Origin of the sequence: Rhodococcus sp. NPDC058521 (genome assembly GCF_042719695.1) — a bacterium.
In the GTDB taxonomy this organism is placed as follows: Bacteria; Actinomycetota; Actinomycetes; order Mycobacteriales; family Mycobacteriaceae; genus Rhodococcus_F.
Genome location: NZ_JBHXNL010000001.1, coordinates 200255 through 257925 on the forward strand (window position 1 = coordinate 200255; position 57671 = coordinate 257925).

55 protein-coding genes and 2 pseudogenes (2 of these 57 running past the window's edge) are annotated in these 57671 nt (G+C 64.5%); 43 read left to right on the plus strand and 14 right to left on the minus strand.

What is annotated here, in order from left to right:
* The 3 genes from ACFWO3_RS00985 to ACFWO3_RS00995 form a co-directional block, all read right to left on the minus strand.
* On the minus strand, positions 1-233 hold the 5' portion of the coding sequence (locus ACFWO3_RS00985) for a crotonase/enoyl-CoA hydratase family protein (RefSeq protein ID WP_378572776.1). Its footprint begins 574 nt before the window's first position; 233 of the gene's 807 nt are visible here — the first part of the coding sequence; its start codon is at positions 231-233; its stop codon lies off the left edge, out of view.
* Between the two features lie 23 nt (positions 234-256).
* Positions 257-1108: an SDR family oxidoreductase gene (locus tag ACFWO3_RS00990; protein ID WP_378572778.1), complete on the minus strand. Its 852-nt coding sequence runs from the start codon at positions 1106-1108 to the stop codon at positions 257-259.
* A gap of 93 nt (positions 1109-1201) precedes the next feature.
* Entirely contained in the window at positions 1202-2425 is a 1224-nt protein-coding gene (locus ACFWO3_RS00995) for an insoluble domain protein (protein WP_378572780.1), read from the minus strand.
* 573 nt (positions 2426-2998) lie between these two features.
* Here ACFWO3_RS00995 and ACFWO3_RS01000 point away from each other — a divergent pair.
* The 14 genes from ACFWO3_RS01000 to tuf all read left to right on the plus strand — a co-directional run bounded on the left by ACFWO3_RS01000 (position 2999) and on the right by tuf (position 18715).
* Positions 2999-3793, plus strand: a complete 795-nt coding sequence (locus ACFWO3_RS01000) for a TIGR03084 family metal-binding protein (RefSeq protein WP_378572782.1) — start codon at positions 2999-3001, stop codon at positions 3791-3793.
* On the plus strand, positions 3790-5484 hold the full coding sequence (locus ACFWO3_RS01005) for an acyclic terpene utilization AtuA family protein (RefSeq protein ID WP_378572784.1): 1695 nt from the start codon (positions 3790-3792) through the stop codon (positions 5482-5484). Before ACFWO3_RS01000 ends, ACFWO3_RS01005 begins: the two co-directional genes overlap by 4 nt.
* Positions 5481-6644: an acyl-CoA dehydrogenase family protein gene (locus ACFWO3_RS01010; RefSeq protein WP_378572787.1), complete on the plus strand. Its 1164-nt coding sequence runs from the start codon at positions 5481-5483 to the stop codon at positions 6642-6644. Before ACFWO3_RS01005 ends, ACFWO3_RS01010 begins: the two co-directional genes overlap by 4 nt.
* Positions 6641-8239: an acyl-CoA carboxylase subunit beta gene (locus ACFWO3_RS01015; RefSeq protein WP_378572789.1), complete on the plus strand. Its 1599-nt coding sequence runs from the start codon at positions 6641-6643 to the stop codon at positions 8237-8239. The genes ACFWO3_RS01010 and ACFWO3_RS01015 overlap by 4 nt, the downstream gene beginning before the upstream one ends.
* 6 nt (positions 8240-8245) lie before the next feature.
* Entirely contained in the window at positions 8246-10261 is a 2016-nt protein-coding gene (locus ACFWO3_RS01020) for an acetyl/propionyl/methylcrotonyl-CoA carboxylase subunit alpha (protein ID WP_378572791.1), read from the plus strand.
* Complete coding sequence (locus ACFWO3_RS01025; RefSeq protein WP_378572794.1) at positions 10258-11421, plus strand: acyl-CoA dehydrogenase family protein; 1164 nt, start codon at positions 10258-10260, stop codon at positions 11419-11421. The genes ACFWO3_RS01020 and ACFWO3_RS01025 overlap by 4 nt, the downstream gene beginning before the upstream one ends.
* Positions 11422-11437: 16 nt before the next feature.
* Positions 11438-12250, plus strand: coding sequence for an enoyl-CoA hydratase family protein (locus ACFWO3_RS01030; protein ID WP_378572796.1), 813 nt, complete (start codon positions 11438-11440; stop codon positions 12248-12250).
* Positions 12251-12295: 45 nt separating this feature from the next.
* Positions 12296-12901, plus strand: coding sequence for a TetR/AcrR family transcriptional regulator (locus ACFWO3_RS01035; RefSeq protein ID WP_378572798.1), 606 nt, complete (start codon positions 12296-12298; stop codon positions 12899-12901).
* An 18-nt stretch (positions 12902-12919) separates the two neighbouring features.
* The gene (locus tag ACFWO3_RS01040; protein ID WP_378572800.1) at positions 12920-13444 is read left to right on the plus strand and encodes a DUF3558 domain-containing protein; all 525 of its coding nucleotides are present in this window, start codon (positions 12920-12922) and stop codon (positions 13442-13444) included.
* Positions 13441-13986, plus strand: a complete 546-nt coding sequence (locus tag ACFWO3_RS01045; protein WP_378572803.1) for a DUF3558 domain-containing protein — start codon at positions 13441-13443, stop codon at positions 13984-13986. Before ACFWO3_RS01040 ends, ACFWO3_RS01045 begins: the two co-directional genes overlap by 4 nt.
* Before the next feature lie 359 nt (positions 13987-14345).
* Positions 14346-14720, plus strand: coding sequence for a 30S ribosomal protein S12 (rpsL, locus tag ACFWO3_RS01050; RefSeq protein ID WP_378572805.1), 375 nt, complete (start codon positions 14346-14348; stop codon positions 14718-14720).
* Positions 14720-15190 (plus strand): 30S ribosomal protein S7, encoded by a 471-nt coding sequence (rpsG, locus tag ACFWO3_RS01055; protein WP_072738343.1) that lies wholly within the window; start codon positions 14720-14722, stop codon positions 15188-15190. Before rpsL ends, rpsG begins: the two co-directional genes overlap by 1 nt.
* A gap of 144 nt (positions 15191-15334) precedes the next feature.
* The gene (gene fusA, locus ACFWO3_RS01060) at positions 15335-17437 is read left to right on the plus strand and encodes an elongation factor G (protein WP_378572808.1); all 2103 of its coding nucleotides are present in this window, start codon (positions 15335-15337) and stop codon (positions 17435-17437) included.
* 87 nt (positions 17438-17524) lie between these two features.
* Positions 17525-18715, plus strand: a complete 1191-nt coding sequence (gene tuf / locus ACFWO3_RS01065; RefSeq protein WP_378572810.1) for an elongation factor Tu — start codon at positions 17525-17527, stop codon at positions 18713-18715.
* Positions 18716-18790: 75 nt separating this feature from the next.
* Here tuf and ACFWO3_RS01070 read toward each other — a convergent pair whose 3' ends face one another.
* Together ACFWO3_RS01070 and ACFWO3_RS01075 are read right to left on the minus strand one after the other, a co-directional pair.
* Positions 18791-19360 carry a hypothetical protein gene (locus tag ACFWO3_RS01070; RefSeq protein ID WP_378572812.1) on the minus strand — a complete coding sequence of 190 codons (570 nt, stop codon included), beginning with the start codon at positions 19358-19360 and terminating at the stop codon, positions 18791-18793.
* Positions 19357-20319: an Asp23/Gls24 family envelope stress response protein gene (locus tag ACFWO3_RS01075; protein WP_378572814.1), complete on the minus strand. Its 963-nt coding sequence runs from the start codon at positions 20317-20319 to the stop codon at positions 19357-19359. Before ACFWO3_RS01075 ends, ACFWO3_RS01070 begins: the two co-directional genes overlap by 4 nt.
* A gap of 216 nt (positions 20320-20535) precedes the next feature.
* On the opposite strand from ACFWO3_RS01075, the gene ACFWO3_RS01080 reads away from it, so the two are divergent.
* Together ACFWO3_RS01080 and ACFWO3_RS01085 are read left to right on the plus strand one after the other, a co-directional pair.
* Positions 20536-21717, plus strand: coding sequence for an NAD(P)/FAD-dependent oxidoreductase (locus tag ACFWO3_RS01080; protein ID WP_378572816.1), 1182 nt, complete (start codon positions 20536-20538; stop codon positions 21715-21717).
* Between the two features lie 27 nt (positions 21718-21744).
* A complete protein-coding gene (locus ACFWO3_RS01085; RefSeq protein WP_378572818.1) occupies positions 21745-22512 on the plus strand; it encodes a glutamate racemase in 768 nt (255 codons plus the stop codon).
* A 13-nt stretch (positions 22513-22525) separates the two neighbouring features.
* Here ACFWO3_RS01085 and ACFWO3_RS01090 read toward each other — a convergent pair whose 3' ends face one another.
* Positions 22526-23152 carry a TetR/AcrR family transcriptional regulator gene (locus ACFWO3_RS01090; protein ID WP_378573944.1) on the minus strand — a complete coding sequence of 209 codons (627 nt, stop codon included), beginning with the start codon at positions 23150-23152 and terminating at the stop codon, positions 22526-22528.
* Positions 23153-23165: 13 nt separating this feature from the next.
* Positions 23166-23531 carry an SPW repeat protein gene (locus ACFWO3_RS01095; protein ID WP_378572820.1) on the minus strand — a complete coding sequence of 122 codons (366 nt, stop codon included), beginning with the start codon at positions 23529-23531 and terminating at the stop codon, positions 23166-23168.
* Positions 23532-23704: 173 nt separating this feature from the next.
* Here ACFWO3_RS01095 and ACFWO3_RS01100 point away from each other — a divergent pair, with 173 nt between their 5' ends.
* The gene (locus ACFWO3_RS01100) at positions 23705-24433 is read left to right on the plus strand and encodes a DNA alkylation repair protein (RefSeq protein ID WP_378573946.1); all 729 of its coding nucleotides are present in this window, start codon (positions 23705-23707) and stop codon (positions 24431-24433) included.
* Between the two features lie 40 nt (positions 24434-24473).
* Here ACFWO3_RS01100 and ACFWO3_RS01105 read toward each other — a convergent pair whose 3' ends face one another.
* Positions 24474-24887, minus strand: coding sequence for a hypothetical protein (locus tag ACFWO3_RS01105; RefSeq protein WP_378572822.1), 414 nt, complete (start codon positions 24885-24887; stop codon positions 24474-24476).
* A gap of 165 nt (positions 24888-25052) precedes the next feature.
* On the opposite strand from ACFWO3_RS01105, the gene ACFWO3_RS01110 reads away from it, so the two are divergent.
* The 4 genes and pseudogenes from ACFWO3_RS01110 (at position 25053) to ACFWO3_RS01125 (ending at position 29386) form a co-directional block, all read left to right on the plus strand.
* On the plus strand, positions 25053-25259 hold the full coding sequence (locus ACFWO3_RS01110; RefSeq protein ID WP_378572824.1) for a hypothetical protein: 207 nt from the start codon (positions 25053-25055) through the stop codon (positions 25257-25259).
* Between the two features lie 30 nt (positions 25260-25289).
* A complete protein-coding gene (locus tag ACFWO3_RS01115; protein WP_378572826.1) occupies positions 25290-27899 on the plus strand; it encodes a LuxR C-terminal-related transcriptional regulator in 2610 nt (869 codons plus the stop codon).
* Positions 27900-28094: 195 nt separating this feature from the next.
* Positions 28095-28971, plus strand: a pseudogene (locus ACFWO3_RS01120) (IS5 family transposase).
* A 253-nt stretch (positions 28972-29224) separates the two neighbouring features.
* Positions 29225-29386, plus strand: a complete 162-nt coding sequence (locus ACFWO3_RS01125; protein ID WP_378572828.1) for a hypothetical protein — start codon at positions 29225-29227, stop codon at positions 29384-29386.
* A 19-nt stretch (positions 29387-29405) separates the two neighbouring features.
* Here the strand turns inward: ACFWO3_RS01125 and ACFWO3_RS01130 are convergent, their stop codons facing one another.
* Entirely contained in the window at positions 29406-29939 is a 534-nt protein-coding gene (locus ACFWO3_RS01130; protein ID WP_378572830.1) for a GNAT family N-acetyltransferase, read from the minus strand.
* On the opposite strand from ACFWO3_RS01130, the gene ACFWO3_RS01135 reads away from it, so the two are divergent.
* A complete protein-coding gene (locus ACFWO3_RS01135) occupies positions 29938-30534 on the plus strand; it encodes a CHAP domain-containing protein (protein WP_378572833.1) in 597 nt (198 codons plus the stop codon). The two genes, ACFWO3_RS01130 and ACFWO3_RS01135, sit on opposite strands and share 2 nt — an antisense overlap.
* A gap of 1 nt (position 30535) precedes the next feature.
* On the opposite strand, the gene ACFWO3_RS01140 is transcribed toward ACFWO3_RS01135, so the two are convergent.
* Both ACFWO3_RS01140 and ACFWO3_RS01145 read right to left on the minus strand, forming a co-directional pair.
* Complete coding sequence (locus tag ACFWO3_RS01140; protein WP_378572835.1) at positions 30536-31591, minus strand: 2Fe-2S iron-sulfur cluster-binding protein; 1056 nt, start codon at positions 31589-31591, stop codon at positions 30536-30538.
* Between the two features lie 175 nt (positions 31592-31766).
* Complete coding sequence (locus ACFWO3_RS01145) at positions 31767-32276, minus strand: GbsR/MarR family transcriptional regulator (protein WP_378572837.1); 510 nt, start codon at positions 32274-32276, stop codon at positions 31767-31769.
* Between the two features lie 77 nt (positions 32277-32353).
* On the opposite strand from ACFWO3_RS01145, the gene ACFWO3_RS01150 reads away from it, so the two are divergent.
* Together ACFWO3_RS01150 and ACFWO3_RS01155 are read left to right on the plus strand one after the other, a co-directional pair.
* Entirely contained in the window at positions 32354-33289 is a 936-nt protein-coding gene (locus ACFWO3_RS01150; protein WP_378572839.1) for an ATP-binding cassette domain-containing protein, read from the plus strand.
* Positions 33286-34962: an ABC transporter permease gene (locus ACFWO3_RS01155; protein ID WP_378572842.1), complete on the plus strand. Its 1677-nt coding sequence runs from the start codon at positions 33286-33288 to the stop codon at positions 34960-34962. The genes ACFWO3_RS01150 and ACFWO3_RS01155 overlap by 4 nt, the downstream gene beginning before the upstream one ends.
* 5 nt (positions 34963-34967) lie before the next feature.
* Here ACFWO3_RS01155 and mftM read toward each other — a convergent pair whose 3' ends face one another.
* Both mftM and mftR read right to left on the minus strand, forming a co-directional pair.
* A complete protein-coding gene (gene mftM / locus ACFWO3_RS01160) occupies positions 34968-35798 on the minus strand; it encodes a mycofactocin oligosaccharide methyltransferase MftM (RefSeq protein ID WP_378572845.1) in 831 nt (276 codons plus the stop codon).
* Positions 35795-36415, minus strand: coding sequence for a mycofactocin system transcriptional regulator (mftR, locus tag ACFWO3_RS01165; RefSeq protein ID WP_378572847.1), 621 nt, complete (start codon positions 36413-36415; stop codon positions 35795-35797). Before mftR ends, mftM begins: the two co-directional genes overlap by 4 nt.
* A gap of 132 nt (positions 36416-36547) precedes the next feature.
* Between mftR and mftA the strand changes: the two genes are divergently transcribed.
* From mftA to ACFWO3_RS01255, 18 genes are all read left to right on the plus strand, one after another.
* Positions 36548-36643, plus strand: a complete 96-nt coding sequence (mftA, locus tag ACFWO3_RS01170) for a mycofactocin precursor MftA (protein WP_378572849.1) — start codon at positions 36548-36550, stop codon at positions 36641-36643.
* Positions 36628-36909: a mycofactocin biosynthesis chaperone MftB gene (mftB, locus tag ACFWO3_RS01175; protein ID WP_378572851.1), complete on the plus strand. Its 282-nt coding sequence runs from the start codon at positions 36628-36630 to the stop codon at positions 36907-36909. The genes mftA and mftB overlap by 16 nt, the downstream gene beginning before the upstream one ends.
* A gap of 71 nt (positions 36910-36980) precedes the next feature.
* On the plus strand, positions 36981-38201 hold the full coding sequence (mftC, locus tag ACFWO3_RS01180) for a mycofactocin radical SAM maturase (RefSeq protein ID WP_378572853.1): 1221 nt from the start codon (positions 36981-36983) through the stop codon (positions 38199-38201).
* Positions 38202-38213: 12 nt separating this feature from the next.
* The gene (gene mftD / locus ACFWO3_RS01185) at positions 38214-39395 is read left to right on the plus strand and encodes a pre-mycofactocin synthase MftD (RefSeq protein WP_378572855.1); all 1182 of its coding nucleotides are present in this window, start codon (positions 38214-38216) and stop codon (positions 39393-39395) included.
* A 33-nt stretch (positions 39396-39428) separates the two neighbouring features.
* On the plus strand, positions 39429-41354 hold the full coding sequence (locus tag ACFWO3_RS01190) for a mycofactocin system FadH/OYE family oxidoreductase 1 (protein ID WP_378572857.1): 1926 nt from the start codon (positions 39429-39431) through the stop codon (positions 41352-41354).
* Positions 41354-42166, plus strand: a complete 813-nt coding sequence (locus ACFWO3_RS01195) for a mycofactocin-coupled SDR family oxidoreductase (RefSeq protein ID WP_378572859.1) — start codon at positions 41354-41356, stop codon at positions 42164-42166. The genes ACFWO3_RS01190 and ACFWO3_RS01195 overlap by 1 nt, the downstream gene beginning before the upstream one ends.
* A complete protein-coding gene (locus ACFWO3_RS01200) occupies positions 42163-44166 on the plus strand; it encodes a mycofactocin system FadH/OYE family oxidoreductase 2 (protein WP_378572862.1) in 2004 nt (667 codons plus the stop codon). Before ACFWO3_RS01195 ends, ACFWO3_RS01200 begins: the two co-directional genes overlap by 4 nt.
* Positions 44159-44860: a mycofactocin biosynthesis peptidyl-dipeptidase MftE gene (gene mftE / locus ACFWO3_RS01205; RefSeq protein ID WP_378572865.1), complete on the plus strand. Its 702-nt coding sequence runs from the start codon at positions 44159-44161 to the stop codon at positions 44858-44860. Before ACFWO3_RS01200 ends, mftE begins: the two co-directional genes overlap by 8 nt.
* A gap of 106 nt (positions 44861-44966) precedes the next feature.
* On the plus strand, positions 44967-46364 hold the full coding sequence (gene mftF / locus ACFWO3_RS01210; RefSeq protein WP_378572867.1) for a mycofactocin biosynthesis glycosyltransferase MftF: 1398 nt from the start codon (positions 44967-44969) through the stop codon (positions 46362-46364).
* A complete protein-coding gene (mftG, locus tag ACFWO3_RS01215) occupies positions 46365-47828 on the plus strand; it encodes a mycofactocin system GMC family oxidoreductase MftG (RefSeq protein ID WP_378572869.1) in 1464 nt (487 codons plus the stop codon).
* Positions 47829-48063: 235 nt separating this feature from the next.
* Positions 48064-49392: a transcriptional regulator gene (locus tag ACFWO3_RS01220; RefSeq protein WP_378572871.1), complete on the plus strand. Its 1329-nt coding sequence runs from the start codon at positions 48064-48066 to the stop codon at positions 49390-49392.
* Between the two features lie 162 nt (positions 49393-49554).
* On the plus strand, positions 49555-51078 hold the full coding sequence (gene adh, locus ACFWO3_RS01225) for an aldehyde dehydrogenase (RefSeq protein WP_378572873.1): 1524 nt from the start codon (positions 49555-49557) through the stop codon (positions 51076-51078).
* Positions 51078-51620 (plus strand): DUF779 domain-containing protein, encoded by a 543-nt coding sequence (locus tag ACFWO3_RS01230; protein WP_378572875.1) that lies wholly within the window; start codon positions 51078-51080, stop codon positions 51618-51620. The genes adh and ACFWO3_RS01230 overlap by 1 nt, the downstream gene beginning before the upstream one ends.
* An 86-nt stretch (positions 51621-51706) precedes the next feature.
* Positions 51707-52201 (plus strand): hypothetical protein, encoded by a 495-nt coding sequence (locus ACFWO3_RS01235; RefSeq protein WP_378572877.1) that lies wholly within the window; start codon positions 51707-51709, stop codon positions 52199-52201.
* Complete coding sequence (locus tag ACFWO3_RS01240; RefSeq protein WP_378572879.1) at positions 52198-53604, plus strand: ethanolamine ammonia-lyase subunit EutB; 1407 nt, start codon at positions 52198-52200, stop codon at positions 53602-53604. The genes ACFWO3_RS01235 and ACFWO3_RS01240 overlap by 4 nt, the downstream gene beginning before the upstream one ends.
* Positions 53605-54375, plus strand: coding sequence for an ethanolamine ammonia-lyase subunit EutC (gene eutC / locus ACFWO3_RS01245; protein WP_378572881.1), 771 nt, complete (start codon positions 53605-53607; stop codon positions 54373-54375). It begins immediately after the preceding gene.
* Between the two features lie 50 nt (positions 54376-54425).
* Positions 54426-54962: a hypothetical protein gene (locus ACFWO3_RS01250; RefSeq protein ID WP_378572883.1), complete on the plus strand. Its 537-nt coding sequence runs from the start codon at positions 54426-54428 to the stop codon at positions 54960-54962.
* A 131-nt stretch (positions 54963-55093) separates the two neighbouring features.
* Complete coding sequence (locus ACFWO3_RS01255) at positions 55094-56731, plus strand: AMP-binding protein (protein ID WP_378572885.1); 1638 nt, start codon at positions 55094-55096, stop codon at positions 56729-56731.
* Positions 56732-56879: 148 nt separating this feature from the next.
* Here ACFWO3_RS01255 and ACFWO3_RS01260 read toward each other — a convergent pair.
* Positions 56880-57008: pseudogene (locus ACFWO3_RS01260) on the minus strand (class F sortase); the annotation flags it as partial.
* A 415-nt stretch (positions 57009-57423) separates the two neighbouring features.
* Here ACFWO3_RS01260 and ACFWO3_RS01265 point away from each other — a divergent pair.
* A protein-coding gene (locus ACFWO3_RS01265; RefSeq protein WP_378572887.1) for a GlsB/YeaQ/YmgE family stress response membrane protein crosses the window boundary here: on the plus strand, positions 57424-57671 show its 5' portion. The gene runs 19 nt beyond the window's last position; the window shows 248 of its 267 coding nt (coding positions 1-248); the start codon lies at positions 57424-57426; its stop codon lies beyond the right edge, outside the window.

The following is a 57671-nucleotide window of genomic DNA, read 5'->3' on the forward strand; positions in this document are numbered from 1 at the left end:
CCGAACATGCCTTCGCGATCGCGCATATGTTTGACGTTGCCGCCCGAGGAGAAGGCTGTTCCGGCGCCGGTGACGATTGCTGCCCGGACCGACGAATCGGCGTTCACGGCTCCGACCGCCGCTTCCAGCGCCTCGATCACATCGGGTTCCGAGATGGGATTGCGAGCTTCGGGTCGGTTGAGAGTCCAGGTGACGATGTCGCCGGTGCGGTCGATCAAAACGGCGTCGGTCATGCGCTGCATCCCTTCGGTTCGTCTCAGATTCCGGCCCTGCGCACCAGGCGGTTGGTGAGGGTTGGTGCGAACAAGTCGATCACACGGAGTAGTTCGGTATAGCTGGGCATCAGTTCCACGGGGCGGGTTCTGATCGCGGTGACGAACCATTCCGCCGCTTGTTCGGGCGTGAGCGCGGTCATCGAGTCGTAATCGGTCGTGGGAGCAATCATCGGAGTGCGTACCAGCGGGAAGTGCACGGTGCTCACATGCACGCCTGTGTCGTGCAGCTCTGCGCCGAGGTCTCGGCCGAAGGCCGAAATCGCGGACTTCGACGCGTGATACGCCGCGAACTTCGGCATAGCACCGGCCCTGACTCCCCATGTCGCCACGTTGATGATGTGGCCGTAGCGACGCTCGAGCATGGCGGGAAGCAGGGTGTGAATGAGCCGCGCGGAGCCGAAATAGTTGATCGCCATGGTTCGTTCGAGGTCGTGGAAGCGGTCGAGAGATTCGGTCACCGGTCGACGAATCGACCGCCCAGCGTTGTTGATGAGCACGTCGACGGCACCGACTTCACTGCGAATGTGTCCGGCCAAGTCGCGAACGGAGTTCGGGTCGGTGAGATCGCACGGTATCGACCACACGTCCGAGCCCGAACGCAGAATCTCGTCTCTCACTCGCTCGAGTCGGTCGGATCCGCGGGCAACGAGTACGACACCAGCGCCCAGCTCGGCAAGGCGGCGGGCGGCAGCTTCCCCGACGCCGGACGAGGCGCCGGTGATCAGTACGGTCTTGCCCTCGATGCCATGGCCGCTTCGGAGGATGCGTGAGGCGACTCCGTTGACGGAGGGGAGTGGCTCGAGGGCTGCGCGGGCAATCAACTGCGAGATCACTGTTCGACTGTACCCAGAGTCGGTGATTTCGGGATCGAACGACGAAACCGCCGCAACCTCGGAAGGTTGCGGCGGTCTTGATGGTTCGATGAATCAGACCATGATGCCTTCGCCTACGGCGTTTCCGACAGCCTCGGCGTCGTCGGCAACTGCTGAACCCGGTCCGTCGATGAAGCCACGCAGATCCTGCACCAACATCGCACCACCGGGCAGGGTCTCGACCTGCGAGATGACGTTGCGGGTGCCGTCAGTGATCGCTTGGGTGTCGATCCCCGGTGCGGGCGGTGCAACCTCGACGGGCGGTCCTGCTTCGGGCGCGGGGGCGGCTTGCGCCTCGGGGGCCTCGGGTGCCGCTTTCTCTTCGGGAGCCTCGGGTGCGTTCTCCTGCTCGGGAAGGATAGGCGCCACGCCCTGCTCGTGCTCCACAGTGGGCGAGATCGTCTGGTCGCCGGCACCGAAGTTTGCACCTGCAGCACCGCCGATGACGCCACCGACCGTGCCGCAGACGGCGGCGGCGGGAATGCCTGCTGCCGCTGCACCGATTGCACCGCCGCCAAGCGTTCCGATCGTTCCGAGCAGTACGGGACCTACCACTGTGGGAATAGAACCGACCCCAGCTGTGAGCCCGCCGATTGTCCCTCCGACAAGGGCACCGCCGACCGCCGCGGGAACACCACATACCGCTGCTCCGGTGACGAACCCGCCCACGGCACCGGCCGTCGTTGCTGCCGCAAGCCGGTCCGAGCGGCTGGTCTCGACGCCGATGGAGTTCCAGAAGGTGGCAACCTGAGCCTCGACAACAGCAGCGCTGTTGTTGGTGCGCTCCATGTGTTCTTCGCTGAGCCACTCGGGCTTATCGGACACATAGTCACCGATACGCAGCTTTTCCTCGGGCGCCTCGATGGGGGCAACGGGCGCAACCGGCTCGGGGAGGTGTAGTTCCTGCACCTGAACCGGCTCCGGTGCTACGTACTGTGCCTCTTCCTCGTCGTAGTCGTAGTACGTCGGGACCTCACGGGTAGGGACGTTGTTGTACTCCGGCGGCGGGGCGACCCAGTAGGACTTGGGCTTCGATTCCTTGGTGCGCTCCGTGGAGGGCGCTGCCTTGTCGGAATCGGAGTCCGATTCGGGGGTGACACCCGGCTGTGCGGTGCTGGGGGCATCGTTGTCGTCGGGCTGAGCCTCGTCGGTGACGCCGGGCTGCGGAGCTGCAACCGCCACGCTCGAGTAGCTGATCGCGATGGCGATGGGAAGTGCCCCCATCACGGCGGCGCGCTGGCCCTGGCGCCGGTGTCGCCCGCGGATCTTCGTCGTCATTCTGGCTGTCCCTTCGGATTCGATGTGGTGCAACCACACAGGTCTGGCTGGAGGAGAAGAGCTTTCGACTGGGAAATCAACACACCGGTGCACCGCGTGGATGCGAGTGTGTAACGGCCGAGTGCCGAAGACGCGATAGGTGGGACGAGACCACACCAGATGCACGGGAGCGGAGCTCACCGACGCGCATTGACTTCACGTTCCCCCCCGACAGGCCTGAGCGACACCTCCGACGAGGTGACGCGCTTATTCTGTGTTGCACCCGGATCTGCTCGGCAAATCCATCCCCCCACGGGGAGTGCGGCCTGAACACTAGCAGTTGCATTCCGCACGGCAAGAACCCGGCGCGCAGTTTTCTACCGACCGGTCAGGTTGTGGATCGGGCAAGTCGGACGCGTCCTCTGCCGGCGCGAGGACTCGCAGCGCGATATTTGCCTGGACGGTCGTTCAAAAGCACTTCCCACGTTGACATTCAAGGCGTTCCGGGCCTATCGGACTTCGGTGAAGTGGTTCGTGATTCAAATACAAGCAAGCGTGCTTGCTTTTTTATGGGCGGGGTGTGATCCTGATCCCATGGCAGAACTGCTCGAAGTGATCGCCGATTTGCGGGCGGAGGGTGGTGCGCTGGAGTCGTTGGTGGTCACGCTGCCCGCCGATCGATGGGATACCCCGACGCCGGCGGCCGGATGGACCATCGCCCATCAGATCGGGCACCTCCTGTGGACCGACCGCGCATCTCTGCTCGCCGTGACCGACCCCGACGCCTTCTCCGAGAATCTCGCGGAGGCGTGGAAGAACCCGACGGGCTTCGTGGACGAAGGTGCCGAGGTGGAAGCGAGGCGGGCCCCGGGAGAGCTGTACGCGCAATGGCGTGCCGAACGGGTACGTCTCGCGAACGAACTCGCCGCCGTGCCGAACGGAACGAAGCTTCCCTGGTACGGCCCACCCATGACCGCAATGTCCATGGCGACAGCACGATTGATGGAGACCTGGGCACATGGCCTCGACGTCGCCGAAGCACTCGGCCTGCGACCGGAACCGACGAATCGACTGCGGTCCATCGCGCACCTCGGCGTGCGCACCCGCGATTTCGCCTACTCGGTCCGCAATCTGCCCCCTCCGCCCGAACCCTTTCGGGTCGAGCTGACCGCTCCGCACGGAACCGAGACGTGGGTGTGGGGTCCTGAGGACGCGCAGCAGCGCGTCACGGGCCCCGCCGTCGACTTCTGTCTTCTCGTGACGCAACGTGCCCACCGCGACGATCTCGCGCTCGAGGCGGTCGGTGCGGACGCCGAGGCCTGGCTCGGGATCGCTCAGGCCTTTGCCGGTCCCTCCGGCGAAGGCCGTAAGTCGAAGACGGACTCATGAGCGCACCTGTTCGCATCGGCAACTGTTCCGGGTTCTACGGCGATCGCATCTCCGCCATGCGAGACATGCTCGAAGGCGGTGACCTCGATTACCTCACCGGCGATTACCTCGCCGAGCTGACCATGCTCATCCTCGGACGGGACCGCATGAAGGACGCCTCCCGTGGCTACGCCAAGACGTTCCTCCGTCAGGCAGAGGACTGTCTCGGACTGGCGCTGGACAAGGGTGTGAAGATCGTCGCCAACGCGGGCGGCCTCAACCCGGCAGGGCTCGCCGACGCACTGCGTGACGTGAACACCCGTCTGGGCCTCACCGCGAAGATCGCACACGTCGAAGGCGACGACCTCATCGCTCGTGCCGAAGAACTGGGCCTCGGCGCACCACTCACCGCCAACGCGTATCTCGGCGGCTGGGGGATCGTGGAGTGCCTGAATGCCGGCGCCGATGTGGTGGTGACGGGCAGGGTCACGGACGCGTCCGTGATCGTCGGACCCGCCGCCGCGCACTTCGGTTGGGGAAGAACGGACTTCGACCGGCTGGCCGGGGCCGTGGTTGCCGGACACGTCATCGAATGCGGGACCCAGGCGACCGGCGGAAACTATTCGTTCTTCACCGAGATCGACGATATGCGTCGCCCCGGATTCCCGATCGCCGAGATTGCCGACGATGGATCGTCGGTCATCACCAAGCACTCCGGCACTGGTGGCGCGGTGTCGGTGGGCACGGTCACCGCTCAGCTGCTCTACGAGATCACCGGTGGCCGGTACGCCGGACCCGACGTGACCACTCGCATCGACTCGGCGGAGTTGACCGACGACGGTCCGGACCGCGTGCGGATCAGCGGCGTGAAGGGGGAGCCGCCCCCTCCGCAGCTCAAGGTATCCCTCAACAGCCTTGCGGGTTTCCGCAACGAGGTGACCATGATCCTCACCGGTCTCGATATCGAGGCCAAGGCCGAATTGGCCCGTGCGCAGCTCGAAGCAGGACTGACGAAGAAGCCACAAGACCTCGAATGGACTCTCGCACGGACCGATCACCCCGATTCGGATACGGAGGAGGTAGCAAGTGCGCTGCTGCGCTGTGTGGTTCGCGACCCCGATCCCGAGGTCGTCGGTCGCGCGTTCTCGTCCGTGGCCGTGGAACTCGCACTGGCCAGCTACCCGGGTTTCAGCCTGACGGCGCCGCCGTCGAACGGTCAGCCCTACGGCGTGTTCACCCCCGGGTACGTGGAGGCCGGCGACGTCGAGCACACGGCGGTTCTTCCAGACGGAGCACGTGTGGCAGTGGAACCGTCCTCGCAGACAGAAACTCTCGTGGATCCGGAAGAGCCGCCGCTTCCACAGCAGTTCACCTCGGCGCGAGTCCGGACCGTCCCGCTCGGAACCATCGCGGCTGCGCGAAGCGGCGACAAGGGCGGCAACGCGAACGTCGGCGTCTGGGTGCGCACCGACGAACAATGGCGTTGGCTGGCCAACACGCTCACCACCGAGCTGTTGAAGCGAATGCTCCCCGAGGCCGAGAACCTCACGGTCCGGCGCTACCCGTTGCCACACCTGAAGGCCGTGAACTTCGTGATCGAAGGCATCCTCGGCCAGGGAGTGGCATCGCAAGTGCGATTCGATCCGCAGGCCAAAGGCCTCGGAGAGTGGTTGCGCAGCAGACATATCGACATACCGGAGGAACTCCTGTGAGCGTGTGGGAAAACCCTGAGCGGGCAGCGCTGCGAGAGACGGTCCGACGGTTCGTCGTACAGGACGTGCTGCCCAACCTCGACGAATGGGAACGGGCCGGCGAACTGCCGCGCGAGCTCCACAAGAAGGCCGCGGCACTCGGGCTGCTCGGTGCCGGATTCCCGGAATCCGTCGGGGGCTCGGGTGGCGACCTGGTCGATGCGATCACCATCTGCGAAGAAATGCACTACGCCGGGGCGTCCGGTGGTCTCTTCGCGTCGCTGTTCACCTCGGGCATCGCCCTTCCGCATCTGATTGCGGCGCAGAACGAATCGCACATCGATCGGTGGGTCCGGCCCACTTTGGCCGGCGAGAAGATCGGGTCACTCGCCATCACAGAGCCGGGTGGGGGATCGGATGTCGGGCACCTGCGAACCGCGGCTGTCCGGGACGGCGACCATTACGTGGTGAACGGTGCCAAGACGTTCATCACGTCGGGGTGCCGTGCGGACTTCGTGGTGACGGCCGTCCGCACCGGCGGGGGCGACCCGGCGCGCCGAGGTGCGGCCGGGGTCTCGCTGCTCGTGGTGGAGAAGGGCACGCCCGGGTTCGAGGTGAGTCGAAAGCTCGAGAAGATGGGCTGGCTGGCCTCGGACACCGCCGAACTGTCGTTCGTCGACGCCAGGGTTCCAATCGAGAACCTGGTGGGCGCGGAGAACACCGGTTTCCAGCAGGTCGCCCAGGCCTTCGTGACGGAGCGAGTCGCGCTCGCCGCTCAGGCGTATGCGAGTGCCCAGCGGTGCCTCGACCTGACGCTCCAATGGTGCCGCGACCGAGAAACATTCGGCCGCCCACTGATCTCGCGACAGGCCGTGCAGAACACCGTCACCGAGATGGCCCGTCGCATCGATGTCGCGCGCGTGTACACCCGAGCGCTCGTGGAGCGATCGCTCGACTCCCAACAGGACCTGATCGCCGAGGTGTGTTTCGCGAAGAACACGGCGGTCGAGGCCGGGGAATGGACCGCGCACCAAGCCCTTCAGCTGTTCGGCGGGGCAGGCTACATGCGCGAGAGCGAAGTGGAGAGGCAGTACCGGGACATGCGAATTCTGGGAATCGGCGGCGGAACGACCGAGATCCTCACTGGACTGGCAGCAAAGCGATTGGGGTATCAGGCATGAGCGTTCTGCGATCCACCCTCGACACGGCGTCGGAGGTGTACACGACGGCAGTCGAGACGATGACGTCCAAGCTCGCGGAGATCGACGCCGAGCACGACAAGGCCATCGCAGGTGGCGGCGAGAAATACACGAAGCGACATCACGATCGCGGCAAGCTGCTGGCCAGAGAACGGATCGAGCTGCTGGTCGACGAGGACTCGCCCTTCCTCGAACTGTGCCCACTCGCAGCGTGGGGGAGTGACTTCCCGGTCGGCGCCAGCACGGTAGTGGGCATCGGCGTTGTGGAGGGCGTCGAGTGCCTCATCGTCGCGAACGATCCGACGGTGCGTGGTGGTACCAGCAACCCGTGGACCATGCGGAAAGGATTCCGGGCCAACGACATCGCCGTGCAGAACCGATTGCCGGTCATCTCGTTGGTGGAGTCGGGCGGCGCGGACCTCCCGACACAGAAGGAAGTGTTCATTCCTGGTGGGCGGATGTTCCGTGACCTCACACAGCTGTCCGCGGCCGGAATACCCACGGTTGCCCTGGTCTTCGGTAACTCCACCGCCGGCGGTGCCTACATTCCGGGCATGTCGGATCACGTGGTGATGATCGAGGAGCGATCCAAGGTGTTCCTCGCCGGACCGCCCTTGGTCAAGATGGCCACCGGTGAGGACTCCGACGACGAGACCCTCGGTGGCGCCGAAATGCACGCCCGCAAATCGGGTCTCGCCGACTACTTCGCGGTCGACGAGCAGGATGCGATCCGCATCGGTCGCAACATCGTCAAACGGCTCAACTGGACCAAGAAGGGTCCTGAGCCGCGCGTCGAGGTGATCGAACCGCTCGCCGACCCGGAAGAACTGCTCGGCATCGTTCCCGCCGATCTGAAGATTCCCTTCGACCCGCGGGAAGTGATCGCCCGGATCGTCGACGGCTCCGACTTCGACGAGTTCAAGCCGATGTACGGGTCGTCACTCGTCACCGGGTGGGCCGAGTTGCACGGGTATCCGGTCGGGATCCTCGCAAACGCTCGCGGTGTCCTGTTCAGCGAGGAATCACAGAAGGCCACCCAGTTCATTCAGCTCGCCAATCGTTCGAACACTCCACTGCTGTTCCTGCACAACACGACCGGATACATGGTCGGCAAGGAGTACGAGGAAGGCGGGATGATCAAGCACGGATCGATGATGATCAACGCGGTCGCCAATTCGAAGGTTCCGCACATCTCGATCCTTCTCGGCGCCTCGTACGGCGCAGGCCACTACGGCATGTGCGGCCGGGCGTTCGACCCGCGTTTCCTGTTCGCATGGCCGAGTTCGAAGTCCGCTGTCATGGGCGGTGCCCAGCTCGCCGGCGTCATCTCCATCGTCGGACGCGCATCCGCCGAAGCACGCGGTCAGGCGTTCGACGAAGAGGCCGACGCGGGGATGCGGGCGATGATCGAGAACCAGATCGAGGCCGAATCACTACCGATGTTCCTGTCCGGCCGCTTGTACGACGACGGGGTCATCGACCCCCGTGACACCCGCACCGTGGTGGGAATGTGCCTGTCGGCCATCGCCTCCGCGCCGATCGAAGGCACCGAGAACTTCGGTGTCTTCCGGATGTGAGGAACAGTGGTGAACTCAGTTGAACTCCGCTCCATCGACTCCGTCCTCGTGGCGAACCGTGGCGAGATCGCACGCCGGGTGTTCGCCACCTGCCGAGCCTCCGGGATCGGAACGGTCGCCGTGTTCTCGGACGCGGACGCCGGTAGCCCGCACACACTCGAGGCCGACGCGGCAGTCCGTCTTCCCGGCAACACCCCCGCCGAGACCTATCTGCGCGGCGATCTCGTCATCGCCGCCGCCCGCGCCGCAGGGGTAGACGCCATTCACCCCGGATACGGGTTCCTCTCCGAGAATGCGGAGTTCGCCCAGCAGGTCCAGGACGCCGGTCTGGTCTGGATCGGGCCGCCCGTCAAGTCCATCGAACTGATGGGCTCGAAAGTGGAGTCCAAGAAGATCATGGACGACGCCGGGGTGCCGGTGCTTGCAGAACTCGATCCCGCGGAGGTCACCGCGGCCGACCTGCCCGTTCTGGTCAAGGCATCGTCCGGCGGCGGCGGGCGCGGTATGCGGGTCGTTCGAGAGCTTGCGGACCTGACCGGCGAGATCGAGGCGGCCCGGCGTGAAGCGCAGTCCGCGTTCGGTGATCCAACCGTCTTCTGCGAGCGGTACATCGAGACCGGCCGGCACATCGAGGTCCAGGTGATGGTCGATCGCCACGGCAAGGTGTGGGCGGTCGGTGAGCGTGAATGCTCCATTCAGCGAAGGCATCAGAAGGTGGTGGAGGAGGCGCCGTCACCACTGGTCGAGCGGGTGTCTGGGATGCGCGAGCGGTTGTTCCACGCGGCGCGTCTGGCTGCCGAGGCCATCGGCTACGAGGGTGCGGGCACCGTCGAGTTCCTCGCGGACGAGGACGGCAACTTCTTCTTCCTCGAGATGAACACCCGGCTGCAGGTCGAGCATCCCGTGACCGAATGCACGACCGGTCTCGACCTGGTCGACCTTCAGATCCGCATCGCGTCTGGAGCCGCGCTTCCTGCGGAGCAACCCGCGATTCGGGGACATTCGATCGAAGTACGCCTGTACGCAGAGGATCCCGCGGCCGGCTGGCAGCCCCAGACCGGAACCGTGCATCGCATTCACGTCCCCGGCGAGGTCACCGAGTTCGGGGTGCTCGAGAAGAAGGGTGTGCGTCTCGACTCGGGTGTGATGGACGGCAGTGTCGTCGGCGTGCACTACGACCCGATGCTCGCCAAGGTGATCTCGTTCGCCCCCGGCCGAACCGAGGCAGCGAAGCTGCTCGCCACCACTTTGGCGAGAACCGAACTACACGGACCCGTCACCAACCGGGACCTGTTGGTGCACGTTCTGCGGCATCCGGCGTTCCTGGCAGGGGACACCGACACGGCCTTCTTCGACACCCACGATCTGAGTGTGCTGTCGGAGCCGTTGGTATCGGCGGACACGGAGGCGATCGCGGCACTCGCTGCCGCACTTGCGGACTCGGCCGCAAACCGGGCGCGTGCTCGGGTGGCGGCAGGATTCCCCAGCGGTTGGCGCAACCTGCCCTCCGGACCGCAACTCAAGCGATACACCACGGCGCGAGGCGGCCACGATGTGCGCTATCGGCTCAATCGACACGGGCTCGCCGCAGACGGATTCGACAACGTGGCCCTCGTCTCCCACGCCCCCGACCGAGTGGTCTTCGACATCGACGGAGTGCGAAGAACGTTCACGCTCTCCCGTCACGGAGATCAGGTCTTCGTCGACTCCGCCCTTGGTGCAACGGCGTTGACGGTCGTGCCGAGATTCGTGGACCCGACTGCAGAAGTGGCGGCCGGATCGCTGCTGGCGCCGATGCCCGGGTCCGTCATCCGGATCGCAGCGGAACAGGGCGATGCGGTCGACGCCGGACAGCCGATCCTGTGGCTCGAAGCGATGAAGATGGAACACACCGTCACGGCCCCCACTGCCGGAGTACTCACAGAACTCGCGGTCACCGTGGGGCAACAGGTCGATGTCGGATCGGTGCTCGCGGTCGTGGACTCCGGTGCCGAGGAATCGAGAGAAGAGGTACCGGCATGAGCGGATTCGTGGAAACCGAAGAACAGACCGAACTCCGCGCTGCGGTGTCGAAGCTCGGCGAACGATTCAATTACGTCGACTACGTCCTGCCTCGCTCGCGTACGCATCAGCCGCTCACCGAGTTGTGGAACGAAGCGGGAAAGCACGGCTTCCTCGGGGTGAACCTTCCGGAGGAATACGGCGGCGGGGGCGCAGGCATCTACGAGCTCGCTCTCGTGCAGGAAGAACTGGCGGCGCACGGGGCGGGTCTGCTGCTCGTCGTGGTTTCGCCCGCGATCTGCGGGACGATCATCGGCAAGTACGGCACCGACGAGCAGAAGCAGAAGTGGCTCCCCAGCCTCGCCGACGGATCGTCGATCATGGCGTTCGGAATCACCGAAGCCGATGCAGGCTCCAACTCCCATCAGATCTCGACCACGGCCCGACGCGACGGCGACGACTGGCTGTTGCGGGGCAGCAAGATCTACATCTCCGGTGTCGACCAGGCCGACGCCGTGCTCGTGGTCGCCCGAACCGAGGACTCGAAGACCGGCAAGCTCAAACCCGCACTGTTCATCGTGCCGACCGATGCCACGAACTTCGTGAAACAGCCGATGGAGATGGACGTCGTGGAACCGGACACCCAGTTCACGTTGTTCCTCGACGACGTGCGGCTGCCGTCCGATGCGCTCGTCGGCGAGGCGGACGCGGCGCTGATGCAACTGTTCTCGGGACTCAACCCCGAACGAATCCTCGGTGCTGCGATGGCCGTGGGTATGGGCCGCTACGCGATCGAGGCGGCAACGGCTTTCGCGAAGGAACGCACGGTGTGGAAGACGCCCATCGGTGCGCATCAGGGGCTTTCGCACCCACTCGCGCAGGTGAAGATCGAACTCGAGCTCGCGAAGCTGATGATGCAGAAGGCCGCAGTCCTCTACGACAGTGGTGACGACTTCGGGGCGGCCGAGGCCGCGAACATGGCGAAATACGCGGCGGCAGAAGCAAGTATCAAGGCCCTCGACCAGGCGATCCAGACACACGGCGGTGCCGGACTGACCAAGGAGTACGGTCTCGCGGCCATGCTGGGTGCGGCCCGCATTGCGCGGGTGGCACCGGTGAGTCGCGAGATGATTCTCAATTTCGTGTCTCAACACTCGCTCGGGCTGCCACGGTCGTACTGACGTGAAGGAGGTAGGAGTGGACGCCGAGAACACAGAGAACACAGAGAACACAGGGAACGCACCATACGTTCGCTACGAAGTCGGAGAAGGGGCCGCGACGCTCACCCTCGACTCACCACACAACAGGAACGCCATCTCTTCGAAGCTGCTTCGAGAACTCCACGAAGGGTTGAGAAGCGCGGCGGCGGACAAGGATGTGCGGGTCGTCGTGCTCACGCATACCGGCAACACGTTCTGTGCCGGGGCCGATCTGAGCGAGGCAAGCAGCTCCGACGACGACCCGCCCGAACTGGCGCGTCAGCGAACTCACCAGATGACCGAGATGCTCAGAGCTGTTGTCGAGCTGCCGAAACCTGTGATCGCCTGCCTGAACGGACACGTGCGAGCCGGCGGCATGGGACTCGTCGGCGCGTGCGACGTCGCGGTTGCGGGCGCGGACAGCACCTTCGCACTCACCGAGGTGCGACTCGGGCTCGCGGCATCGATCATCTCGCTGACGGTGCTGCCGCGCCTCGACGCTCGTGCGGCGAGCCGGTACTTCCTGACCGGTGAAAAGTTCGGCTACCGCATCGCGGAGGACATCGGACTCGTCACCGTCGGTTCGGAAGATCCGGCGGAGACGGTGGACGAACTCGTCGACCAGTTCATGCAGGCATCGCCACAGGGGCTCGCCGAGTCGAAGGCATTGACGACCAGGGCGGTCCTCGAAGGGTTCGAGCGGTACGCGGCCGACCTCGAAGCGCAGTCGGCGCAGCTGTTCGGATCCGACGAAGCTCGGGAAGGCATGATGGCGTTCCTGCAGAAGCGGCGCCCGAGCTGGGCGCCGTAGGTGCCAGGCACCGTGCACCACAGCAACAGCCTCAGGAGGACCGACATGGCACGCGAGCCCAAGCAGGACCGCAGCCGCGCGACGCGTGAGCGCCTGCTGGAGGCGACCATCGACGCGCTCGCGGAACTGGGGTGGGGAGCGACGACAGTGGGAACCGTCGCGCAACGTGCAGGGGTCTCGCGTGGCGCAGCGCAGCACCATTTCCCGACCAGGGAAGACCTCTTCACCGCTGCACTCGAGATGATGTTCGACGCCCGGATCGAGGAGGCCAAGCAGGAGGCCACCGAGTTGCCGACCGGTCCGGGGAGGACCGAGGCCGTCGTCACGCGACTCGTCGAGTCGTACACGGGCACCCTGTTCAAAGCGGCCCTCCAGGTGTGGACGGCTGCCGCATCCGATCCGGAATTGCGAGCGCGTGTGCTTCCCCTCGAGGAACGCTTCGGGCGGGTTGCGCACCGAAACGCGGTGGAACAACTCGGGTGTGACGACACCGACCCGGTCGCGCACCGGCTCGTGCAGGCCACACTCGACCTGGCGCGCGGTCTCGGACTCGCCGACGTGCTCACCGACGATTCCCGCCGCCGCAGTGAAGTGGTTCGGCAATGGGCCGCGCAACTCGAGGCCTCGCTGGCGCTCCCCACGGGGGCCTGATCGGTAGAGTCACCGCCCATGGGCAGGAAATGGGGAGCGCTCGCGGCCGTGGGATTGGTTGCGGTCCTGGCCGGCTGCGGTGGGGCCGAAGACACGGAGGCCGACGCGCCCGCAGCGCCGGTTCGTCCCGAAGCCACCGAACCCGGCCCTTTCTTCCCCGAATGCGCAGGAATGACGGATCAAGAAGTGTCCGAAGCTTTCGGTATGCCCCCCTTCACCCAGGTGACGCGGAACTCCGTGGGCTGCGTGTGGGAAGTGGGCGGCTCGGACGGGCCCAGCGTCACCTACTCCTGGTATCGCGGCAGCCCGATCGGCCGTGAGCGCGCCGGGTCGGAACTGATCGGTCGCCCCGCAGAGGACATCGACGTCGGCGGAAACCCCGGATTCATCGCATCCGCTGCGAGCTACCTGTGTGAAGTCGGTATCGCGTTCGGCGGCGACTTCGTTCACTGGTCCGTGATGTACGGGAACTCCCAGCCGACCAACGATCCGTGCCAGGTGGCGAGAGTGCTCGCCGAGCGAACCGTGGAGCGTGCGCAGTGAAGGTTTCGAGTCGTCGCACCGCACGGGTGATCGCGGCACTGAGCGTGACCCTTCTCGCCGCCGGCTGCGGCTCGACCATCGAGGGCACGCCCCGCGTCGAGGGGGTCTACGACGGGGAGGCCGGCGATCTGGGCGACTTCACCAACCTGCTCCAGGAATGCAATGCCGTCGCCGACGACAAGATCGCCGAGGTCGTCGGAGCGGACGCCATCGTTCGCGGCTTCTTCGGAGCCATCTGTCGATGGGATGCGGTCGGCGCGTCCGGTACCACCAAGGTCACCTTCGACTGGTTCGAAACCGGCTCCCTCGACACCGAGCGCAGCACCGCCGACAAACTGGGATACAAGGCGACGGACATCACCGTCCAGGGGCGCAGAGCCATCATGATCCAGCAGCCGGCGGACCCCGGTTCGTGCAACGTCACGGCAGGTTCGCCGTCCGGCGGCGTGTTCGGGTGGTGGGTGCAGTACGGTGCCGGAGGGGGCGATCCCTGTGGAGCCGCAACCACTCTCGCGGAACTCACACTCGACCTCAGTAGTTGATGCAGGAGCACGCTGTCGCGTCCTGACGCACCACCCCGCCTTACCACTGCGGGGTTCTTTTGACCTTCCGCCGCGCCGCCGGGTATCGTTGTGGGTCGTGTCCGGCCAGACCGGGCCGATCTGTGTGCCTAGCGAGGTATTTCCGTGCGCGCGTTCGTGCAGATTCCTGTACGAAACGAGCATCCGGTTGCCTGTGTGGGGGTATGCGACACACCCGACCGTGGGGTACGCGAACTCTGCGTATTGCGAGGTCGGGTGAGGGGCAGCAGCTCTCTTGTCCCAACTGCTAGATCCCTAATTTCAGAACAGCCAAGGTTGCTTGTCTCGAGCAGTCTGTTCAAAACGAAGAAAGCCGGTTTATGCCAACCATCAATCAGCTGGTCCGCAAGGGCCGCCGCGACAAGGCCGCCAAGGTCAAGACGGCGGCACTGAAGGGCAGCCCGCAGCGTCGTGGCGTGTGCACTCGCGTGTACACCACCACCCCGAAGAAGCCGAACTCCGCGCTCCGTAAGGTCGCGCGTGTGCGTCTGACCACCTCGGTCGAGGTCACCGCGTACATCCCCGGTGAAGGTCACAACCTGCAGGAGCACTCGATGGTGCTCGTCCGCGGCGGTCGTGTGAAGGACCTCCCGGGTGTGCGCTACAAGATCATCCGCGGTTCCCTCGACACCCAGGGTGTCAAGGGCCGCAAGCAGGCACGCAGCCGCTACGGCGCGAAGAAGGAGAAGAGCTAATGCCACGTAAGGGCCCCGCTCCGAAGCGTCCGCTCATCAACGACCCGGTCTACGGATCGCCGCTGGTGACGCAGCTCGTCAACAAGATCCTCCTCGACGGCAAGAAGTCCACCGCCGAGCGCATCGTGTACCAGGCTCTCGAGCAGGCACGCGAGAAGACAGGCACCGACCCGGTCGTCACGCTCAAGCGCGCACTGGACAACGTCAAGCCCGCACTCGAGGTGCGCAGCCGCCGTGTCGGTGGCGCCACCTACCAGGTGCCGGTCGAGGTTCGCCCCGGTCGCTCCACCACGCTGGCTCTGCGCTGGCTGGTCACCTTCTCGCGTCAGCGTCGTGAGAAGACCATGGTCGAGCGTCTCGCCAACGAGCTTCTCGACGCCAGCAACGGCCTCGGTGCCGCTGTGAAGCGTCGCGAGGACACGCACAAGATGGCCGAAGCCAACAAGGCGTTCGCCCACTACCGCTGGTGACAACCCGCCGGGCCGAGGGCGTTCGACCCCCTCGGCCCGGCGCGGCGGTCGCAGTGTCGGTTCCGAAGAGCGGGCCGGCTGAGAACACAAATAGACGTGGCCCTTACCCGGGCCGACACGAAACAACGAGTGGGGAAGAATCCTGTGGCACAGGAAGTGCTTACCGACCTGAAAAAGGTTCGCAACATCGGCATCATGGCGCACATCGATGCCGGTAAGACCACCACCACCGAGCGCATCCTCTTCTACACCGGTGTGAACTACAAGATCGGTGAGACCCACGACGGTGCCTCGACCACCGACTGGATGGAGCAGGAGAAGGAACGCGGCATCACGATCACCTCTGCCGCGGTGACCTGCTTCTGGAACAACAACCAGATCAACATCATCGACACCCCCGGCCACGTCGACTTCACGGTCGAGGTCGAGCGTTCGCTCCGCGTCCTCGACGGCGCTGTCGCCGTCTTCGACGGCAAGGAGGGCGTCGAGCCCCAGTCCGAGCAGGTCTGGCGCCAGGCTGCCAAGTACGACGTTCCGCGCATCTGCTTCGTCAACAAGATGGACAAGATGGGCGCGGACTTCTACTTCACCGTGCAGACGATCATCGACCGTCTCGGTGCGAAGCCGCTCGTCCTGCAGCTCCCCATCGGTGCCGAGGACAACTTCGACGGTGTCGTCGACCTCGTCGAGATGAAGGCCATCACCTGGCGCGGAACCGTGGGTATCGGTGCAGAGGCCACCATCGAGGAGATCCCCGCCGATCTCGCCGACAAGGCTGCCGAGTACCGCGAGAAGCTGCTCGAGACCGTTGCCGAGTCCGACGAAGAGCTCATGGAGAAGTACTTCGGCGGCGAAGAGCTCACGATCGAGGAGATCAAGGGCGCCATCCGCAAGATGACGGTTGCCTCCGAGCTCTACCCGGTCCTGTGTGGCTCCGCATTCAAGAACAAGGGCGTTCAGCCCATGCTCGACGCGGTCATCGACTACCTGCCGAACCCGCTCGACATCGGCGAGGTCCACGGCCACGCCCTCGGCAACGAGGAAGAAGAGCTCACCCGCAAGCCCAGCAAGGACGAGCCGTTCTCGGCTCTGGCCTTCAAGATTGCGGCGCACCCCTTCTTCGGCAAGCTCACCTTCGTGCGCGTGTACTCCGGCCGTCTCGATCCGGGACAGCAGGTGCTCAACGCCACCAAGGGCAAGAAGGAGCGCATCGGCAAGCTCTTCCAGATGCACGCCAACAAGGAGAACCCGGTCGACGAGGCAGTCGCGGGCCACATCTACGCGATGATCGGTCTGAAGGACACCACCACCGGTGACACCCTGTGCGACCAGGCGAACCCCGTCGTTCTCGAGTCCATGAGCTTCCCGGACCCGGTCATCCAGGTCTCGATCGAGCCCAAGACCAAGTCCGACCAGGAGAAGCTGGGCGTCGCGATCCAGAAGCTGGCCGAAGAGGACCCGACCTTCTCGGTCGAGCTCGACGAAGAGACCGGCCAGACCGTCATCGGCGGTATGGGCGAGCTCCACCTCGACATCCTCGTCGACCGCATGAAGCGCGAGTTCAAGGTCGAGGCGAACGTCGGTAAGCCGCAGGTCGCGTACCGCGAGACCATCACGAAGAAGGTCGAGAAGCACGACTTCACCCACAAGAAGCAGACCGGTGGTTCCGGCCAGTTCGCAAAGGTGATCATCGCGCTCGAGCCATTCGTCGGCGAAGACGGTGCGACCTACGAGTTCGAGAACAAGGTCACCGGCGGTCGCATCCCGCGCGAGTACATCCCTTCGGTCGATGCCGGTGCGCAGGACGCGATGCAGTACGGCGTCCTCGCGGGTTACCCGCTCGTGAACCTGAAGCTGACGCTCCTCGACGGCGCCTACCACGACGTCGACTCGTCGGAAATGGCCTTCAAGGTCGCAGGTTCGCAGGCGCTCAAGGAGGCTGCCCGCAAGGCCGGCGCGGTCATTCTCGAGCCGCTCATGGCTGTCGAGGTCACCACACCCGAGGACTACATGGGTGAAGTGATCGGCGACCTGAACTCCCGCCGTGGTCAGATCCAGGCCATGGAGGAACGCAGTGGTGCCCGTGTCGTGAAGGCGCTGGTTCCGCTCTCGGAGATGTTCGGTTACATCGGTGATCTGCGGTCGAAGACCCAGGGCCGAGCGAACTTCTCCATGGTGTTCGATTCCTACGCAGAGGTTCCCGCGAACGTCTCGAAGGAAATCATCGCCAAGGCGACCGGCGAGTAATCTTCACCTGTTGCCCTTAGCACGACCAAAGTAAAACAACCGCACTGCTGCATACCGCAAGCAACAATCAGTCCAGGAGGACACACAGTGGCGAAGGCGAAGTTCGAGCGGACGAAGCCGCACGTGAACATCGGCACCATCGGTCACGTCGACCACGGCAAGACCACGCTGACGGCGGCCATCACCAAGGTGCTGCACAACGCGTACCCGGATCTCAACGAGGCATCGGCCTTCGACGAGATCGACAAGGCTCCTGAGGAGAAGGCTCGCGGTATCACGATCAACATCTCGCATGTTGAGTACCAGACCGAGAAGCGCCACTACGCGCACGTCGATGCCCCGGGTCACGCCGACTACATCAAGAACATGATCACCGGTGCTGCCCAGATGGACGGCGCGATCCTCGTGGTTGCCGCCACCGACGGCCCGATGCCCCAGACGCGTGAGCACGTGCTGCTCGCTCGCCAGGTCGGCGTGCCGTACATCCTCGTCGCACTGAACAAGTCCGACATGGTCGACGACGAAGAGATCATCGAACTCGTCGAGATGGAGGTCCGGGAGCTGCTCGCCGGACAGGACTTCGACGAGGACGCACCGGTCATCAAGGTCTCGGCTCTCAAGGCACTCGAGGGCGACGAGAAGTGGGGTCAGAGCATCCTCGACCTCATGAACGCTGTCGACGAGTCGATTCCGGACCCGGTCCGCGCAACCGACCAGCCCTTCCTCATGCCGGTCGAGGACGTCTTCACGATCACCGGCCGTGGCACCGTTGTCACGGGTCGTATCGAGCGTGGCGTCATCAACGTCAACGAGGACGTCGAGATCGTCGGCATCAAGGAGAAGGCGACCAAGACCACGATCACGGGCATCGAGATGTTCCGTAAGCTCCTCGACTCCGGTGAAGCCGGCGACAACGTCGGTCTGCTGGTTCGTGGTATCAAGCGTGAAGACGTCGAGCGTGGACAGGTTGTCGTCAAGCCCGGCACCACCACCCCGCACACCGAGTTCGAGGGCCAGGCCTACATCCTGTCCAAGGACGAGGGTGGCCGCCACACGCCGTTCTTCAACAACTACCGCCCGCAGTTCTACTTCCGTACCACGGACGTTACGGGCGTTGTGACCCTCCCCGAGGGCACCGAGATGGTCATGCCCGGTGACAACACCGAGATGTCCGTCAAGCTGATCCAGCCTGTCGCCATGGACGAGGGCCTGCGCTTCGCGATTCGCGAGGGTGGCCGTACCGTCGGTGCCGGCAAGGTCACGAAGATCATCGCGTGATCTAGTTTCACCACTGCTCTGTGGCGCTCACTCCTTCGGGGGTGGGCGCCACAGGCGGTTTCGGTGGGTCGATGTTCAGATCGTGCGCGGGGTATCCGGTGGGTCGAGGTGCAGCAGCACCTGGGTGGCGACGTCCGCTCCGTCGAGACAGCGTGCGACACGGGCCGCGATTGCTTCCGCACGTGCGGTGAAGTGCTCCAGATCCAATCCGGGTTCGGCAGTGACGACGACGGACACTGTCGGCAGGCCCCGCTCGACGATTGCACGGCCTCTGGTGTGGCGAACACCGGGATGATCGCGAAGTTCCTGGGCGACACTGCGTGCGAGGCGGCGCAGGTCCACGGAAAGGATTCCACGCGTTTCGGGGTCGTGAATACGGGCTGACGGTGAATGGCGTCGCGTGAAGTTGACGTAGAGAACGCCGACGCCGAACAGGAACGCGCCGACACAGGCTCCCAGCAGTGCCCACGACCACCAGGACTCGTCCGGCAGCGTCGCGACTCGGATTCGGTCGAAGGTCGCCACCCTTTCACGTGCGAACGGCACGCCTGTGTTCCAGGCAAAGGCCCATGCCCCGGCGACGAGAAGCACGAGGCCGATGGCCAGGGCGATGAACCGGTTGAACAGCGACGCGCGGTGGCTCACTCGGTCACCTTCACTCGGAGGGTCGGTGTGTGCGTGAGGATCGAAAGGTCCGGTTCGAATGCAGAGCGGACTGCGACCTCCGGATCGGTGTGCTCGCCGTCCCTTTCATCGCACGTGACACGGACAGTGAGACGGGTGCGCCGCACGGTCGTCTCGGCGGTGGTGACCCGCGGGACGGTCAGAGCCCTATCGCTCGCCCGGCGTGCGAGGTCGATGGGGCGCAACCAGACGACGGTCTCGGCGTCTTCTTCCGAGTGCACACCCCGGTGCGTTCGCCGTCGCGGGACAAGTGCGCAGACGACGAACAGCGCCCCGATCGCGACGGAGGCGGCGGCCACCGGTACCAACCAACCGGACCAGTGCAGTCGTCCCAACCATTCGAACGTGTTCCGGATCCACGGCGCCCCCGAGTATTGCTCGCCTTCGATGAGCAGCTCGCGGGCAGTTATGACCGACAGTGCGAGTGCGAGCACCGCGACCACACTCGCCACCGGGGCGGCAACGGGCTTCGCTCTCGGCGAGTGTGCGGGTGTCGTCGTCGTGTGTGCGGGCGGCATTGCATCACGGTCCACAGCTGAGTCGTCCACAGCGGAGTCGTCGAGGCCTGTGTTGTGGCGGACCCGTCTGGTGTCGGCAACGATCACGTGCAGTGAGTGAACGGGGAGCCCCGTCATGAACTCCACCTGCTCGTTCACATCCCGCTGTAGGCGACTGTCGAGAACATCCAGTCGGCACGGCCATTCGACGGCCACATAGAGATTGATGGCGACAGCTCTCGCGCCGATCGTCACATCGGCGCGTGGCAGATCTCGGTGGGTGAATCGAAGAAGACTGCCGGACGCCCGGACGACACCCGGGACTCTCAGGGCCGCGGTGGTCGCGATCCTGGCGATCACCCGTTCCTTGATCGCCAACTGCCCACGGCCGCCGGGTTCGTCCGTGCTCGGCGCTTCCGACACAATAGTTTCCTCCGCCTCGCCTACCACTACAGCAACAGTAGTGACCGTCGCTTTCCTCGATCCCGCCGATTCGCTCCTCGCCCATAGGGGAGCTAACACTTCTGGTGCCCCGTTTGGTAAGACGGAAACCACAAAACTGTGACGACGCCCAGAATTCCGGGCGAGTGTGGTCGACGACTCGTCGTCAGGCGAGGGTAACGGGATGGGGTACCGATAGTGCAGCGAGCAGTGATCGTCGGGGCCGGGTTGGCCGGATTGCGGGTGGCCGAAGAGCTCAGGCGTGCCGGGTTCGGGGGTGAACTGGTGTTGGTCGGTGGCGAAACACACCTGCCATACGACAGGCCGCCGCTGTCGAAAGAGGTGGTGCGCGGCGAGCGGGACGACACCACGCTCAAACCCCGCGAGTTCTTCGACGAGGAGAAGATCGAACTTCGGCTCGGGTCTGCTGCTGTCGGTCTGGACACCGTGACACGAGAAGTGAAGCTCGAGGGCGGCAGTGCGCTCGGCTACGACGAACTCGTGATCGCCACGGGCCTCACGCCACGCAAGATCGCAGGTCTTCCCGACCTCGGCGGGGTCCACGTACTTCGCTCCATCGACGAGAGCCTGGCGCTGCGCGAGGAGTTGGCTCCCGGCAAGAGGGCGCTGATCGTCGGAGCCGGATTCATCGGCTGCGAGCTGGCCGCGAGTATGAACTCGGGCGGTGTTCACGTGTCGCTGGTGGAGCCGCAGTCCGCGCCGCTCGCGTCGGTCCTCGGTGAGCAGGTGGGGGAACTGGTCGGCCGGTTGCACAAGGAAGCAGGAGTCGATCTCCGTGTCGGCGTGGGGCTTGCGGAGCTTCGGGGCGACGGCCGTGTGTCGAGTGCCGTACTGACCGACGGCAGCGAGATCGAGGTCGACGTGGTGGCCGTCGGTATCGGGTCGATTCCGGTGACGGAGTGGCTGGCCGGCTCCGGCGTCGACGTGGACAACGGTGTGCTGTGCGACGAAGTCGGGCGAACGAACGTGTCGCACGTGTGGGCGGCAGGCGACGTCGCGGCATGGCAGGTCGACGTCGGTGGGCGCAAGCGAGTCGAGCACTGGAGCAACGCCGGGGAACAGGCGAAGATCCTGGCAGGGGCGTTGACGGATACATCGGACCCGGATGCGGCCGTCCAGGTTCCCTACTTCTGGAGTGACCAGTACGGCCTCAAGATCCAGGCACTCGGCACCGTCGCTGCCGGTGACACCGTGCACGTGGTCAAGGACGACGGGCGGAAGTTCCTGGCCTACTACGAGCGTGACGGCGTACTGGCCGGAGTGGTCGGAGCCGGCCTGGCCGGCAAGGTCATGAAGATGCGCGGACAGATCGCCGGCGCCGCAGCCATCGGCGACGCGCTGGAGGCTGCGTCGGCGTAGCGGCAGCCGTCACGATAGATTTGTGCCGTGATCGTTGCACTCATCGACTCGGGTCTTGGCATGTTGCCGACGTCGGCGTGGTTGCGGAAGCTGCGCCCCGACCTGGACTTGATGCTCGCGATGGATCCGGACGGTGCCCCGTGGGGGCCGAAACCGGTCGATTGGGTGGTCGAACGTGTCGTCGGTACGGCCGCTCAGGCATTGGACCGGGGTGCCGAGGTGATCGTGTTGCCGTGCAACACCGCCAGCGTCACCGCCTTGGAGCACGTGCGTGAGTTCGTCGGTCCGGACATTCCGGTGATCGGAACGGTGCCGGCCGTCAAACCGGCGGCGGCAGCGTTTCCAGCGGTCGCAGTGTGGGCGACGGCGGCTACTACGGCGAGCCGCTATCAGGCCGATCTCATCGAGCGGTTCGGCAACGGTTCCAGTGTGGTGCCGGTTGCGTGCCTCGGACTTGCCGAGGCGATCGACCGCGGCGAGAAGGAGCGGGTCCGCGAGGCAATCGCGTCGGCGGTCCTGCGCACCCCGCCGGAGACCGCGGCGGTGGTGCTGGGGTGCACACACTATCCGCTGGTGGTCGACCAGATCGCCGAGGCGCTTCCCGACGGCGTGCAATTGTTCGACAGTTCCGAGGCGGTCGCTGCACAGACTCTGCGCCGTATCGATGGACTCGGTCGCCCCGCGGCGGGCGACGGCACGGTGACCGTGTACCTCAGCGGCCGGTTGGGAGAACTGCCGGCGAGCGCGACCAACTTCGACGCTGGACGGATTCTCGCCGCACCGTCGCTGTTGTAGCCGACCTCGCTACTCAACCGAGCTGGAGCATGCCGGCCGCGACGACTCTCGCGACGCTGCCGAGCTCCTCGTCCCTGCTGTCGCCCCGAGTCACCGAGAACGTGGCAGCGACCCAGGCATTGGCGCACGCTCGCAGCGTTTCGGGTCGCACCGGATACGGAACGCTGGCCTGCAGAATCCGCACGGTTGCGTCACGAACGTATGCCCGGAACTGGCGCAGTTGTGCGCGAACCGCGGGCTGAGTTTGCGCCTCGCGCCACAGGATCAGACGCAGCAGCGAGGTGTGGCGATCGAGCATGTTCAGGGCGGTGTCGAGTGCGACGAGGCTCTTTGCCGGGTCACCGGGCGTGACGATCGGCGACACATCCGTCATCGGCTTGGTCGGCAGCCGCTCGGACAGGAGCGCTTGGAGGATCTCCGGCTTGGTCGGAAAGTAGTAGAAGACGAGTCCTTTCGGCACGCCGGCCAGCTTTGCGATGCGTGCTGTGGAGGTGGCGTCGTAGCCGTCGCCGCCGATGAGTTCTTCTGCGGCATCGAGGATGAGTTCACGGGTCTTGCCGTCACGGTTGGGCACATCCTGCTCCCGACGTGAGGGACGGGGCGCGGGTCGGTGCCCGCGCCCCGTCCGGCCGGTATCGATTTCTCGGCGGGTGTCAGTGGTGGGTGGCCAGCCCTCCATGTCCGTGCATTCGGGAACTCATCATCGGTAGTCCGGTGACCGCGACGACTACCGCGAGCACACCTACCACCCAGGCCGTCCAGGCTGCGCCACCCATTCCGGAGAAGCCCATGACCCACGGCGAGAGGAAGAGCAACACACCCATGATTCCCATGGCGTATTCGGCCCAACCCATTTCGGGACGAGCCATGTGGACCAGACCGGACAGTGCCACGAGTGCACCGAGCACGATGAGAGACCACCGAGCGGCGTTGTTGGTGTCGACCCACATCGGGGAGAGCGCCGCGAAGACGCCGATCACCACCGCCACAACATCTTGCATACGACTCCACGACTTCATGTCGAGCCTCCTCGAAAACGGATTGTGTCCACCTCCAGTACATGCCTGATCGACCGACCGATCAATACCTTGGCCCGTTGCATTCGGATAACGCAGGCGCAGGTCAGGGTACATTTGTGACCTTTTCGGTCGCTGTCGGCACCGGGCTTCGGGTCGCGTGGAACAGTATGGGAATGGCGCAGCGAGCGGTTGACGTGCAGCGCGCTCTCGCCGCTGTGGCGGACGAGAACGACGCAGTGAATCTGGCACGGTTCTTCAAGACCGGGCCGCGTGAATACGGCGAGGGGGACACCTTCATCGGGGTACGCGTTCCGAGGACGCGAAAGGTGGTTCGCGATCACATCGGACTACCCGCAAGCGAGGTGATGTTGCTGATGGACAGTCCTGTGCACGAGCATCGGCTCGCCGGGTTACTCATCCTCGTCGAGCAGTTGTCCGCCGCGCAGAAGGCCGGTGACGAGTGTGCTCAGGAGGAGTCGGTGATCCTCTATCTTGATTTCGTCCATCGAGGCCGCGTCAACAATTGGGATCTGGTCGACGCTTCTGCGCCGAACGTGCTCGGCGGCTGGTTCTTCGATCGTCCGCGAGACACCGTGCACCGACTGGCCGAGGACGAAGACCTGTGGCGCCGTCGAGTCGCGCTACTGACCACCTTCGGTTTCATTCGTAGAGGAGACGCATCCACGACCCTCGAACTGGCAGAACGCGTGCTCGCAGACCGGCGTGACCTCACCCAGAAGGCAACCGGTTGGATGCTGCGGGAAGTGGGCAAACGCGTCGACCGGCAGTTGCTGACGGGCTTCCTCGACCACTTCGCTGCGGACATGGGAAGGACCGCACTCACCTACGCGTGTGAGCACCTCACCGCAGAAGAGCGGGCCGACTACCGCGCTAGGCGGTGACTGTCAGCAGTCGTTCCGGGGTGACTCCTTTGCTGCTCGATCAATACGTGACTTCGGTAACGCCGGGAATGATCCAGCACACGCCCTGAGACTCGATCTGTACGCGCACTCTGTCGCCAGCACCCACACCTGGTGTGAGGACTTTCCCACTTGCGTCGACCGTGGCGACGTTGCCAAGCGGAAGAGCCGGAGGAGGCGGAGGAGCTGGAAGGGTTCTGACCCAGGTGACCTTTGCCCCGGTCAGTGTCGGCGCGAAAGTCAGCGTGGGTGGCATCCCGAGCGCCGGGGTGACGGTGGCACCTGTCACAAATGTCGGAAACGGGCACACCCCAATGGCTCCCGGAAACGGGATCGGCCCGGCGCTTGCGACCGGTGCGGGAACCAGTGCGATCACGCCGGCGGAGGCCGCGACGAACACGGCCGCGGATATGCGAAACTTTTTGGTGCTCGACATGGCGTACTCCTTCAATCGTGTGAGATTGCTACATATCGACTATGTGCTCGATTCGTGGATTGGCCACGAGTAGTCGACTACTCGTGTTCCCGTCGGTGACATCGACAGGAAGGCACGTAGTCGTCTACGCGAGCATCTGACGCTCCGCCGTCGCAGACTGGGTGCGTGGACGATGCACTTGATCCCTACGAGGTGGCGCTGCGCCAGCTGCCCACGTCGTATTCGCTGGCCTTGCGTCTTCGGGATGCGCGTGTATCGGACCAGGTGATCTGCGAGTACCTCGCAATCGAGCGGGAGGCACTCCCCACAGTGTTGCGCATCGCCGAGGAGAAGCTCGCGGCAGCATTCGCACGTGGATTGGACCCTGGATGACCTCGCTGTCAACGGAGTAACGTATACAGAATGTCCGGGGGATGGCCCCTTGCGGGCCGTGCGGAAGAGTTGGTCTTCCTCGAAAACGCGTTGTCCGGTAACAAGGACTACGCGGGTGCCGTCATTTCAGGACAGTCGGGAGTCGGCAAGAGCCGTCTCGCCCGGGAGGCATTGACAAGTGCCGAATCCAGGGGCCTTGTTGTGCGGTGGGCAGTGGCCACAGAATCTGCACGGACCATTCCGTTGGGAACATTCGCGGAGTGGGCGAGCGAACCGCACAACAATATGGTGCAGTTGGTGCGTGGGGTAATCGATGCACTGACCGATCGTCTCGCAGCAGCGGAAGTCGTTGTCGGCGTGGATGATGCGCACCTCCTCGACGACATGTCTGCATTCGTCTTGCACCAGTTGGTATTGCGACGTGCCGCCAAGGTGATCATCACCATCCGTAGTGGCGAGCCTGTACCCGACGCGGTACGCGCTCTGTGGAAGGACCACCATGTGGAGATTCTCGAACTTCAAGCGCTGTCGGAAAGTGAGAGTGCCGAACTGGTGTCGTTGGTGCTCGGCGGGCCGGTCGCTGTGGGAGCTGCGCGGCGCCTGTGGAAGCTGACCCGTGGCAATCTCCTCTACCTGAGAATGGTTGTGGACCACGAGCGCGCCGTCGGTCGGTTCCGACGCGAAGGCGACTTCTGGAACTGGGTCGGGGGGCCGGTCGCATCGGCGAGCCTTGTGGAACTGATCGAATGCCGGATCGGGGACCTTCCGCCACACGTCGCAGAAGTTCTCGACATGCTGGCGGTAGGCGAGCCGCTCGAGATCGGGGATCTCGAGCGGCTCACCTCATCGGTCGCCGTCGAGGACGCCGATACCCGCGGCCTGCTTGCGATCTCACCTACCGATACTGGACTGGAGGTGCGAGTCGCCCATCCGCTGTACGCGGAAGTTCGTCGTGCCCGCATTGCCTCCACGCGAATGCGACGCCTGCGGGGCATTGTTGCGAACACGACAGACAGCGTCGACGGAGACGACCCTCGGCGCCTCGTTCGTAGAGCAGCGTTGATGCTGGATTCGGATCTACCCGCAGAACCGGCGCTGTTCACCGCAGCGGCCGCGCGTGCGCTGTGGCTGGCCGACCCAGCTCTCGCCGACAGGCTTGCTGCCGCCGCAATCGACGCGGGTGCCGGTCCAGAGGCGGGATACATACGCGCTCACACTCTTTCGTGGCTCGACCGGGGCCAGGAAGCAGACGCCGTCTTGCGCAGCATCCCCACAGCAGGATTCGGAGACTCGGAGAAGGCGCGGCATGTGTTCCTGCAGGCAACAAATCTGTTGTGGACGCTACGTCGGCCGGAGGATGGAAAGAACCTCGTCGACGAGGCGATGTCGTCGTGCGGACCGGATGGGATGCCGTGCCTTTCGGCTTTCCATGCGTTGTATTGGACGGCAATGGGGTGGCCACAGCGTGCGATCGACGCCGCACAGTCGATCGATCTGACGAAGCTTTCTCCTGTGGTGGCGGCGGTCACCTCGTGGGCATTGGTTGTGGCGCATGGCGAAGCGGGGCATATCGACGAGGCCGTGCGAATCGTCCGGGATGCGTTCGGTCTCGTTGAGAAGCATCTGGAAGCCGCGCGACTGCGATTCGTACTCGCCGACGCGTACGTCGACGTGCTCGTGATGGCCGGCCGAAACAGCGAAGCGCATCAGGTCGCGTGCCAACTGCAAGAACAGGCGATGGATCTTCCAGGCGATGCACAGGTTCTGGGCGACGCCGTGGCCGGCCATGCGGCCCTCGGCACGGGGGATGTTTCCGCTGCACAGCAGTTGCTGACCCGTGCTGTCGATGTCGTCGTCGGTATTCGGGACGCTAACGGATTCGGCTACCGGTACCAGCTCGCGCGCGCTCAGGCCATGGCGATGGCGGGACATCCTGCGGCTTACGACGCACTCGAGGATGCCGGGAGACGACATCATCCGAGTTGGGGGTTACTCGACCCTGCATTCGGGCTGACGAGAGCATGGGTCGCGGCGGCACGTGGTGTGGACTGCGATGCTATCTCCGCGGCTCGTTCGGCAGCCACCCTCGCCGCCGAAAGAGGACAGTTCGCGTGGGAAGTTGTCTGTTTGCAGGCCGCCACACAGTTCGGTGATCGCACCACCGCTCACCGATGCGCCGAGCTGACGTCCAAGGTCCGGGGTCCACGTGCGCCCGCGGTCGCAGACTACTCGGCCGCACTGGCATCCGCCGACGCTTCGGCATTGCAGGGCGCGTCGATCCTGTTCGAGAACATCGGTGATCGGGTCGCGGCAGCTGACGCCGCCGCGCAGGCAACCGTTGCCTATGCGCGCCAACAGAAGCGCGGCTCGGCGTCGATATCGGCTGCTCGCGCTGCTCGTTTGTCAGCGGAGTGCGGTGGAATATCCACACCGGCAACACGTGAAGCAGCGCACCCGTCGCCCCTGACTTCTCGGGAACGCGAAGTGGTTTCGTTGCTGACACTCGGACTGACGAATCGTCAGATCGCCGAGAGGTTGACACTGTCGGTCAGGACTGTGGAGGGCCACCTGTACCAGGCCGCTGCGAAGACCGGCGCCGCCAATCGTGCGGAACTCGCCGCCATCATCTCCGGTGAGTGATCCAGGGCAAAGTCCAAGACTGCGCGGGGCCACTTCGCCCGGGGGTGATTCCTTTCCACCCTTGTGATGATGGTTTTCGGCGCCGTGATCCCTGAAAGTTGTAGGTGTTCAACCGAACACGGAGTCCTCAAACAGGGGAACCGAACTAGGGCGTGTCTGCTAAATATTCGTGGTTCCGTGCGCGATGCTGCGTGAGTGTTGCGTGCTGATGAGATCTCCGACGACCTGTGGGCTGCGATCGAACCCGTCTTCCCTGCGCTGTCCGGTCGCCGGGGACGCCCCTGGAACGACCACCGTCTGACGCTCGAAGCGATCGCCTGGAGATTCCGGACCGGGTCTCCGTGGCGGGACGTACCCGATCATTTCGGGGCATGGCAGTCGATTTGGGAGCGTCATCGTCGTTGGTCCGACGACGGCACCTACGTGCGGATGTTCGCTGCCGTGCGCGCCGCCGCCCCGGAAGACAGCCTGCATCTCGAGCGCCTTTTGTCGATCGACTCGACGATCGTGCGCGCCCATCAGCACTCCGCCGGTGCGCTCACCGATGCTCACACAGGGGGCTCGATCGAATGACAACAATCTCGCCCACGAACCCGCCGACCACGCACTCGGTCGCTCACGCGGTGGTCTGAGCACCAAGATCCACGCACTGACCGACGCGCACTGCTGCCCACTGACGCTGATGCTCTCGGCTGGGCACGCTGGTGACAACCCGTACCCGGCGCCGCTGCTCGAGGCGCACCGCACCCACGACACCGCCGCCTTTCGTCTGCTCGCTGACAAGGCATACTCGCATCCGAGCACTCGAAAGCACCTGCGTGAACGCAAGATCTCGCACACCATCCCAGAGCGCCGCTACCAGATCGCACACCGCAAGGCCAAGGGATCAGCCGGCGGCCGGCCACCCGGATTCGACAAGGCCCGCTATCGCGAACGCAACACCGTCGAGCGCAGTTTCGGTCGACTCAAGCAATGGCGTGCGATAGCCACCCGCTACGACAAATACGCCACCACCTACCTCGGTGGAGTACTCCTCGCGTCGCTCGTCATCCACTACCGCGTCCGCAATTAACAGACACGCTCTAGGGACAAAGCGCTACCCGAGGCGCCCGGCCGGTGGATCGACACCGGCCGGTCGCGTCTGCGCGCTCGCACGGTAGGACGTTCCCGACACCCGGTCGCGTGGCTGAGGTCCGTATTGACGCGGCGCCGCGGGGTGAGCACCCTCCGGCCGGAACCGGTCAGTGTCAATGAGGTGCTCGACCGTATGGTCGCACTGCCAGTGAGTATGTGGCTATGGGTTCGACCACCATTCGATTCGGCACATGGGCCCGATGTCTCAGGACTTCGCGGCCGCTTTCGGGCTCGGCTTCACGGACCGCCGGATCAACATGGTCGATGCCAATGGTGTGTGCATGGCCAGCATCCAGGCCCTGTATCGCAGACTGGCCGAGTTGGAAGCGGAGGTCGCCAAACTACGGCTATGACCCTAGCTGTACCTGGAAGCTAGCTCAGTGGACGAATCCTATCGGCCATCAGCGTCTTGGCGAAGCACATGCTCAGGGGCATGCCCGTGAAAGGTCCGTAATTGTCGATCACCCTGTACCCGGCACGGCGGTACAGGGTGATCGCTTCTGATTGACGGACTCCGGTCTCCAGGACCGCGTGCCGGAAACCTTCTTCACGAGCCCAGACTTCGAGGGCGGTCAGCACCGAACCAGCGATGCCTCGCCCGCGGTGAGAGGTCGCGACAAACATGCGCTTCAACTCGATGTCGCACCCATCGAGGCGGCGGAATGCTCCGCATCCGACGGGTCGGTCGTCGTCGAATGCCAGGACCACCGAATCCGTCGAAGACAACACGTTGTGTTCGTCATACGCGTCCTGATCGTCGCCGTAACGATCATGCAGATCGGCGTCGAGTTGCTGGGCGAGTGCACGGAAGTCGAGGTCCGCGGAGGTAGTACGCCGCAATTCGAGCATGGCCGACATCGTAGCGGGCTCACGCAGCAGGTGGGCGCCCGCTAGATTCGATGGCATGACAGCCTCCGCCCCAGCCCGACGCCGGACCCAACGCAGGCTTGTGGCTGTCGCCGTGCTCTCGGCTCTCGCGTTGATCGTTGCGGGCGTGCTGTGGTGGGCACCGTCGCGATACCTGCCGTGGGACACCGCGAAGTTTCCCGACATCGACACGTCCTCCCTTTCGCCCCTGCAGGCCGATGTGGTGCGACTGATCGAAGAGGAGCACGGCAAGCAGCAGCCCGGCACGCACTACTCCGAGGGCGTGGAAGAGCCGTGGTGCGCGAACTTCGTCAGCTGGATCATGCGCGAGGCAGGTAGTCCGTTGTCGAACCCCAACTCGGGAAGTTGGCGCATCCCGGGCGTCTACACGCTGCAGGAGTACTACGAGTCGCAGTCACGGTTCGAGTCCGTGGAAAGCGGATACCAGCCGGTTGTGGGCGACGTGGTGCTGTACGACAACAGCAGCTGGGTCGGTCAGCACACGAACTTCGTGGTCGCGGTGGACGGTACGACCGCAACCACCGTCGGCGGCAACGAACTCGGAAAGATTCGAGTGCACACCGTCGACTGGGCCGATGATTCGGCGGTCGTCGGGTTCGGACGACTGGTCTGAATCAGAACTCGATCTTGAGGTGGTCGGTGACGGGGCGGGCCTGGCAGCCGAGGATGTAGCCTGCCTCGATGTCCTCCGGGTCGAGGATCTCGCTGTTCTCCATTTCGACCTTGCCCTCGAGGACGGTGCAGGCGCACGATCCGCACTCGCCTTCCTGGCAGGAGTAGGGGACGTCGATTCCCTTGGCCAGCATGATGTCCACCAACGTCTGCTTGCGTGGCCACGACATGCTGTGTGTCTCGCCGTCGAGTTCGACTTCCACGGTGGCGGCGTCGGCGGCTTCCTCGTCGGTCACCTCGACAACTTCGGCATCCCGGAACGGATCGCCGGCAAGGGAATTGAACACCTCGGCGTGGACCTGAGTTCGTGGCATACCGGCGTCGGCGAGTGCCTTGTGGATCGTGTCCATGAACGGCGTCGGCCCACACATGAACGCTTCGTGTCCGAGGTAGGGGGCCGCCACGTTGGCCAGTTGCTCGGCGCTCGGGAGGCCTTGGAGCGTCTCGAGCCAGTGGATGACGACGAGTCGAGACGGATATTGCTGCGAGAGTGAACGAAGCTCGTCCGCGAAGATGACCGACTTCTCGTCACGATTCGCGTAGAAGAGAACGACCTTGCCGGTGCCCTCGGTGAGTGCCGATTTCAGGATCGAGATGACGGGAGTGATACCGCTACCCGCACCGAAAAGCAGGAAGTCGTGGTCGAACGACTTCGGTGTGAAGACGCCGGAAGGGGGCAGGACCTCGATCGAGTCGCCCACGTCGAGGTTGTCACACAGCCAGTTGGAGCCGTAACCCTCCACCGTTCGTTTGACGGTGACCTTCGGCGCATCGTCGGTGAAGGGGGAGCTGGCCAGCGAGTAGCAACGCGCTACCGAGCCGGTCAGGTCGCTGGGAATACGCAGCGTCAAGAACTGGCCAGGCTTGTACTCGAACTTGGCGGACATGTCCGTCGGCACGTCGAAGACGATGGAGTAGGCATCGGGGGTCTCCTCGATCACCTTCGACACGGTGAGCAGCACCGACCTGGAGCTGTGCGGCACCTCGACTGTCGTCATCGCGGCTGTGGTCCTCTCGTCTCGCGTCGGAATCACCGGCGCAGATAGAACGTGTTCTAGTTTCAGCGTAGCAGCAGCAAACCTCTCGCGGTACACCGTAACCATCCGCCCCCTTTTGCTCCGACCAATGTCGCACCGGTTCGCGCGAGCCGAACGCGTGTGACATTCGTCGGGGTCAGCGGGGGCGGTTTGCGCGCCACGCTTCGAGGAGTCGAGGCATCTCGCCGGCGAAGTAGTCGAAGAAGTCGCGGATCGCGGTGATGCGATGGGCTGCGAGGGTATTTTCACCCAGAATTTCGACCCCATGGGATGCCACTTCCGAGAACTCGACGAGCACGCTCTGTCGCTTGACGAAGGCGTTCGCCCACATGTCGGCGCTCACGCGGTAGTGCTGACGACGAGATCCTGGAGCGGGGACTCGCTCGATCAGGCTGACCTGAAGGAGATAGCGAACCGCTCCGGAAATGGCTGCCGGGCTGACGCCGAGGCTGGTTGCGAGTTCGCCAGGTGTGATCGTGTCCGACTGGTCGGACATCATCGCCGCCCAGACGCGGGCGGGCATGGGGGGAAAGCCCATGGACACGAGCACCATCGACAGCTGCTCGACGAAGTGGCGCAGATCGTCGGGGTCGGGAGCGCGCGTGTTGTCCTGGGTGGCCGATTCGGCCGGCGTCGAAGTGCTCAAGGTAGGTGGGACCTCCGTCGAAATATTCCTTGTTCTGAATCTTCACACATTCATGAAGTAAGTGTAGTGTCCGAATCATGGTAGCGGCAATCGCGGTAGAAAACCTCGTCAAGACATTCGGGTCGACGCGCGCCCTCGACGGTCTCGACCTCGAGGTCACCGCGGGCCAGGTGCACGGATTCCTCGGCCCGAACGGTTCGGGCAAGTCCACGACCATCCGGGTGATCCTCGGTCTTCTTCGAGCCGATTCGGGCTCCGTCCAGATGTTGGGTGGCGACCCCTGGCACGACGCCGTCTCGCTTCACCGCCGGCTCGCCTACGTACCGGGCGACGTCAATCTGTGGCCGAACCTGACCGGCGGTGAGGCCATCGATCTGCTCGCCGGATTGCGTGGCGGCCTGGACGAATCGCGCCGACGCGACCTGCTCGATCGGTTCGAACTCGATCCCACGAAGAAGGCCAGGACTTACTCGAAGGGCAACAGGCAGAAGGTGGCTCTGGTGGCCGCATTCGCATCCGACGTCGACCTCTACATCCTGGACGAACCGACCTCCGGTCTCGATCCGCTGATGGAGTCGGTGTTCCAGGATTGTGTCGCGGAGGCATCGGACGCCGGCAAGACGGTTCTGTTGTCGAGTCACATTCTCGCGGAGGTCGAAGCGCTGTGTGATCGCGTCAGCATCATCAGGGAAGGCAGGACCGTCGAGTCGGGGACCCTCGCCGAATTACGTCATCTCACGCGCACGTCCGTGAGCGCCGAGACCGAAAGGCCGGTCACCGGGCTTGCCGAACTCGCCGGCGTGCACGACGTTCGGGTCGACGGACTGCATGCCACCTGTGAGGTCGACACGAGCGAGATAGCAAGGGCTCTCGAACATCTGCTTCCCTTCGGGGTGCGGTCCCTGACGTCCACCCCGCCGACGTTGGAGGAACTGTTCCTCCGTCACTACGGCGACGAACTCGAGCGCGAAGGCCGGAACCACGCTCACGCCGAAGCAGAGGTGTCGTCATGACCGCCGCAACGGTTGCTCGCCCGGCGAGGTACGCGCCGGCCCGCTCCGGCGCGTACACGGGAACTCGAAGGCTGATCCGATTGGCGTTGCGCCGGGATCGTATTCAGATCCCGATCTGGCTGATCGCACTTACGGCTTTGATGGCGGTCTCCGCATCCAGCGTGATCGGGCTGTACCCGACCGCAGCGGAGCGCCGTGAGTTCGCCGTCACCACCGCGAAGTCTCCGGTGGCACTGGCAACCAACGGTCTGATCTCCGGCGACAGTGTCGGTGCGGTCACGGCGAGTCAGACGGTCATGTTGATGTCCGTTGCTGCCGCGCTGATGAGTATCCTGCTGGTGGTGCGTCACACCCGGCAGAACGAGGAGACCGGTCGGGCCGAGCTGATCGAAGCAGCGGTCCTGGGACGCAAGGCCTTGCTCACGGCGGCGCTGGGCGTTGCCGTCTGCGCGAATCTTGTTCTCGCGTTTCTGATTGTGGGAGTGCTTGTCGCCCAGGGATTCGCGCTGGGCGGCTCCGTGCTGCTCGGCCTGGGCGTCGGCGGAGCAGGCATCGTCTTTGCCGCGGTAGCGGCGGTCGCAGCGCAGGTCACCGACGGTGCTCGCGTCGCGAACGGTGCAAGTGGTGGCATCCTCGGTGCCGCGTTTCTGTTGCGTGCGATCGGGGACATGTCGGGCAGCGTGTCGGACGACGGAATTCGGGTCACGGCCGGGTGGGTGTCATGGCTGTCGCCGATCGGTTGGGCCGAACAGACCCGGCCGTACGACGTCGATGCCTGGTGGGTTCTCGGTCTCTTCGTGGCCGCGGCGGCGGTGGGAATTGCGGCAGCATTCGCGCTGACCGAAAGACGTGACTTGGGGGCAGGTCTCTTCGCGACCAGGCCGGGCCCCGCCCGGGCTGCTTCCTGGCTGCCGACCGTGCTCGGGTCTGCGTGGCGAATCCAGCGCGGAACGCTGCTGTGGTGGGGATTCGGAATCGGCGTGATCGCACTTGCCTACGGGGCGATCGGGGACCAGATCGACGACTTTCTCGGGGAGGGCGACGAAGCCGCCGACCTGATGGCGAAGCTCGGCGGCGGCACCTCCGACATGGTCGATGCGTACTTCGCCGCCATCTTCGGGATGATGGCGATCGGGGTGGCCGCGTACGCCGTGCAGGCACTGTTGCGAATGCGCGGAGAGGAATCGGCGGGCCGTCTCGAATCGGTCCTCGCGACGGCAGTCGGAAAGCCGCGGTGGGTGCTGGCGCACGTGTCCTTGGTGGTCGGGGGAGTGATCGCTCTTCAGGTACTGGCCGGTGTCGCAACAGGATTGGCATACGGCCTCGTGGTCGGCAACCCGTTGGGGGAGATGGGCGACTTGACGGTCGCTGCCCTCGCCTATACGCCCGCGGTTTTCGTCGTTGCCGGCGCGGCGGTGCTTCTGTTCGGTGCGGCGCCGACGCTCAGTTCCGCATTGTCGTGGGCCGTTCTGGCCGTCTGCCTGATCACGGGTCTGCTCGGTTCTCTGCTCGGGCTACCCGAGGCGGTGAAGGAGGTGTCGCCGTTCAGTCACGTGCCCGCGGTACCCGCCGCGACAGTCACCGCGGCGCCTCTCGTCTGGCTCACGCTTGTTGCCGTAGCACTGGCGGCAGCGGGAATCGTACTGTTCCGCCGCCGGGACCTGTCGACGTGATCAGGTCACTTGTCGGCGTGGATCACCAGCCAGCCGCCGTGGTGGTCGAAGACCTCGAAGGGGCGCCGCGTGCTCGCACCGAGCTTCTCGAGCACGCCGCTGTCGAATGTGCGGACGTGCCCGTGACAGGCCTGCGCCTCGTCTTCGTACGGAACCGCGACGATCACCCGCTCACGGGCGATGCGGAGAGCCTCGGTGAGGACGGAGTCACCCACGGTTTCGTCCACGTGCTCCATCAGATGAACTGCGGTCACGGTGTCCACGCTGCGATCCGGGACGGGCACCTCGGCGGCGTTGCACACGAGGGTTTCGATCGTGAGTCCGAGCCTGGGTGCCACGGCGTCGAGCAGTCGCATCGCGCCGGGGAGGATGTCGGTCGCTGTGACCCGAATGCCGTTCTGGGCCAGTCGTAGTGGCAGGAACCCGAAACACGAGCCGAGGTCGAGGACCGATCCGCGTACCAGTTCGGCGGCCTTGTCGTGAATGGGTGCGAAGTCTGCCGAACCGTCCAACAGCTCCCGTAGTGAGTTGCGGTAGTAGATCTCCCACGAGTCCAACGGTTCGGGAACGGTCGAGCGGACGAGTCCGACCATCGTCGACTCGAATTCGGCCTGACCGAACCGTGCGTCGGCGATCGAAGACGTCACTTCGGCGACGAGGCGTTCGCCGAGTTCCTCGGCGCGGAGCGAATGGGTGACCAGTAGTTCGCCGCCCGTGCGGGTGAGGGTGATCGGTCCGCTCTCCACGTGCCGAACGGTGACTCGGCCATCGGTCCACCGGCCCGGCGGGCAGGGGGCAAGTGAATCGAATGCTTCGGGTGTGGTGGAAGTCGTCATCTCGGCACGCTCTCGTCGAGGGTTCGCAAGCCGTCCGACAGCTGCTTCATGCCGGAGGCGAGGAGATCGGTGAGTTCGAGAGTAGCGTCCGCGAGCCACTGTTCGTAGGCGGACATGGCAATTCCGAGGAGAAGATATCCGGTCGTGCGTGGTCCGTGGTCCGTAGGGCTCACGCCGAGCCGTCCGGCGACATACTCGGCCACCACCCTTCGCCAACCTTCGTACATCACCGACGAATATGCTTGCAGCGTAGGTGTTTGCAAGATGAGGCGCATACGTTTTCGGTGCATGGCCGCGGCATCGGCAGGAACGGTGTTGAAGTGCAGCAGTGCCGACGTCAGCGCCTCGGCCATCGGCATGTCGGCGGGAAGCTCGGCAAGTTCCGCTCGCATCATTGCCAGGTGGTCGTCGAAATCTCCCCAAGGTATGGCGTTCTTCGACGGGAAGTAGCGGAACAGTGTGCGGCGTGCGATACCAGCTGCTTCGGCGACCTCGTCGACGCTCGTCTCCTCGAATCCCTGCGCGGCGAAGAGCTCGATCGCCACCGTGGCGATCCGATCCTGCGTAGTGGATGGGTGCCTACCTATCCGACTGGACGGTTTACGCCGACTACTCATGCAAATTTCACCTCCACCCCTGTCATTATGCACTCAATGCCATTACAGTGGTGAACCAAGTCACAAGAGGTGGAGGTAGTGGCCCAGATCGCGTGACTCACATCATCCGATACATCGATGCAGGAGGACCCCATGTCCGATCGTGACAACAACGCCGTGGACACCGAGCTGGTCGAGGAATCCCTCGTGGAAGAGGTGTCCATCGACGGCATGTGCGGCGTGTACTGATCGTGATCGATCTCGATGTCGGTTGGAAGATCAATCCGCAGGTGGCGCTGCGCCCCGAACCGTTCGGGGCGCTGCTCTACCACTTCGGAACACGAAAGCTGTCCTTCCTGAAGAACCGCACGATCGTCGCCGTGGTCGAAGCACTTCCCGACCATCCGAGTCTTCGGTCGGCACTGCAGGCCCAGGGGATCGACGACGCCGGAGTACCCCGGTACGCCCGCGCATTCGGCACGTTGGCCGAGTCGAACATGATCGTCCCCGACTGACCCGACCGACACGAATAATTCGTGAGCTCAACCGAATTCGTATCCTCCCAACCGTGCAACGGGGACCCTTCATGACCTCAGTACTCGAACAGTCCGCGAGTCCCGCTCCGGTCGGCCGATTGGTCGACCAGTTCGAGCTCGGGCTCGACGCACCGATCTGCCTCACCTGGGAACTCACCTATGCGTGCAATCTCTCGTGCGTCCACTGCCTGTCCTCCTCGGGGCGACGTGACCCGCGTGAGCTCAGCACCGAGCAATGCAAGTCGATCATCGACGAGCTGCAGCGCATGCAGGTGTTCTACGTCAACATCGGCGGCGGCGAACCGACTGTGCGCTCGGACTTCTGGGAGCTCGTCGACTACGCGACCGAGCACCAGGTGGGCGTGAAGTTCTCCACCAACGGCGTGAAGATCGACAAGAAGGTGGCCGCGCGTCTGGCGGCGAGTGACTACGTCGACGTGCAGATCTCTCTGGATGGCGCAACCGCCGAGGTCAACGACGCGGTGCGCGGCCCCGGCTCGTTCGACATGGCGGTTCGAGCGCTCGAGAACCTGTCGGAAGCGGGTTTCCGGGACGCGAAGATCTCCATCGTCGTCACGCGGCACAACGTAGGTCAGCTCGACGAGTTCAAGGATCTCGCGGACCGGTACGGTGCCACTCTGCGAATCACCCGTCTGCGGCCGTCCGGTCGTGGCGCGGACGTGTGGGACGACCTGCATCCCACCCAGGAGCAGCAGCGCGAACTGTACGACTGGCTCGTGGCGCGGGGTGAAGGTGTGCTCACCGGCGATTCCTTCTTTCACCTTTCCGCATACGGCGACGCCCTTCCCGGCCTCAACCTGTGTGGTGCCGGCCGCGTGGTTTGTCTGATCGACCCCGTCGGTGACGTGTACGCCTGCCCGTTCGCGATCCACGATCAGTTCCTCGCCGGCAACATCGTCTCGGACGGTGGGTTCCAGCGGGTGTGGCAGCACTCGGATCTGTTCCAGGAGTTGCGGTCTCCGCAAACCGGCGGGGCATGCGCGAAGTGCGATCACTACGACTCCTGCCGCGGCGGCTGCATGGCGGCCAAGTTCTTCACGGGCTTGCCGATGGACGGCCCCGACCCCGAATGCGTGCAGGGCTACGGCGAGAACCTGCTCGCGGATTCGCGCGGCGAGATCCCGAAGTCGAGTGTCGATCACTCGCGTACCGGTAAACGAAAGACCCCGAGGGCTCCTGTTCCGCTGACGCTCATGACGCGTCCGCCGGCAAGGATCTGTGACGAGAACCCGCTTGCGGGAATGAAGTAGAGGAATTCAGTGATGGGCAAGAACGCCTGGTTCGAAACGGTCGCCGAGGCGCAGCGACGCGCCAAGAAACGCCTTCCCAAGTCCGTGTACTCGGCTCTGGTCGCAGGATCCGAGGCCGGACTCACCACGGACGACAACGTGAAGGCGTTCTCGGAACTCGGCTTCGCGCCCCACGTTGCGGGCCTGTCCGACAAACGCGATCTCTCGACGACGGTGATGGGGCAGCCGCTGTCCTTCCCGGTGATGATCTCGCCGACAGGTGTGCAGGCCGTCCACCCGGACGGTGAGGTCGCGGTGGCGAGGGCGGCAGCTGCTCGCGGAATCGCCATGGGGCTCAGCTCCTTCGCGAGCAAGCCCATCGAGGAAGTCGCGCAGGCGAACCAGCAGACCTTCTTCCAAATGTACTGGGTGGGGGACCGGGAGCGGTTGGTCCAGCGAATGGAACGCGCCCGCGCCGCAGGTGCGACGGGTCTGATCATGACCCTCGACTGGTCGTTTTCCAACGGTCGGGACTGGGGCAGCCCCGCGATTCCGGAGAAGATGGACCTCAAGGCGATGCTGAAATTCGCCCCGGAAGGCATCACCAGGCCGAAGTGGTTGATGGAGTTCGCCAAGACCGGCCGTGTCCCCGACCTGACCACACCGAACCTCACCCCGCCCGGTGGTGATGCACCCACCTTCTTCGGCGCCTACGGCGAGTGGATGGGAACGCCACTGCCCACTTGGGAAGACGTGCAATGGTTGCGTGAGCAGTGGGGCGGCCCCTTCATGCTGAAGGGGGTCATGCGGGTCGACGACGCGAAGCGTGCCGTCGATGCGGGTGTGACAGCCATTTCCGTCTCGAATCACGGGGGCAACAACCTCGACGGAACTCCCGCCCCGATCCGGGCGTTGCCTGCCATCGCGGAGGCCGTGGGTGACCAGATCGAGGTGACCCTCGACGGCGGTGTCCGCCGCGGAAGCGACGTGGTGAAGGCGGTCGCACTCGGCGCGAAGGCCGTCCTGATCGGTCGCGCATATCTGTGGGGTCTCTCGGCGAACGGACAGGCCGGAGTCGAGAACGTTCTCGACATCCTGCGTGGCGGCGTCGATTCGGCGCTACTCGGATTGGGGCGCTCGTCGATTCACGATCTCGTGGCGTCGGACGTCGTGATCCCACCCGGTTTCGAACGACGGCTCGGAGTCGATTCCTGACAGTCGGCGCGACATGAGATCCGAGGTGCCGACATGATCGCGCGCCTGACGACAGCATTCACCCTGGCTGGGCGGTCCGCCCAGTCCAGGGTGCTGTTCGGTCCGCACGAGACCAACCTGGGCGAGGGACGTGCTCTGTCGGCTCGTCACGTCGCGTACTACGGGCGGCGTGCCCGCGGTGGGGCGGGCATCGTCGTCACCGAGAACGCGTCGGTGCACGATTCCGATCATCCTTACGAGCGTGCGCCGCTCGCCGCACTCTGTGAGCCTGGATGGGGGCGCGTCGTGGATGCATGCCGGCCGCACGGCACCCTCGCTCTCGCCGGGTTGACACACCACGGCGCCCAAGGCTCGACGGCATACTCGCGGTCTGCGCTCTGGGGTCCGTCGCGGGTAGCGAATGTCGAAACGCGTGAGATGCCGATGATGATGGCGCGAGCCGAGATCGACTTGCTCGTAGAAGGTTTCGCATCGAGTGCACGACGTGCGATCGATGTGGGTATGGACGGAGTGGAACTGGACGCCGGCCCACGATCGGTGCTCCGTCAGTTTCACTCCAGCCTCACCAATGTCCGGACGGACGCCTACGGTGACGATCGCCTGCGTCTGTCCCGTGAGGTCCTCGCGGCGGTGCGCGCCGCTGTCGGGAACGACCACGTGGTGTCCCTGCGACTGAGTTGTGACGAACTCGCTCCGTGGGCGGGGATCACTCCGGAAGAAGCGGAGATACACGCCCGCGAACTCGCGCCGTGGCTGGATCTTCTCGTGGTCGTTCGCGGTGGACCGATGTCGACGAGCTCCTATCGCCCGGACTTCCACGAGGAAACCGGATTCAATACGACACTGTGCGCCCGGATACGCGAAACAATTCCTCGTGGTGTCGCGGTTGCCTTGCAGGGAAGTGTCACGGAACCCACCTCAGCGCAAGCCGCATTGGGTGCCGGTGTTGCCGACGTGGTCGAGATGACCCGCGCACAGATCGCCGACCCGAACCTGGTGAACGCCGTGCGCGCCGCGCAGAGTCCGCGGCCGTGTGTTCGTTGCAATCAGGCATGTCTCGTCCGTCATCCCCGCAATCCGGCCGTGTCGTGCATCGTCGATCCCGACACGACGCTCGGGTTCGAGATGACCTGGCAAGAAACGGGAACCGGGCCGGCGCTCGTCGTCGGCGGCGGCCCGGCCGGACTGGAAGCCGCGCGCGGTCTGGCACTGCGCGGATTCGATGTGACCCTTGCCGAACGTTTGGACACGCTCGGCGGCATGATCCGAATCGCAGGAGTCGCCACACCGAGTCTGCTACCGATCGTGGAGCACCTGGAGGCCGAATGCCGTCGTCTCGGTGTGACGATCCGTACCGGTTTCGAGGTGACGGAACAAACCATCGGTGAACTCGCCCCACGCGGGCCGGTTGTCGTCGCGACGGGCAGTCGAGCTCGGCCGCCGAGCTTCCCGGTGGACGCCGGGTACGTCGGTTCCGTCGAGGTCTTGCGGGGCATCGGTCTTCGGCCAGGAGCAGTCGTGGTGTTCGATCCGGTCGGTGGACCGGCAGGTACCGCCATGGCCGGATGGCTGCACCGGTCCGGCCGCGACGTGTCGATCGTGACTCCCGACCCGGTGGTCGGGCGAGACCTCGACCGCACCGGTGACCTGGTCGGCGCGAACGTTCGCGCCCAGCGGGCGGGGATCCGGCGCTATCTCGACGCGCGGATCACGCAGCTCCGCGACCAGGAACTGCATCTCGTCGACCGCTTCAGCGGGGAGCAATCGACAATCCCGTGTGCGGTTCTCGTCGACTGCTCCCTACGTCTTCCGGACCTGCCCGAGCTCGCTCCCGGTTCGGTTCGGGTCGGCGACTGCGTGGCACCGCGCACGGTACTCGAGGCAATCCGTGAAGGCCGCGAGGCAGCGCGTGCAACAACGAGTTTCGACATCGAATCCCTTACGAGACAGGAGAACTGATGGGACAGCTGGACGGCAAGGTCGCCTTCGTGACCGGAGCGGCACGTGGTCAAGGACGAAACCACGCGATCAGGTTCGCGCGCGAAGGCGCGGCCGTCATCGCCCTCGACGTGTGCGGTCCCGTGTCGGACTACAACGCCTACGAGGCTGCGACGTCGAGCGACTTCGAAGAGACGGTGCGCCTGGTGGAGGCGGAGGGCGGAAAGATTCTGGCCGAGAAGGCCGACGTTCGAGACAGTGCGGCGGTCCAGGCCGTCGTGGACGAAGGCGTCACGCAGTTCGGGCGGCTGGACATCGTCGTCGCAAACGCCGGCATCTGCAACTGGAACCGATTCTGGGAGATGCCCGACGAACAGTGGGAAACCCTCATCGACATCAACCTGACCGGAACGTGGAAGACCCTGAAGGCAGCAGTGCCCGCCATGATCGAGGCCGGTAACGGGGGCTCCATCATCGTCGTCAGCTCGGTCGCCGGAATCAAGCCGCTGCCCGGCCAGTCGAATTATGCGGCCTCGAAGTTCGGGCTCGTCGGCCTCACCCAGGCGGCCGCGAAGGAACTGGGCGAGTACAAGATCCGGGTCAACTCCATTCACCCCTACGGAGTCAAGACACCGATGGGCACCGACCCGGGGAGTCTGAAGATGCTGGAGAAGCACCCGCACTACCTCTCGAGTTTCGGCACGATTCTGACCGACAGCCCCCTCGCCGAGACGGACGACATCACCGACGCCGTGATGTGGTTGGCCGGCGACGGGTCACGGACCGTCACGGGTAGCCAGTTGGCGATCGACATGGGCAACACCAAGGTGTGACCGAGTACCCGCACCTGTTCGCCCGGTTGCGCCTGGGTCCACTCACCCTGCGCAACCGGGTGGTTTTCTGCGCGCACCTCACGGGATATGCCAGAGGCGGGCGTCCCAGCGACCGACACGTGGACTACTACCGTGCCCGCGCTGCCGGTGGAGCCGCGCTGATCATCACGGAGGAGTTTTCGGTCCACCCTTCGGACCGCCCCTACGAGAGGATGATTCGGGGTTACGAACGGTCGGTGATTCCGGCCTGCCGCACACTCACGGACGCGGTGCACGCCGAAGGTGCGAAGATTCTCGCCCAGTTGAATCACAACGGTGGCCAGAGTTCGGGTTTGTACAGCCACAGTCCGGTATGGGCGGCAAGCGCCGTTCCGGACCCGATGTTCCGCGAAGTACCCAAGGCGGTCGACGGCGCCGAGATTCGGGAGTTGATCGACGGATACGTGCGTACTGCCCACAACTGTGTGGAAGGGGGATTCGACGGCGTCGAGATACAGGCATCGCAGGCGTCGATCGTGCGCGGGTTCCTCGCGCCGAGCACAAACCTGCGGACCGACCGTTACGGAGGATCGCTCCGGAATCGCGCGCGCCTTCTCCTCGAGGTCGTGTCCGAGGTCCGAGCTTGCATCGGTCCCGACCGAGTTCTGGGAGTGAGGATTTCGCTGGGGGATTTCGTGGCGGGCGGAATCGAACTGGTGGAGGCGACCGCGGTCGCACAACTGCTCGACGCATCGAGGGCGATCGACTACGTCAGCACCTCGCTCGGTGTGGCCACGGAGACACTCCACCTGGTGGAGCCGTCCATGGGAACCGAACCCGGCTACAGCGCATCCATGACGCAGGCGGTCCGCGGTCGGACTGCACTTCCGGTCATCGGTGTGGGCAGATTCGACGAACCTGCCGTTGCCGAACGGGCGTTGGCGCGAGGTGCCTGTGATCTGGTGGGAATCGTTCGTGGCCAGGTCGCCGATTCGCAGTTCGTGCGCAAGGCTCGCGAAGGTGTCGCCGACCGACTCACCTCGTGTGTCGCGTGCAACCAGGACTGCTCGGGCCGTGTGGGTTTCGGGCTCTCTCTGGGGTGCACGGTCGAGCCCGGGGTGGGAAGAGTCGGCGTGGGCACCGACCTGGCGATGCCGACGGTGTGGCCGAGAAATGTGATCGTCGTCGGAGGTGGCCCGGCAGGGTTGGAAGCGGCGGTCACCGCTGCGCAACGCGGCGACCGGGTAACCCTGTACGAACGCGGGGACATGCTGGGCGGCCAGCTTCGTGCTGCAGCGCATGCCCCCACCCGCGGCAAGCTGCTGTCGATCATTGCCGAGCGCGTCGGCGCATGTCGCCGGTTGGGTGTCGAAATGCACACGGGAACAGAGGTATCCGAGGAGATGGTCGCTGCGTTGCGGCCGGACCTGGTGGTGATCGCGACCGGCGCACGTCCCACCCGCCCGGTCTGGGCGACGGGAATCGACGCGATCTCCGATGTTCGAGAAGTTCTCGAAGATCGGTCGAAGCCGTCTGGTCGCGTTCTCGTCGTGGACGAACTGGGCTTCCATCAGGGCACCGGTGTGGCCGAGTATCTGGCCGACGCCGGCTGCGCTGTGACGATCTGCACCAGCGCGATGATCGTGGGGCAGGATCTGGGAATCACACTCGACCTGGTGGGGTGGCGGACGCGGGCGCACCGCAAACACATCGAGTTGGTCACCGACACGGTGGTCGTCGGGTGTCGATCTGCCGGAACTGCTGTGGACGTGACACTCGGTCACCACCCGACGGGTGACACGCGGACGGTTCGTTACGACCACGTCGTCGTGTCGGTGCATCCCGAACCCGAGGACGGTTTGTGGAATACGCTGTCCGGCAGCGGTTTGCAGGTGGTCAGAGCCGGAGACGTCGTGGCGCCACGACGTATCGATGCCGCTGTTCGCGAAGGCCGAAACGCGGTGGAGCGACAGAGTGCAACGGCCGCGCCCGGTGGCTCGATAGCATCGACGGATGCCTGACGATCGTGAGTTGGCCGGACTCCATTGGCCGGACATCGGCAAACCGACGGTCATCGTCCCGGTCGGTTCGCTCGAGCAGCATGGACCACACCTTCCCCTCGACACCGATACCCGGATCGCGGCCGCCGTGGCGGAATCGTTGAGCTCGCGCGCGAGTGGTGACGTGGTCGTGGCGCCGGCGCTCGCGTACGGAGCGAGCGGCGAGCACGAGGGGTTTGCGGGAACGATCTCGTTGGGGCACGAGGCGCTGGAACGGATCCTGGTCGAATACGGCAGATCGGCGTGTCGTTGGGCTGCTCGAATCCTTTTCGTCAACGGGCACGGCGGTAATGGTCCCGCACTGGTCAAGGCAGTGCCCTTGCTTCGCTACGAAGGTCGAGATGCTGCATGGTTGCCGTGTGCGATTCCAGGGGCTGATGCGCATGCCGGTCGAGCGGAAACTTCGCTGTTGCTACACCTTTCACCTGGGAAAGTGCGTCTGGATCGAGCGGAGCCGGGCAACCTCAATCCGATTGCGAGCCTGATGCCAAGTCTGCGTGAAGGCGGTATGGTCGCCGTATCCGCCAACGGCGTCCTCGGAGATCCGATGGGAGCCTCGGCAGACGAGGGAACGCACCTCTTCGAAGGATTGCTGACGAGTGTCGAAGAAGCTGTCGCTAGGTGGCAGCCGGGTGACGATGGGAGGCTCCGATGACCCGTACGGGCGTACTGCGACCGTTCCGGGCAGAAAATCTCGCCGAATGTGCGTCAATTTTCGAGCATGGGCTGTTATCGCTCGCCGATCCGCTTACCATCGACTGATGCGCCAAGCTCGACTTCCCGATGGATTCGGGATACGTATCGATCCCAAGGTGCGTACATATTCGGGGGGTCGCGTTCTTATCGGTGGTTCGCCGACTCGCATGCTGAAGCTCGCTCCCAATGCAGCCGCCATGATCGGCGACGGCTACCTCGAGGTTGTCGATCCGCAGTCGGCCGTCGTCGCGCGGAGACTGCTCGACTCGGGTGTTGCCAACCCTCGCCCCATGAGCACACCGTCGCCCAGTGACGTCACCGTCGTGGTTCCGGTTCGAGACAACACGGCCGGACTCACGCGTCTGCTGGCAGTGCTCCGCGGACTCGACGTCATCGTGGTCGACGACGGCTCCGAGGTCCCCGTCACGGAGTCCACGCTGCCCAACGATCGGTGCCACGTCACCGTTGTCCGGCACGATCGTTCGCGTGGCCCGGCAGCTGCCCGAAACACCGGCTTGCGCCGTGCCACAAAGTCTTTCGTCGCGTTCCTCGACTCCGACGTCGTCCCCAGGACGGGTTGGATCGAGGTGATGCTCGGACATTTCAGTGATCCGTCCGTGGCCCTGGTCGCCCCGCGCATCGTGGCACTCGAACCGGATGTGTCGACACTGGCGCGATACGAACACGCACGTTCGTCGCTCGATCTCGGTCGCAAGGAATCCGCCGTCCAATCGGGCGGCGCCGTGTCCTACGTGCCCAGCGCAGCCATCATCGGCCGACGCGAAGTGTTGCAGGAGTTCGGTGGGTTCGACGAAACGATGCACGTCGCGGAAGACGTGGACCTCTGCTGGCGCCTTCAGGAGAACGGTTGGCGCCTGCGCTACGAACCTGTTGCTCATGTGGCCCACGATCACCGTGTGACATTCGGCGACTGGTTCGGTCGGAAGAAGTTCTACGGAACTGGTGCTGCACCCCTCGCCGAGAGACACGCGGGCATGGTGCCTCCCGTGTCGATGTCACCGTGGACGCTGTTCGCGTGCCTTGCGGCCGCGTCGGGTACGCGCTTCGGTCTGCTGGGCGCGTTGGCCACTCTCGTCACGATGTTGTTTCGGCTGCGCCGGCTGTTCACCGGCCTCGATCAACCGACCCGCATCGCGGCGGTACTCACCGCCCAGGGGTTCGTGGCAGGCATGTGGCAACTCGCTTCGGCGCTGTGCCGCCATTACTGGCCCATCACGCTCCTTGCGGTTCTGTTGTCGAGTCGAATTCGACGGGTTGCGTTGACTCTCGCTGTTGCCGAGGGCGTGGCCGATTGGGTCACGCACCGCGAGCCGGGCGGTTTGGGTCCGGTCCGCCACACCGTGTTCAAGCGTGTGGACGATCTCGCCTACGGGACCGGCCTGTGGCAGGGAGCTATCGAGTCCCGCGACGTCGAGGCACTGAAGCCGCGATTGAAGTCATAAGTGGATCGAGTGGCCGACGTAGTGGTGGTCGGCGGCGGGTCCAGTGGGAGTGTGGTCGCCGCGCGACTCTCCGAGGATCCGGCGATGTCCGTCGTCCTCCTCGAGTCCGGTCCCGGATACGGTTCGATCGAGGATTGTCCGGTGCGAGACGCCACGGTTCTCCAGGTGGGACCGGAGAGCCCGTGGGCGTCCCACTATCCGGTCGAGTTGACGGCCGGAAACCGGGCGGTGGCGGTCCGCGGGCGCGTCCTCGGTGGTTCCGGGGCGGTGAACGGAGGCTATTTCGTTCGCGCACGCAAAGAGGACTTCGCGGCGTGGCCGGCGTCGTGGTCCTATACCGACGTTCTCCCGTACTTCGTGCGCTCGGAGCGCGATCTCGATTTCACCGGTCCCGAGCACGGTGCCGCAGGCCCTGTTCCCGTGGCCCGCCGGTCGGCTTCGGCACTCTCGGATGTCAGTTCCGCTTTCGTCGACGGCGCGGTGGAGACGGGGTATCGAGTGGAGGAGGACAAGAACGCCGATGGTGTTGCCGGCGTGGGCCCGGTCCCGCTGAACATCACGGGAACGACCCGGGTGAGTACTGCTATCGCGTATCTTATTCCGGCACTGAGTCGTTCGAATCTGGACGTCGTTTCAGAGGCAACGGTCAATCGGGTGATCGTCAACGGTGCCAAGGTTTCCGGAGTCGAAATGATCCGACACGGTGAGCGCACCACCGTTCACGCCGAACGTGTGGCGCTTGCCGCAGGCCCGATCGACACACCATTGTTGCTCATGCGATCGGGTATCGGTGACTCGAAAGAGCTTTCCGAACAAGGGATTGCGACGATTGTCGACATACCGGGAGTCGGACGATCAGCCAGCGATCACCCCGAAGTGCTCATACCCATACATACGTTCGCACACACCGCTCGGCCCGACGGTTGTCCGGCGCTCGAGGTTGTCCTGAACACCGCGAACATCGAAATACGGCCGTATACAACAGGATTCGATCGGTTGATACCTGGATCGGAGGCGGTCGGACGGTATATCGGTGTTGGTCTCATGCACGTCGAGAGTCGCGGAAACATACGTATGGTGTCGCAGGACCCGCGGGGCGCCCCCAGGATCGAATACCACTACCTCGAGTCGGTCGGCGACCGCGCCGCGCTTCGCCGGGGAGTCGCCGAGGCGAAACGCCTTCTCGAATCCCCGAGCATGCGCGCTGTCCTCGAGGCCCCGCGAGTGGAGGCAACAGACGAGTGGGTACTGCAGCACCTCGCCACCTCTTCGCACTTGTCGAGTACCTGTCGTATGGGCGCCGACGCTGACCCGACCGCTGTCGTGGACGACCGCTGCCGCGTCAAGGGCGTGGACGGACTGTTCGTCGCGGACTCGTCCGTGATGCCGTGTGTACCCAGTCGCGGACCGCACGCGACGACCGTGATGATCGCCGAGCGCGTCGCCGACTTCCTCCGCGACTAGGGCGTGTCGCCCCCCGCCCCCGCCCCTGACCAATGTCACACCGATTCGCCTCACGCGAACCGGTGTGACATCGGTCGAGGGTGTGGTTCGCGCGGCCCGGTCGCATCTAGGACGTCGCGGAGCGTTCACTCGACGTGGTGCGGTCCGTTGACCTACACCTTCCGAGGGAAGGTGACACCCGCCGACGTCATATGTGATCACGGTTACAGTGGATGGGTAATCGTGGAGGTGTTCGATGATGAATGGGCACGGACCGGATGTGCGGGACGGCGGCAACCCCTGGGTAGCCGTTCGTCCGGGTGAGGATATCGATGTCCTACGCCGCCGTCTGTCGTCGGCCCATCGCTCCTTCGTCGACCGGTTCTCGGACAGCGATGACGTACTGCCTGCCGACGGCCCGCAATCGGTCCGTTCGGTGGTGTTCGACTCATGGTTGCGGAGTCGGCGTAAAGGGGTGAGTCCCGACGGTCCGGTCAAGTCGGGGGATCTCGGTGACGTGGGCTTGGCGGAGTATCGCGCGGCTCATCCCATGTCGATCATCGAGCCAGTAGTGCACAAGCTCCTCGTCGAGGACGCAGAGGAGTCGGGTCTTCTCATCGCCATGTCCGACGAGCAGGGGCGACTCCTGAGGGTCGACGGTGATCATTCGGCGAAGGACCGGGCGCTCGGGATGAACTTCGTGGAGGGCGCCGACTGGAGCGAGGCGACGGTGGGCACCAACGCGCCGGGCACCGCGCTCGAACTCGACCACTGCGTACAGATATTCGGGGCCGAACACTTCAGCCGGTCCGTTCACGACTGGAGTTGCACGGCGGCGCCGGTTCACGATCCGATGACCGGGCTCATCGTCGGGGCGATCGACATGACGGGTGGTCCTCGGGTTGCGGTCCCCGAGGTGCTCTCGCTCGTACGCGCGACGGTCGCAGCCGCAGAGGCCGAACTACGTCTGCATTCTCTGTCGTCACCGATGCAGCGGCGGGTTGGAGTTCAGAGGCTGGAGGTGCTGGGCGGCTCACGTCCCGTTCTTGTGGTGAACGGCGTCCGCCAGACTGTGTCTCGTCGGCACGCCGAGATCCTGTTGCTGTTGTCCGAGTACCCGGAGGGTCTGACGTCCGAGCATCTCGCCGTGCTGCTCGACGAGGGAGAGTTGGACTCCGTCACCATTCGCGCGGAAGTCTCCCGTCTGCGAAAGGTGTTCGGGGCCGACAGCATTGCCTCCCGTCCCTACCGACTCGTGGAGGGCCTGGACACAGATGTTCACGACGTGTGCTCGGCGCTCGAGCGTGGGGACGTGGGTCGGGCGCTGCGAATCTTCGTCGGGCCGGTGCTTCCGGAATCGATTGCTCCGGGGATCGTGGAACTGCGCGACGAACTGTGGGTTCGCGTGCAGGCCGGTCTGCTTCGGCAGGGCGACCAGCGGCTGCTCGCGAAGTGGACCACGTCGGTGCACGGCCGAACGGACCCCGCCGCGTGGGAGGCGTACCTCGCCGGCCTCGATCCCGACTCGCCGCTGTACTCGCAGATCGAAGCCCGTATCGACCTGTTCGACCGGCAACTCCGCTGAGCCCCGCCCAGACCGATGTCGCACCGGTTCGCCCGAACTGAACGTGTGTGACATTCGTCGGGGGGAAGGGGTGGGGAAGACGCAACGGTGTTGCAACGTTGCACCCCCTAGTGTCCTGGATCACACCCCTTTGTGGGAGAACCAGAAACGAGGGAGCAATCGATGCCTGTGTTTGCACGTCCGGGTTCCGCGGACGCCAAGATGTCGTTCCAGTCTCGCTACGACAACTGGATCGGCGGAGAATGGGTGGCCCCGGTGAAGGGTCAGTACTTCGAGAATCCGACGCCGGTCACCGGTCAGAACTTCTGCGAGGTTGCCCGATCGACGTCGGAGGACATCGAGGTCGCGTTGGACGCAGCGCACGCAGCGGCGCCAGGATGGGGCAAGACTTCCGTCGCCGAGCGCGCCGTCATCCTCAACAAGATCGCCGACCGGATCGAGGAGAACCTCGAGTCGATCGCTCTCGCCGAGTCCTGGGACAACGGCAAGCCCATTCGTGAGACGCTGAACGCCGACATTCCTCTCGCCGTCGATCATTTCCGCTACTTCGCGGGTGCCATTCGTGCGCAGGAGGGGTCGCTGTCCGAGATCAACTCGGACACGGTGGCATACCACTTCCACGAGCCGCTCGGCGTGGTCGGACAGATCATTCCGTGGAACTTCCCGATTCTGATGGCGGTGTGGAAGCTCGCGCCCGCGCTGGCCGCAGGCAATGCCGTCGTACTCAAGCCGGCCGAGCAGACGCCGGCGTCGATCATGTACCTGATCTCGGTCATCGGTGATCTGCTGCCGCCCGGCGTCGTCAACATCGTCAACGGCTTCGGCGTCGAGGCAGGAAAGCCACTCGCCTCCAACCCGCGCATCAAGAAGATCGCGTTCACAGGCGAGACCACCACCGGTCGCCTGATCATGCAGTACGCCTCGCAGAACCTCATTCCTGTCACCCTCGAACTCGGCGGTAAGAGCCCCAATGTGTTCTTCTCCGACGTACTTTCCGCGAACGACGACTTTCAGGACAAGGCGCTCGAAGGCTTCACGATGTTCGCCCTCAACCAGGGTGAGGTGTGCACGTGTCCCTCGCGTTCGCTGATCCAGGAGGACATCTTCGACGAGTTCCTCGCCTTGGCTGCGATCCGAACCAAGGCGGTTCGTCAGGGCGACCCCCTCGACACGGACACCATGATCGGCGCCCAGGCCAGCAACGACCAGTTCGAGAAGATCCTCTCGTACATCGAGATCGGCAAGGGCGAAGGCGCGAAGGTCGTGACCGGTGGCGAGCGCGCCGATCTGGGGGGTGACCTGTCCGGTGGCTACTACGTCCAGCCGACGATCTTCACGGGCCAGAACAACATGCGGATCTTCCAGGAGGAGATCTTCGGTCCCGTCGTATCGGTGACATCGTTCAAGGACTACGAGCAGGCCATCGAGATCGCCAACGACACGCTGTACGGACTCGGTGCAGGCGTCTGGTCGCGAGACGGCGGTGTCGCCTACCGTGCCGGTCGCGATATCCAGGCCGGTCGCGTGTGGACCAACACGTACCACCAGTACCCCGCGCACTCGGCGTTCGGCGGGTACAAGCAATCGGGCATCGGGCGCGAGAACCACCTGATGATGCTCGATCACTACCAGCAGACCAAGAACCTACTCGTGAGCTACGCACCGAAGGCACAGGGATTCTTCTGATGAATTCGGGTGCAGCAGTTCCACTGCGCCTCATGGCAACCGCGGGGGCGGCGGATCTTCTCCGCCGCCTCCGCAGCCTCCACGGCGCGTTGATGATGCACCAGTCCGGCGGATGCTGCGACGGCTCCGCGCCGATGTGCTACCCCGACGGCGAGTTCATCGTCGGCGACCGTGACGTCCTTCTCGGGGTACTCGATCTGCGGCTGAGCGCGGGAGAGGTTCCCTCCGATCTGCCGGCCGGCGACGACGCGGTGACCGTGTGGATATCCGGATCGCAGTTCGACGCCTGGAAACACACGTGCCTGGTCCTCGACGTCGTTCCTGGTCGTGGTTCCGGGTTCAGTCTCGAGAGTCCGGAAGGTATGCGCTTCCTCAGCCGCGCACGCGCTTTCAGTGCCGACGAAAACGAGGCACTGAACTCCGAGCGGCCACTCACGGGGGAGGACTGGGAGCGTGGGGAACGCCCCGACCCTCCCACGTCACCGCAGATAGTGACGGAAGCGGTCGAGGCATGCCCCGTTCCGGGTACGTCCTCCACCTGATTGCCCATCCCATCCGACCGCGCGGCAACCAGTGCCTGTGCTGCGAGGCGTAACTGCGCCGAGACCGAACGACGAAGAGGTCACACGTGACTCTCGAAAAATCGACCCCTTCGCAGAGCGATGCCGTACACGATCGCCCGGAAAGTCACGGCGTGGACTTCCATGCCGAAGGTGCCGACTACCTGGAAAAGCGCACCCTCAGAAAGGGTTCGGCCGGCTGGATGCTGCTCGCCGGTGGGTTCGCAACCGGAACAGCGATTCTGATCGAGTACGCCATCGCGCTCGTCGGATTCGTCGTCTTCGCGGTATCCGCGGTCGGGTTGTTCGACGTCGGGAATCTGTTCGACATCGCATCGACCGATGCGGCCGGGGCCTCGTCCTTCCTGCCTTTCGGTCTGATGGGCATCTGGGCGGCGGTGGTGGCCACCTTCCTCGTCGACCCGATCGCTGCGCTGTGGACGTCCATCGCCTTCTGCGGCTTCATGGTCTACTTCGCCGTGTACAGCCGCCACCACCTCGTTGCCAACTCGCCCGACGAAGAGTTTGCTGTATTGGCAGAGGCGGAAGAAGAACTCGAATGACGACGTTCAACCAACAGGTCCGCGGCGTGAACCACACCTTCGACGGTCTGGTCGATCTGCTCGCGAAGGCGACACCCGCACGCAGCGGCGACGAGCTCGCCGGGTGTGCGGCGAGCTCGGACGCCGAGCGGGCGGCGGCACAGTGGGCACTCGCGGACGTTCCGCTCACCACCTTTCTGAACGACCTGGTCGTGCCATACGAGGACGACGAGGTCACCCGGTTGATCATCGATACTCACGACAAAGTCGCCTTTCAAGCGGTGTCCCACCTGACCGTTGGTGGACTTCGGGACTGGCTGCTGGGCGTCGCGGTGGAACCGGACGCCGCACGGACGCTCGCGGCAGTGTCGCCTGGCCTGACCCCGGAAATGGTCGCCGCCGTCAGCAAGATCATGCGAAACCAGGATCTGATCGCAGTCGCCCGAGCTATCAGGGTCACCGCAGGGTTCCGGACGACGATCGGGCTGCCCGGGCGATTGGCGACGCGGCTGCAACCGAATCACCCCACGGACGATCCGCGTGGCATTGCCGCAGCGACTCTGGACGGGCTGTTGCTCGGCTGCGGAGACGCGGTGATCGGCATCAACCCCGCCACCGATTCACCCCACGCGACAGCGGATCTGCTGCATCTACTCGACGAAGTGCGCACGCGTTACGACATACCCGCGCAGTCGTGCGTGCTGTCGCACGTGACGACGATGGAACTGATCGAGTCCGGCGCACCGGTGGATCTGGTGTTCCAGTCGATCGCCGGGACCGAGGGTGCCAACTCCGGTTTCGGCGTCGATGTCGCCCTGTTGCGGGAGGCGAATGCGGCCGGTCGGTCGTTGGGGCGGGGAACCGTCGGCGACAACGTCATGTACCTCGAAACGGGGCAGGGTTCGGCGCTCAGTTCCGGAGCACACCTGGGAACGGGCGGACGCCCGGTGGACCAGCAGACCCTCGAGACCCGCGCCTACGGTCTCGCGCGCGATCTCGAACCGCTCCTCGTCAACACCGTGGTCGGGTTCATCGGGCCGGAGTATCTGTTCGACGGCAAGCAGATCGTCCGCGCGGGATTGGAAGATCACTTCTGCGGAAAGTTGCTCGGCCTGCCGATGGGTGTCGACGTCTGTTACACCAACCACGCCGAGGCTGATCAGGACGACATGGACTCGCTGCTCACTCTTCTCTGTGTCGCGGGGACCGCGTTCGTGATCACGGTTCCAGGAGCCGACGACGTGATGCTCGGTTACCAGAGTCTGTCCTTCCACGATGCGCTCTATGCGCGGCAGGTGCTGGGACTGCGCCCCGCCCCCGAATTCGAGGACTGGTTGCGCAGGCTCGGCATGGTCGGATCGAACGGCAGGATCGTGCCGGTGGACGCGGCATCTTCGCCGCTGCACGAATTGACGGTGACCTGAGTGACGAATCGACTACCGGAAGAAGTGTTCTGGAACGAACTGCGACGCAGTACGCAGTCACGTATCGGGCTGGGGCGGGCCGGTGATTCGCTTCCGACGTCTCGGGTCCTCGAGTTCAAGGCAGCTCATGCTGCGGCGCGGGACGCGGTGCACCAACCGCTGGACGTCCGCTCGCTGAGCGAAACGGTTGCCGCGGTGGGGATCGGGGCTCCGGTCACGGTCGCCAGCCTTGCGGCAGACCGGAGCGAGTATCTGCGGCGCCCCGATCTGGGCAGGTTGCCCGCAGACCTCACGCAGGTATCTGCGGCCAGCTCGGACGTCGGATTCGTTCTCGCCGACGGGCTGTCACCCCACGCGCTCGCGGAGCACGGCACTCCGTTGCTGACCGCTCTGGTGGACGAGTTGTCCGATCACTACACCTTGGCGTCGCCGGTGATCGCCACCGAAGCCCGTGTGGCCTTGGGAGACCACATCGCGGAGGCAATGGGAGTCCGCACGCTCGTCCTGCTGATCGGGGAGCGGCCCGGATTGTCCGTAGCCGACAGCGTCGGCATCTACCTGACGCACCTTCCGCGTCCGGGCCGCGCGGACTCCGAACGCAACTGCATCTCCAACATTCATCCCCCGGAGGGTCTCGGATACCGACGGGCTGCGCAGACGGCGGCGAGCCTCCTCGCCGCGGCGCGCCGTCTGGGCAGGTCGGGGGTGGCCCTCAAGGACACCTCTCGTGCCGTCGAACTCCCGGACCGGAACGACATTCTCGAGCTCTGATGGTGTTCGATGACTGTGAAAGAACCGTCGGGTATCACTAGGAGAGATCAATGGCCTTCGCAGGCAATGTGGACGAGCTCGCGCTGCTGCAAGCAGTGCGTCTGAAGGAGAGGGTCGGTTCGGCCGTGCTCGCGGAGCACCTCGGCGTGAGTGCTTCGTCCGGTCAGGCTGCGTACGACGCGCTGATCACGCAGGGCAAGGCAGAAGAGGTGGCCGACGGGAAGATCTCGCTCACCGACGCAGGTCTGAAGGAACTCGAAGACCAGTTGGATGCGGAACGCGTCTCCATCGACGAGGACTCGATCGCGGAGGTGTACGAGCGATTCGAACCTTTGCACGAGCAGTTCGTCGAGGTCGTCGAGGAAGCCGACGTCCCCGGGTTGAAAGTGTTGGACGCGAAGGCCGCCGACGTGTTCGACGACCTGTCCGCGTTCGTGCCGCGTCTGTCGCGCTATCAGGATCTGTTCGCCGACGCCCTCGCCAAGGTGGATGCCGGCGACACCAAGTGGATCGCCGAACCGGTGATCGACTCGTACGCCACGGTGTGGAACGAACTTCGCCAGGAGATGATCGCCCTCGTCCCGTGAGTGGTTGACGAGTCCCTGGACTCGTCAACCACTCACGGGGGCGGAGCCCCCATTCGGGGGTAGCGGGGTAGTGATGCAGATCACTACCGTTCTCTTCGGCTGACCGATGTACCCAGGAGAGGACGACCAAGATGAGTGCACCACTACCCAGCTACGCCTCCGGCGTGTGGGACGCCCCGATGCTCGGCGATACGATCGGCGACAACCTCGACCGCACGGTTGCTGCGCACGGTGACCGTGACGCTCTAGTCGACCACCAGAGCGGGCGGCGTTGGACCTATGCCGAGTTCGGTGAGCAGGTGAACGCACTGGCCGCCGGACTGATCGAGTCCGGTGTCGCACAGGGGGATCGCGTCGGCATCTGGGCGCCCAACTGCCCGGAGTGGACGTTCGCGCAGTATGCGACCGCGAAGATCGGCGCCATTCTCGTCAACATCAATCCGGCGTATCGAGAACACGAACTGAAGTACGTGCTCAAGAAGTCGGGAATCAGCTTTCTGATCTCCGCGCCGAAGTTCAAGGCGTCCGACTACGCGAGCATGATCTCGGCGGTCCGTCCCGAATGCCCGGAGCTTCGGTCGGTGATTCTGCTCGAGTCACGAGAGTGGGAGTCGTTGTTCGCGGACGGTGCGGCGGCGCTGTCCTCCGATCGGGCACTCGTTCGTCGAGCGCAGTCGGCGCTGTCCTCCGACGATCCGATCAACATTCAATACACCTCCGGCACCACCGGGTTCCCCAAGGGCGCCACGCTCAGTCACCACAACATCCTCAACAACGGATACTTCGTCGGCGAGCTGTGCCACTACACCGAGGAAGACCGCATCTGCATCCCGGTGCCGTTCTATCACTGTTTCGGAATGGTGATGGGAAACCTCGCCGCCACCACTCACGGTGCGGCCATGGTCATTCCGGCTCCCTCGTTCGACCCCGAGAGTGCGCTCGCGGCGGTCGAGGCGGAGCGTTGTACTTCGCTCTACGGCGTTCCGACGATGTTCATCGCCGAGCTTGCGCTGCCGAACTTCGATTCTTACGACCTCTCGACTCTGCGAACCGGAATCATGGCCGGCTCGCCCTGCCCGGTCGAGGTGATGAAACAGGTCATCGACCGAATGGGGATGTCGGAAGTCTCCATCTGTTACGGCATGACCGAGACGTCCCCGGTCTCGCTCCAGACCCGCTCCGACGACACGATCGATCAGCGCGTGTCCACGGTCGGCCGGGTGTGCCCACACCTCGAGGTCAAGGTGGTCGACCCCGTGACCGGCCTGACGGTCCCACGCGGTGAGCCCGGTGAACTGTGTACCCGTGGGTACTCCGTGATGCTGGGTTACTGGCAGAACGAAGAGAAGACCGCCGAGGCCATCGATTCGGCCCGGTGGATGCACACCGGCGACATCGGCGTCATGGACGACGACGGGTACGTCGCCATCACCGGCCGCATCAAGGACATGGTGATCAGGGGCGGCGAGAACGTGTATCCGCGTGAGATCGAAGAGTTCCTCTACACGCACCCCGACATTCTCGACGCCCAGGTCATCGGGGTTCCCGATGCGAAGTACGGCGAAGAGCTCATGGTCTGGGTGCGCCTGAAGGAAGGCGCCGCCCCGATCGACGCGGACACTCTTCGCGCGTATTGCACCGGCAAACTCGCCCACTACAAGATTCCGCGTTATGTGCACGTCGTCGACGAGTTCCCGATGACAGTGACCGGGAAGGTGCGCAAGGTGGAGATGCGCGAGAAGTCGCTCGATCTCATCGGAGGGGCCTGAGAGTCGCTGTTCGTCGCTACCGGGGTCGTGTGACGGTTCCTTCAGCCGGGTGGACCAGGGTTCGGTGTACGCGGAGTGATCGAGTATCGACCCGGCTGGCGGCGGAGTCGGTGGAGGCGCGGCTCCCATCGGCTCCGCAGCTGCGCCGTCAGACGGGTGTTCCGAAGACGATGATGTTGTCGCGGTAGCCGAGTGGCGGCCCCACGAACGTGCCGCCACACGTCACGAGCGCCAGCGTTTCCGGCCCGTCGAGGCGGTTCAGTTCGTCGGTGGAAAGCCCGGTCTTCTGATCCGGGCTGGACTTGTCTGTGGAGCACCCACCGCGACCACGGTGCGGATCGGGCCGCGACCAGCGAGGCCGTGTCGTTCTGATCGATTCGATAGCCAACGCATGGCAGAACCTTCCGCGAGGCAGCGGCGGACGGATGCGGCGCTGATGAATGCCATACCGCTGGTTCGGCCGATTCTGTTACCGAAGCGAAGATGTCGATCAGGCCTCGGGTCCCGTGGCCGTCGTTGACGAGGTATGTCCGTCTATGGTTGTCGTGTCGCAACCCAATTGCTGTTGGGACGGTGAACCGTTCGGCAACAATCTGCACAAGCGCACGCACGAGAGACCCAAGAGGGTTATGTTCAACCAGAGCGGAAATGTCCGCTCGTACGTTCGAACGATATGCGTGGAGAGGAGAGCCATGATCGGCAGCATTATCGGCACGATCATTTTCGGTGCGGTCATCGGTGTGCTCGCACGTTTGGTGATCCCCGGCAAACAGGCCATGGGATGGGTCATCACCGTGGTTCTGGGTATCGCCGGTGCACTGATCGGTTACTGGGTTTGGGAAGGCCTTCTCGACAAGGGCGATACGGGCGGAATCGACTGGATCCGATGGATCATCAGTATTGCCGCCGCAGCGGTACTCGCCCTCGGCTACACATCACT

What these genes read in the sequence shown, in the direction of transcription:
- ACFWO3_RS01135 (WP_378572833.1), top strand. Translation starts at nt 29,938, where the DNA reads ATGACAGCCTCCGCCCCAGCCCGACGCCGGACCCAACGCAGGCTTGTG.
- ACFWO3_RS01220 (WP_378572871.1), top strand. Translation starts at nt 48,064, where the DNA reads ATGATGAATGGGCACGGACCGGATGTGCGGGACGGCGGCAACCCCTGG.
- ACFWO3_RS01255 (WP_378572885.1), top strand. Translation starts at nt 55,094, where the DNA reads ATGAGTGCACCACTACCCAGCTACGCCTCCGGCGTGTGGGACGCCCCG.
- adh (WP_378572873.1), top strand. Translation starts at nt 49,555, where the DNA reads ATGCCTGTGTTTGCACGTCCGGGTTCCGCGGACGCCAAGATGTCGTTC.
- mftR (WP_378572847.1), bottom strand. Translation starts at nt 36,415, where the DNA reads ATGAGTAGTCGGCGTAAACCGTCCAGTCGGATAGGTAGGCACCCATCC.
- ACFWO3_RS00995 (WP_378572780.1), bottom strand. Translation starts at nt 2,425, where the DNA reads ATGACGACGAAGATCCGCGGGCGACACCGGCGCCAGGGCCAGCGCGCC.
- ACFWO3_RS01230 (WP_378572875.1), top strand. Translation starts at nt 51,078, where the DNA reads ATGAATTCGGGTGCAGCAGTTCCACTGCGCCTCATGGCAACCGCGGGG.
- mftD (WP_378572855.1), top strand. Translation starts at nt 38,214, where the DNA reads ATGGGCAAGAACGCCTGGTTCGAAACGGTCGCCGAGGCGCAGCGACGC.
- ACFWO3_RS01095 (WP_378572820.1), bottom strand. Translation starts at nt 23,531, where the DNA reads ATGAAGTCGTGGAGTCGTATGCAAGATGTTGTGGCGGTGGTGATCGGC.
- ACFWO3_RS01190 (WP_378572857.1), top strand. Translation starts at nt 39,429, where the DNA reads ATGATCGCGCGCCTGACGACAGCATTCACCCTGGCTGGGCGGTCCGCC.
- mftA (WP_378572849.1), top strand. Translation starts at nt 36,548, where the DNA reads ATGTCCGATCGTGACAACAACGCCGTGGACACCGAGCTGGTCGAGGAA.
- ACFWO3_RS01035 (WP_378572798.1), top strand. Translation starts at nt 12,296, where the DNA reads ATGGCACGCGAGCCCAAGCAGGACCGCAGCCGCGCGACGCGTGAGCGC.
- ACFWO3_RS01015 (WP_378572789.1), top strand. Translation starts at nt 6,641, where the DNA reads ATGAGCGTTCTGCGATCCACCCTCGACACGGCGTCGGAGGTGTACACG.
- ACFWO3_RS01155 (WP_378572842.1), top strand. Translation starts at nt 33,286, where the DNA reads ATGACCGCCGCAACGGTTGCTCGCCCGGCGAGGTACGCGCCGGCCCGC.
- ACFWO3_RS01150 (WP_378572839.1), top strand. Translation starts at nt 32,354, where the DNA reads ATGGTAGCGGCAATCGCGGTAGAAAACCTCGTCAAGACATTCGGGTCG.
- rpsL (WP_378572805.1), top strand. Translation starts at nt 14,346, where the DNA reads ATGCCAACCATCAATCAGCTGGTCCGCAAGGGCCGCCGCGACAAGGCC.
- ACFWO3_RS01250 (WP_378572883.1), top strand. Translation starts at nt 54,426, where the DNA reads ATGGCCTTCGCAGGCAATGTGGACGAGCTCGCGCTGCTGCAAGCAGTG.
- ACFWO3_RS01125 (WP_378572828.1), top strand. Translation starts at nt 29,225, where the DNA reads ATGGGCCCGATGTCTCAGGACTTCGCGGCCGCTTTCGGGCTCGGCTTC.
- ACFWO3_RS01105 (WP_378572822.1), bottom strand. Translation starts at nt 24,887, where the DNA reads ATGTCGAGCACCAAAAAGTTTCGCATATCCGCGGCCGTGTTCGTCGCG.
- ACFWO3_RS01115 (WP_378572826.1), top strand. Translation starts at nt 25,290, where the DNA reads ATGTCCGGGGGATGGCCCCTTGCGGGCCGTGCGGAAGAGTTGGTCTTC.
- ACFWO3_RS01195 (WP_378572859.1), top strand. Translation starts at nt 41,354, where the DNA reads ATGGGACAGCTGGACGGCAAGGTCGCCTTCGTGACCGGAGCGGCACGT.
- ACFWO3_RS01005 (WP_378572784.1), top strand. Translation starts at nt 3,790, where the DNA reads ATGAGCGCACCTGTTCGCATCGGCAACTGTTCCGGGTTCTACGGCGAT.
- ACFWO3_RS01040 (WP_378572800.1), top strand. Translation starts at nt 12,920, where the DNA reads ATGGGCAGGAAATGGGGAGCGCTCGCGGCCGTGGGATTGGTTGCGGTC.
- mftF (WP_378572867.1), top strand. Translation starts at nt 44,967, where the DNA reads ATGCGCCAAGCTCGACTTCCCGATGGATTCGGGATACGTATCGATCCC.
- ACFWO3_RS01025 (WP_378572794.1), top strand. Translation starts at nt 10,258, where the DNA reads ATGAGCGGATTCGTGGAAACCGAAGAACAGACCGAACTCCGCGCTGCG.
- mftC (WP_378572853.1), top strand. Translation starts at nt 36,981, where the DNA reads ATGACCTCAGTACTCGAACAGTCCGCGAGTCCCGCTCCGGTCGGCCGA.
- rpsG (WP_072738343.1), top strand. Translation starts at nt 14,720, where the DNA reads ATGCCACGTAAGGGCCCCGCTCCGAAGCGTCCGCTCATCAACGACCCG.
- ACFWO3_RS01100 (WP_378573946.1), top strand. Translation starts at nt 23,705, where the DNA reads ATGGCGCAGCGAGCGGTTGACGTGCAGCGCGCTCTCGCCGCTGTGGCG.
- mftM (WP_378572845.1), bottom strand. Translation starts at nt 35,798, where the DNA reads ATGACGACTTCCACCACACCCGAAGCATTCGATTCACTTGCCCCCTGC.
- mftE (WP_378572865.1), top strand. Translation starts at nt 44,159, where the DNA reads ATGCCTGACGATCGTGAGTTGGCCGGACTCCATTGGCCGGACATCGGC.
- ACFWO3_RS01240 (WP_378572879.1), top strand. Translation starts at nt 52,198, where the DNA reads ATGACGACGTTCAACCAACAGGTCCGCGGCGTGAACCACACCTTCGAC.
- ACFWO3_RS01130 (WP_378572830.1), bottom strand. Translation starts at nt 29,939, where the DNA reads ATGCCATCGAATCTAGCGGGCGCCCACCTGCTGCGTGAGCCCGCTACG.
- ACFWO3_RS01140 (WP_378572835.1), bottom strand. Translation starts at nt 31,591, where the DNA reads ATGACGACAGTCGAGGTGCCGCACAGCTCCAGGTCGGTGCTGCTCACC.
- ACFWO3_RS01000 (WP_378572782.1), top strand. Translation starts at nt 2,999, where the DNA reads ATGGCAGAACTGCTCGAAGTGATCGCCGATTTGCGGGCGGAGGGTGGT.